54 protein-coding genes (2 of these 54 only partly in view) are annotated in these 55,611 nt (G+C 66.0%); 30 read left to right on the top strand and 24 right to left on the bottom strand.

Going from position 1 to position 55,611, the window contains the following annotated elements:
• Positions 1-437: the 3' portion of a thiamine phosphate synthase gene (locus ACO06P_RS09245; RefSeq protein WP_420349826.1), read on the top strand. 175 nt of this gene lie to the left of the window's left edge; only the last 437 of its 612 coding nucleotides appear in the window; its start codon lies off the left edge, out of view; its stop codon occupies positions 435-437.
• A gap of 3 nt (positions 438-440) precedes the next feature.
• A complete protein-coding gene (gene thiD, locus ACO06P_RS09240; RefSeq protein ID WP_420349825.1) occupies positions 441-1,196 on the top strand; it encodes a bifunctional hydroxymethylpyrimidine kinase/phosphomethylpyrimidine kinase in 756 nt (251 codons plus the stop codon).
• On the opposite strand, the gene ACO06P_RS09235 is transcribed toward thiD, so the two are convergent.
• Positions 1,193-2,185 carry a LysR family transcriptional regulator gene (locus tag ACO06P_RS09235; protein WP_420349824.1) on the bottom strand — a complete coding sequence of 331 codons (993 nt, stop codon included), beginning with the start codon at positions 2,183-2,185 and terminating at the stop codon, positions 1,193-1,195. The genes thiD and ACO06P_RS09235 overlap by 4 nt on opposite strands.
• A 159-nt stretch (positions 2,186-2,344) precedes the next feature.
• On the opposite strand from ACO06P_RS09235, the gene ACO06P_RS09230 reads away from it, so the two are divergent.
• From ACO06P_RS09230 to ACO06P_RS09220, 3 genes are all read left to right on the top strand, one after another.
• On the top strand, positions 2,345-3,541 hold the full coding sequence (locus tag ACO06P_RS09230) for a urate hydroxylase PuuD (protein ID WP_420349823.1): 1,197 nt from the start codon (positions 2,345-2,347) through the stop codon (positions 3,539-3,541).
• A 7-nt stretch (positions 3,542-3,548) separates the two neighbouring features.
• Positions 3,549-4,868 carry a guanine deaminase gene (guaD, locus tag ACO06P_RS09225; RefSeq protein WP_420349822.1) on the top strand — a complete coding sequence of 440 codons (1,320 nt, stop codon included), beginning with the start codon at positions 3,549-3,551 and terminating at the stop codon, positions 4,866-4,868.
• Between the two features lie 158 nt (positions 4,869-5,026).
• The gene (locus tag ACO06P_RS09220; protein WP_420349821.1) at positions 5,027-5,212 is read left to right on the top strand and encodes a hypothetical protein; all 186 of its coding nucleotides are present in this window, start codon (positions 5,027-5,029) and stop codon (positions 5,210-5,212) included.
• Positions 5,213-5,224: 12 nt separating this feature from the next.
• Here ACO06P_RS09220 and ACO06P_RS09215 read toward each other — a convergent pair whose 3' ends face one another.
• The gene (locus tag ACO06P_RS09215; protein WP_420349820.1) at positions 5,225-5,698 is read right to left on the bottom strand and encodes an Lrp/AsnC family transcriptional regulator; all 474 of its coding nucleotides are present in this window, start codon (positions 5,696-5,698) and stop codon (positions 5,225-5,227) included.
• A 137-nt stretch (positions 5,699-5,835) separates the two neighbouring features.
• On the opposite strand from ACO06P_RS09215, the gene ACO06P_RS09210 reads away from it, so the two are divergent.
• The 6 genes from ACO06P_RS09210 to ACO06P_RS09185 all read left to right on the top strand — a co-directional run bounded on the left by ACO06P_RS09210 (position 5,836) and on the right by ACO06P_RS09185 (position 13,105).
• Positions 5,836-7,296 carry a pyridoxal phosphate-dependent decarboxylase family protein gene (locus tag ACO06P_RS09210; RefSeq protein ID WP_420349819.1) on the top strand — a complete coding sequence of 487 codons (1,461 nt, stop codon included), beginning with the start codon at positions 5,836-5,838 and terminating at the stop codon, positions 7,294-7,296.
• Between the two features lie 83 nt (positions 7,297-7,379).
• Entirely contained in the window at positions 7,380-8,378 is a 999-nt protein-coding gene (gene dctP / locus ACO06P_RS09205; protein WP_420349818.1) for a TRAP transporter substrate-binding protein DctP, read from the top strand.
• A gap of 94 nt (positions 8,379-8,472) precedes the next feature.
• Positions 8,473-9,000: a TRAP transporter small permease gene (locus tag ACO06P_RS09200; RefSeq protein WP_420349817.1), complete on the top strand. Its 528-nt coding sequence runs from the start codon at positions 8,473-8,475 to the stop codon at positions 8,998-9,000.
• Positions 9,001-10,272 carry a TRAP transporter large permease gene (locus ACO06P_RS09195; protein WP_420349816.1) on the top strand — a complete coding sequence of 424 codons (1,272 nt, stop codon included), beginning with the start codon at positions 9,001-9,003 and terminating at the stop codon, positions 10,270-10,272.
• 130 nt (positions 10,273-10,402) lie between these two features.
• Entirely contained in the window at positions 10,403-12,079 is a 1,677-nt protein-coding gene (ettA, locus tag ACO06P_RS09190; RefSeq protein ID WP_420349815.1) for an energy-dependent translational throttle protein EttA, read from the top strand.
• Positions 12,080-12,082: 3 nt separating this feature from the next.
• Entirely contained in the window at positions 12,083-13,105 is a 1,023-nt protein-coding gene (locus tag ACO06P_RS09185; RefSeq protein WP_420349814.1) for a Gfo/Idh/MocA family protein, read from the top strand.
• Positions 13,106-13,114: 9 nt separating this feature from the next.
• Here ACO06P_RS09185 and ACO06P_RS09180 read toward each other — a convergent pair whose 3' ends face one another.
• The 3 genes from ACO06P_RS09180 to ACO06P_RS09170 form a co-directional block, all read right to left on the bottom strand.
• Positions 13,115-13,765, bottom strand: a complete 651-nt coding sequence (locus tag ACO06P_RS09180; RefSeq protein WP_420349813.1) for an MlaC/ttg2D family ABC transporter substrate-binding protein — start codon at positions 13,763-13,765, stop codon at positions 13,115-13,117.
• Between the two features lie 4 nt (positions 13,766-13,769).
• A complete protein-coding gene (locus tag ACO06P_RS09175) occupies positions 13,770-14,687 on the bottom strand; it encodes an MlaA family lipoprotein (RefSeq protein WP_421935175.1) in 918 nt (305 codons plus the stop codon).
• A gap of 432 nt (positions 14,688-15,119) precedes the next feature.
• On the bottom strand, positions 15,120-16,082 hold the full coding sequence (locus ACO06P_RS09170) for a hypothetical protein (protein WP_420349811.1): 963 nt from the start codon (positions 16,080-16,082) through the stop codon (positions 15,120-15,122).
• 305 nt (positions 16,083-16,387) lie between these two features.
• On the opposite strand from ACO06P_RS09170, the gene ACO06P_RS09165 reads away from it, so the two are divergent.
• Both ACO06P_RS09165 and ACO06P_RS09160 read left to right on the top strand, forming a co-directional pair.
• Positions 16,388-16,876, top strand: coding sequence for a thioesterase family protein (locus tag ACO06P_RS09165; protein WP_420349810.1), 489 nt, complete (start codon positions 16,388-16,390; stop codon positions 16,874-16,876).
• A gap of 58 nt (positions 16,877-16,934) precedes the next feature.
• A complete protein-coding gene (locus ACO06P_RS09160; protein WP_420349809.1) occupies positions 16,935-17,438 on the top strand; it encodes a pentapeptide repeat-containing protein in 504 nt (167 codons plus the stop codon).
• A 55-nt stretch (positions 17,439-17,493) separates the two neighbouring features.
• Here ACO06P_RS09160 and ACO06P_RS09155 read toward each other — a convergent pair whose 3' ends face one another.
• A complete protein-coding gene (locus ACO06P_RS09155; protein ID WP_420349808.1) occupies positions 17,494-18,150 on the bottom strand; it encodes a hypothetical protein in 657 nt (218 codons plus the stop codon).
• Positions 18,151-18,522: 372 nt separating this feature from the next.
• Here ACO06P_RS09155 and ACO06P_RS09150 point away from each other — a divergent pair, with 372 nt between their 5' ends.
• The gene (locus ACO06P_RS09150) at positions 18,523-20,331 is read left to right on the top strand and encodes a chloride channel protein (protein ID WP_420349807.1); all 1,809 of its coding nucleotides are present in this window, start codon (positions 18,523-18,525) and stop codon (positions 20,329-20,331) included.
• 170 nt (positions 20,332-20,501) lie between these two features.
• On the opposite strand, the gene ACO06P_RS09145 is transcribed toward ACO06P_RS09150, so the two are convergent.
• Complete coding sequence (locus ACO06P_RS09145) at positions 20,502-21,269, bottom strand: hypothetical protein (protein ID WP_420349806.1); 768 nt, start codon at positions 21,267-21,269, stop codon at positions 20,502-20,504.
• A gap of 120 nt (positions 21,270-21,389) precedes the next feature.
• On the bottom strand, positions 21,390-22,292 hold the full coding sequence (locus ACO06P_RS09140) for a LysR family transcriptional regulator (protein ID WP_420349805.1): 903 nt from the start codon (positions 22,290-22,292) through the stop codon (positions 21,390-21,392).
• 265 nt (positions 22,293-22,557) lie between these two features.
• On the opposite strand from ACO06P_RS09140, the gene ACO06P_RS09135 reads away from it, so the two are divergent.
• On the top strand, positions 22,558-22,746 hold the full coding sequence (locus ACO06P_RS09135) for a helix-turn-helix domain-containing protein (protein WP_420349804.1): 189 nt from the start codon (positions 22,558-22,560) through the stop codon (positions 22,744-22,746).
• An 87-nt stretch (positions 22,747-22,833) separates the two neighbouring features.
• Here the strand turns inward: ACO06P_RS09135 and ACO06P_RS09130 are convergent, their stop codons facing one another.
• Positions 22,834-23,532 carry a winged helix-turn-helix transcriptional regulator gene (locus ACO06P_RS09130; protein ID WP_420349803.1) on the bottom strand — a complete coding sequence of 233 codons (699 nt, stop codon included), beginning with the start codon at positions 23,530-23,532 and terminating at the stop codon, positions 22,834-22,836.
• 191 nt (positions 23,533-23,723) lie between these two features.
• Here ACO06P_RS09130 and ACO06P_RS09125 point away from each other — a divergent pair, with 191 nt between their 5' ends.
• Positions 23,724-24,554 carry a class I SAM-dependent methyltransferase gene (locus tag ACO06P_RS09125; protein WP_420349802.1) on the top strand — a complete coding sequence of 277 codons (831 nt, stop codon included), beginning with the start codon at positions 23,724-23,726 and terminating at the stop codon, positions 24,552-24,554.
• Between the two features lie 72 nt (positions 24,555-24,626).
• On the opposite strand, the gene ACO06P_RS09120 is transcribed toward ACO06P_RS09125, so the two are convergent.
• Positions 24,627-25,664, bottom strand: coding sequence for a S1C family serine protease (locus ACO06P_RS09120; protein ID WP_420349801.1), 1,038 nt, complete (start codon positions 25,662-25,664; stop codon positions 24,627-24,629).
• Between the two features lie 240 nt (positions 25,665-25,904).
• The gene (locus ACO06P_RS09115; RefSeq protein WP_420349800.1) at positions 25,905-27,044 is read right to left on the bottom strand and encodes a succinylglutamate desuccinylase/aspartoacylase family protein; all 1,140 of its coding nucleotides are present in this window, start codon (positions 27,042-27,044) and stop codon (positions 25,905-25,907) included.
• Positions 27,045-27,265: 221 nt separating this feature from the next.
• Here ACO06P_RS09115 and ACO06P_RS09110 point away from each other — a divergent pair, with 221 nt between their 5' ends.
• The gene (locus tag ACO06P_RS09110) at positions 27,266-29,581 is read left to right on the top strand and encodes an ATP-dependent helicase (RefSeq protein WP_420349799.1); all 2,316 of its coding nucleotides are present in this window, start codon (positions 27,266-27,268) and stop codon (positions 29,579-29,581) included.
• Here ACO06P_RS09110 and ACO06P_RS09105 read toward each other — a convergent pair.
• Positions 29,578-30,345: an SDR family NAD(P)-dependent oxidoreductase gene (locus ACO06P_RS09105; protein ID WP_420349798.1), complete on the bottom strand. Its 768-nt coding sequence runs from the start codon at positions 30,343-30,345 to the stop codon at positions 29,578-29,580. The genes ACO06P_RS09110 and ACO06P_RS09105 overlap by 4 nt on opposite strands.
• Positions 30,346-30,471: 126 nt before the next feature.
• On the opposite strand from ACO06P_RS09105, the gene ACO06P_RS09100 reads away from it, so the two are divergent.
• The 3 genes from ACO06P_RS09100 (at position 30,472) to ACO06P_RS09090 (ending at position 34,711) form a co-directional block, all read left to right on the top strand.
• Positions 30,472-31,440: a TAXI family TRAP transporter solute-binding subunit gene (locus ACO06P_RS09100; protein ID WP_420349797.1), complete on the top strand. Its 969-nt coding sequence runs from the start codon at positions 30,472-30,474 to the stop codon at positions 31,438-31,440.
• A gap of 93 nt (positions 31,441-31,533) precedes the next feature.
• Positions 31,534-33,531 carry a TRAP transporter permease gene (locus ACO06P_RS09095; RefSeq protein WP_420349796.1) on the top strand — a complete coding sequence of 666 codons (1,998 nt, stop codon included), beginning with the start codon at positions 31,534-31,536 and terminating at the stop codon, positions 33,529-33,531.
• Between the two features lie 166 nt (positions 33,532-33,697).
• Positions 33,698-34,711: a GntR family transcriptional regulator gene (locus ACO06P_RS09090; RefSeq protein WP_420349795.1), complete on the top strand. Its 1,014-nt coding sequence runs from the start codon at positions 33,698-33,700 to the stop codon at positions 34,709-34,711.
• A gap of 86 nt (positions 34,712-34,797) precedes the next feature.
• Here ACO06P_RS09090 and ACO06P_RS09085 read toward each other — a convergent pair whose 3' ends face one another.
• On the bottom strand, positions 34,798-35,883 hold the full coding sequence (locus ACO06P_RS09085; protein WP_420349794.1) for an Ldh family oxidoreductase: 1,086 nt from the start codon (positions 35,881-35,883) through the stop codon (positions 34,798-34,800).
• Positions 35,880-36,626 carry an SDR family oxidoreductase gene (locus ACO06P_RS09080; protein ID WP_420349793.1) on the bottom strand — a complete coding sequence of 249 codons (747 nt, stop codon included), beginning with the start codon at positions 36,624-36,626 and terminating at the stop codon, positions 35,880-35,882. The genes ACO06P_RS09085 and ACO06P_RS09080 overlap by 4 nt, the downstream gene beginning before the upstream one ends.
• 255 nt (positions 36,627-36,881) lie before the next feature.
• Here ACO06P_RS09080 and ACO06P_RS09075 point away from each other — a divergent pair, with 255 nt between their 5' ends.
• Positions 36,882-37,754: a 50S ribosomal protein L11 methyltransferase gene (locus tag ACO06P_RS09075; protein WP_420349792.1), complete on the top strand. Its 873-nt coding sequence runs from the start codon at positions 36,882-36,884 to the stop codon at positions 37,752-37,754.
• A 65-nt stretch (positions 37,755-37,819) separates the two neighbouring features.
• Here ACO06P_RS09075 and ACO06P_RS09070 read toward each other — a convergent pair whose 3' ends face one another.
• Together ACO06P_RS09070 and ACO06P_RS09065 are read right to left on the bottom strand one after the other, a co-directional pair.
• Complete coding sequence (locus ACO06P_RS09070) at positions 37,820-39,154, bottom strand: methyl-accepting chemotaxis protein (protein WP_420349791.1); 1,335 nt, start codon at positions 39,152-39,154, stop codon at positions 37,820-37,822.
• A gap of 351 nt (positions 39,155-39,505) precedes the next feature.
• A complete protein-coding gene (locus ACO06P_RS09065) occupies positions 39,506-40,066 on the bottom strand; it encodes a DUF1127 domain-containing protein (protein ID WP_421938197.1) in 561 nt (186 codons plus the stop codon).
• A gap of 261 nt (positions 40,067-40,327) precedes the next feature.
• On the opposite strand from ACO06P_RS09065, the gene ACO06P_RS09060 reads away from it, so the two are divergent.
• The gene (locus ACO06P_RS09060) at positions 40,328-42,187 is read left to right on the top strand and encodes an aminopeptidase P family protein (RefSeq protein WP_420349789.1); all 1,860 of its coding nucleotides are present in this window, start codon (positions 40,328-40,330) and stop codon (positions 42,185-42,187) included.
• Positions 42,188-42,199: 12 nt separating this feature from the next.
• Here ACO06P_RS09060 and ACO06P_RS09055 read toward each other — a convergent pair whose 3' ends face one another.
• Entirely contained in the window at positions 42,200-42,460 is a 261-nt protein-coding gene (locus tag ACO06P_RS09055; RefSeq protein ID WP_420349788.1) for a hypothetical protein, read from the bottom strand.
• Positions 42,461-42,982: 522 nt separating this feature from the next.
• On the opposite strand from ACO06P_RS09055, the gene ACO06P_RS09050 reads away from it, so the two are divergent.
• Complete coding sequence (locus ACO06P_RS09050) at positions 42,983-43,441, top strand: (2Fe-2S)-binding protein (protein ID WP_420349787.1); 459 nt, start codon at positions 42,983-42,985, stop codon at positions 43,439-43,441.
• A 4-nt stretch (positions 43,442-43,445) separates the two neighbouring features.
• Entirely contained in the window at positions 43,446-45,677 is a 2,232-nt protein-coding gene (locus ACO06P_RS09045) for a molybdopterin cofactor-binding domain-containing protein (RefSeq protein ID WP_420349786.1), read from the top strand.
• 81 nt (positions 45,678-45,758) lie between these two features.
• On the opposite strand, the gene ACO06P_RS09040 is transcribed toward ACO06P_RS09045, so the two are convergent.
• Both ACO06P_RS09040 and ACO06P_RS09035 read right to left on the bottom strand, forming a co-directional pair.
• Positions 45,759-46,610 (bottom strand): hypothetical protein, encoded by an 852-nt coding sequence (locus ACO06P_RS09040; RefSeq protein WP_420349785.1) that lies wholly within the window; start codon positions 46,608-46,610, stop codon positions 45,759-45,761.
• 53 nt (positions 46,611-46,663) lie between these two features.
• Positions 46,664-48,022: a hypothetical protein gene (locus ACO06P_RS09035; protein WP_420349784.1), complete on the bottom strand. Its 1,359-nt coding sequence runs from the start codon at positions 48,020-48,022 to the stop codon at positions 46,664-46,666.
• Positions 48,023-48,124: 102 nt separating this feature from the next.
• On the opposite strand from ACO06P_RS09035, the gene ACO06P_RS09030 reads away from it, so the two are divergent.
• The 3 genes from ACO06P_RS09030 (at position 48,125) to ACO06P_RS09020 (ending at position 50,342) form a co-directional block, all read left to right on the top strand.
• Positions 48,125-48,976 (top strand): LysR family transcriptional regulator, encoded by an 852-nt coding sequence (locus ACO06P_RS09030; protein WP_420349783.1) that lies wholly within the window; start codon positions 48,125-48,127, stop codon positions 48,974-48,976.
• A 155-nt stretch (positions 48,977-49,131) separates the two neighbouring features.
• Positions 49,132-49,737: a cytochrome P460 family protein gene (locus tag ACO06P_RS09025; RefSeq protein ID WP_420349782.1), complete on the top strand. Its 606-nt coding sequence runs from the start codon at positions 49,132-49,134 to the stop codon at positions 49,735-49,737.
• 38 nt (positions 49,738-49,775) lie between these two features.
• On the top strand, positions 49,776-50,342 hold the full coding sequence (locus ACO06P_RS09020; RefSeq protein ID WP_421938196.1) for a cytochrome b: 567 nt from the start codon (positions 49,776-49,778) through the stop codon (positions 50,340-50,342).
• On the opposite strand, the gene ACO06P_RS09015 is transcribed toward ACO06P_RS09020, so the two are convergent.
• Entirely contained in the window at positions 50,322-51,221 is a 900-nt protein-coding gene (locus tag ACO06P_RS09015) for a complex I NDUFA9 subunit family protein (protein ID WP_420349781.1), read from the bottom strand. The genes ACO06P_RS09020 and ACO06P_RS09015 overlap by 21 nt on opposite strands.
• Positions 51,222-51,393: 172 nt before the next feature.
• On the opposite strand from ACO06P_RS09015, the gene ACO06P_RS09010 reads away from it, so the two are divergent.
• Positions 51,394-52,152, top strand: a complete 759-nt coding sequence (locus ACO06P_RS09010) for an SDR family NAD(P)-dependent oxidoreductase (protein ID WP_420349780.1) — start codon at positions 51,394-51,396, stop codon at positions 52,150-52,152.
• Positions 52,153-52,214: 62 nt separating this feature from the next.
• On the opposite strand, the gene ACO06P_RS09005 is transcribed toward ACO06P_RS09010, so the two are convergent.
• The 4 genes from ACO06P_RS09005 to ACO06P_RS08990 form a co-directional block, all read right to left on the bottom strand.
• Entirely contained in the window at positions 52,215-52,355 is a 141-nt protein-coding gene (locus tag ACO06P_RS09005) for a hypothetical protein (protein WP_421938195.1), read from the bottom strand.
• The gene (locus tag ACO06P_RS09000) at positions 52,295-52,648 is read right to left on the bottom strand and encodes a hypothetical protein (RefSeq protein WP_421938194.1); all 354 of its coding nucleotides are present in this window, start codon (positions 52,646-52,648) and stop codon (positions 52,295-52,297) included. The genes ACO06P_RS09005 and ACO06P_RS09000 overlap by 61 nt, the downstream gene beginning before the upstream one ends.
• A 79-nt stretch (positions 52,649-52,727) precedes the next feature.
• A complete protein-coding gene (locus tag ACO06P_RS08995) occupies positions 52,728-53,387 on the bottom strand; it encodes a peroxiredoxin (protein ID WP_420349778.1) in 660 nt (219 codons plus the stop codon).
• Between the two features lie 176 nt (positions 53,388-53,563).
• Entirely contained in the window at positions 53,564-54,481 is a 918-nt protein-coding gene (locus ACO06P_RS08990; RefSeq protein WP_420349777.1) for a LysR family transcriptional regulator, read from the bottom strand.
• Between the two features lie 162 nt (positions 54,482-54,643).
• Between ACO06P_RS08990 and ACO06P_RS08985 the strand changes: the two genes are divergently transcribed.
• Both ACO06P_RS08985 and ACO06P_RS08980 read left to right on the top strand, forming a co-directional pair.
• The gene (locus tag ACO06P_RS08985) at positions 54,644-55,291 is read left to right on the top strand and encodes an NADPH-dependent F420 reductase (RefSeq protein WP_420349776.1); all 648 of its coding nucleotides are present in this window, start codon (positions 54,644-54,646) and stop codon (positions 55,289-55,291) included.
• A gap of 11 nt (positions 55,292-55,302) precedes the next feature.
• Positions 55,303-55,611: the start of an SDR family oxidoreductase gene (locus tag ACO06P_RS08980; RefSeq protein ID WP_420349775.1), read on the top strand. The gene runs 444 nt beyond the window's last position; 309 of the gene's 753 nt are visible here — the first part of the coding sequence; it begins with the start codon at positions 55,303-55,305; its stop codon lies beyond the right edge, outside the window.

The following is a 55,611-nucleotide window of genomic DNA, read 5'->3' as shown; positions in this document are numbered from 1 at the left end:
TCGTGGTCAACGATCACTGGCAGGTCGCCATCGATACCAGCTGCGACTTCGTTCACCTCGGCCAGGGTGACTTGGCGAATGCGGACGTGGCGGCGATCCGCAGGGCCGGTCTGCGCCTGGGTGTCTCCACCCACGATCACGCAGAGCTCTACCGCGCCTTGCTGCACGACCCGGACTACGTTGCGCTGGGCCCGATCTATCCGACCGTCCTGAAAAAGATGCCCTGGGCACCCCAGGGCCTGGAGCGGATCGGGGAGTGGAAGCAGATGATCGGCACGAGGCCGCTGGTCGCCATCGGCGGGCTGAACCCGGAGCGTCTGGCTGGGGTCTTCGACGCCGGCGCGGACTGCGCCGCGGTCGTCACCGACATCACCCTCAACCCTGATCCGGAAGCGCGCACCGCCGAATGGCTGGCGGCGACCCGCGTGCCCGCCTAGGCCATGACGCTGCCCGTTGTCGTCATTGCAGGCAGCGACTCCAGTGGCGGTGCCGGTCTTGCGCGCGACGTCGCAACCATCGCCGCGCTCGGCGGGTCGGTCCGTCCGGTGGTCACCGCCGTGACCGCGCAGACCGACGGCCGCGTGACGGCGGTCGAGCGGATGCCGGCGGCGTTGGTCGCGGCCCAGCTCGAGGCAGCGCTCGAGACGGGTTTGGTCGCGGGGCCGGCGGGCGCGGTCAAGATCGGCATGCTGGGGGCTGCGCAGACGGTGGAGGCTGTCGCCGCCGTGCTGTCCGCCTGGCGCCGGTTGCCCGTGGTGCTGGACCCGGTGCTGGCGTCGTCCTCGGGCGTGGAACTGTTGGACGAGGAGGGCCGCGAAGTGATGAAACGGGAGCTGTTTCCGCTCGCCGGAATCCTCACCCCCAACCTGCCGGAGGCGGCGCTGCTCACGGGCCTTCCGCCCGCCTCGACGGCGGCGGAGATCGCGGCCCAGGCCCGGGCGCTCCTGGCCTGCGGTCCGCGCGCGGTGCTGATGAAGGGCGGCCACGCCGAGGGGGAGGAGGCGGTGGACCGGTTGTTTGATGCCGACGGCGGCCTCCGCTGTTTCGTCGCTCCGCGTGCGCGGACGAACCTGCGCGGCACCGGCTGCACGCTGGCCAGCGCCCTGGCCGCGGGCCTGGCCGCCGGGCAGACGGTGGCGGCGGCCTGCGAAGCCGCGAAAGCCTTCATCCAGCAGCGCCTCGCCCCGGTACGTTAGGCGCGGCGCCGGCTCCTCTTTTTCCCCGGCCCTTTTTTGACGGGCTTTGCCGCCTGCTGGACCAGCGCCTTCAGGTTCAGGCCGTCGAGCTGCGCCTTGATGGCGGCGGTGAAACGCGGCACGGCGAAATCGGCGAAGGCCTTCACCCGTGCGGGCAGCAGCCGGCGGTGAGGATAAAGAATGCTGAGGGCCACCGGGTCCGGCGGATGGTCGAGCAGCACCGGCATCAGCCGTCCGCGGCGCAGATGCCCGGCCACCTCCCAGAGCGGCTTCATCACGATACCCCTTCCCTCCAAGGCCCAGTCGGTGAGGACATCGCCGTCGTCGGCATCGAAGCGGCCCTGGACCGAGAGCGTGCGCGGGCCGCCGTCCGACTGCAGGGTCCAGCGGTATTGCTGGGACCCGGCGAAACGCAGCAGCAGACAGTTGTGACCCAGGAGATCCTCCGGCGTCGCCGGTGTGCCGGCTTCGGAGAGGTAGGCCGCCGCGGCGCAGAGCAGGCGCTCGCAGTCCACCACCTTGCGGGCGATCAGCGAGGAGTCGGAGAGGATCGCCATGCGCACGGCGACATCCACCGATTCCGTCAGCAGATCGATGATGTGTTCCGAGAGCCGCAGTTGCAGGGTCACCTGCGGGTGGGCGGCCTGGAACTCCGGCACCAGGGGCGCGAGGACGCGGCGGGCAAAGCCGAGCGGCGCGGTGACCCTAAGCGTTCCCTGCGGCGCACCGCCGGCGCCGGCGGCGACGTTCTCCGCCCGCTCCACCGCCGCCATCACGTCCTGGCAGGCCTGGTAGAAGGCAAGGCCCTGTTCGGTGGGCTGTACCCGCCGTGTCGTGCGGTTCAGCAGGCGCACCCCGAGGTGGGCCTCAAGGGACTGGATGCGATGGCTGACGACGGCCGGGGAAAGGCGCAGCTGCCGACCGGCCGCCGACATGGAGTCCTGCTCCACCACGCTCACGAAGACCCGGATATTCTCCAGCAGGGACATGGCCGCCTCATACTTATGCGGCTATTTTATTCGGGATTTTTTGAAAGTGATAGGGCAAGCCTTTCAATTCCTTGAAGGCCACGGCTTCGCTAGCATGGGCCGGTGGAATCGGGCGGCTGAGATCGCCGGGCGGTAACGGGACCTTTGGGGGCAAATGGAATGGTGACGGTGGCCTGGGAATGGCTGGATCTGGCGGTGCGCTGGCTGCACGTCATCGCCGGCATCGCCTGGATCGGCAGCTCGTTCTACTTCATCGCCCTCGACCTCAGCCTGAAGAAGCGCGAGGGCCTGCCCGAGGGCGCCGGCGGCGAGGCCTGGCAGGTCCACGGCGGCGGCTTCTACAACATGGTGAAGTACATGGTGGCGCCGGCGCGCATGCCGGACCAGCTCACCTGGTTCAAGTGGGAGGCCTATACCACTTGGCTTTCCGGCTTCGCCCTCCTGATCCTCGTCTATTACCTGCAGGCCGAGCTCTACATGATCGACCGCTCGGTGCTGGATCTCACGCCCTGGATGGCGGTGGCTGTCTCCGTCGTCGGCCTGGCGCTGGGCTGGGTGGTCTACGATCTGCTCTGCCGCTCGCCCCTGGGGCGCGACGACAACCGCCTCGCCCTGGTCGGCTTCGTCTTTCTGGTGGCGCTCAGTTATCTCTTCACGCTGGTCTTCAGCGGGCGCGGCGTCTACATGCAGATGGGCGCCCTGATCGGCACCATGATGGTGGCCAACGTCTTCCTGGTGATCATCCCCAACCAGCGCAAGGTCGTCGCCGACCTGATCGCCGGGAAAGAACCGGATCCGAAGCTTGGCCAGCAGGCCAAGCAGCGCTCACTGCACAACAATTACCTCACCCTGCCGGTCATCTTCGTGATGATCTCCAATCACTATCCTCTGACCTTCGCCAGCCGCTGGAACTGGGTGATCCTTGCCATCGTGCTGGTGATGGGGGCGGTGATCCGTCATTTCTTCAACACCAAGCACAAGGGCGGGAAGGAACCCTGGTGGACCTGGGGTGTCGCCGCCCTGGGGCTGGTCGCCATCGTCTGGCTGAGCGCCCAGCCGGCCACGCCGGTGGAGGAGGCTTCCGTGCCGCAAGGCTATGAGCTGGCGGACGTCGAGAACGTCGTGCTCGCGCGCTGTTCGATGTGCCATGCCGCCGAGCCCCTTTGGGAGGGGATTGCCGTGGCGCCCAAGGGTGTTCTGCTGGAAACCCCGGAACAGATCCGCCGGCATGCGCGGGCGATCGAGACCCAGGTGCTGCTGAGCAGCGCCATGCCGCCGGGCAACATCACCGAGATCGAGGCGGAGGAACGCCGGCTGCTCGCCGCCTGGATCGCTGCCGGCGCCCCGACCTGGTAGAGCACGCGTGACCGGGTCTTCGACACGCGCCCTCCGGGGCCGCCTGCTCAGCTTCCGCGACGACCCCGCGGTGGTCGGGGCCGAAAGCTACGACTTCATAGAGGATGGCCTGGTGCTCATGGTCGAGGGCCGGATTGCCGAGGTCGGCGCGGCGGAGGAGGTGATGCCGCGCCTCGATGCGGCCACGCCCATCGACCACTATCCCGATGCGCTGATCCTGCCGGGCTTCATCGATACCCACATCCACTATCCCCAGACCCAGGTCATCGCCTCTTACGGCGCGCAGTTGCTGGACTGGCTGGAGCGCTACGCCCTGGTGGAGGAGCAGCGTTTCGCGGAGCCGGAGCACTGCGCGCAGGTCGCCGCCTTCTTTCTCGACGAACTGGCGCGCAACGGCACGACGACGGCCATGGTCTACTGCACCGTGCATCCGCAGTCGGTGGAGGCCTTCTTTACAGAGGCCCATCGCCGCAACGCGCGCATGCTGGCGGGCAAGGTGCTGATGGACCGCAACGCGCCGCCCGGCCTCAGCGACACGGCGGAACAGGGCTACGCGGACTCGAAAGCCCTGATCGAGCGCTGGCACGGACAGGGCCGCCAGCTCTATGCCGTCACCCCGCGCTTCGCCGTCACCTCGACGGAGGCGCAGCTCGAAGCCGCCGGCACGCTGCTGAAGGAGTTCCCGGACTGCTACCTGCAGACCCATCTGAGCGAAAACCACCGCGAGATCGAGACGGTTCGCGCGCTGTTTACCTGGGCGGAGAGCTACACCGGTGTTTACGAGCGCTTCGGCCTGCTGGGGCCGCGCTCGGTCTTCGGCCACTGTATCCACCTGGGCGAAAGCGAGCGGCGGCTGCTCAGCGACAGCCGCTCGGTGGCCGCGTTCTGTCCGACCTCCAACCTCTTCATCGGCTCCGGCCTCTTCGATCTGGCGCGGGCAAAGGACCCTGCCGCGCCGTTGCGGGTCGGCCTGGCCACCGACGTCGGCGGCGGCACCAGCTATTCCATGCTGTCCACCCTGGCGGAGGCCTACAAGGTGCTGCAGCTGCAGCACCAGAACCTGCCGGCGCTTCAAGGCTTCTACAGGATCACCCTGGGCAACGCCCGCGCCCTGGGACTGGAGGACAAGATCGGGCGTCTGGCCAAGGGCGGCGAAGCCGACATCGTGGTGCTGGATGCAAAGGCGACCCCGGCCATGGCGCACCGCCACGCGCGGGTCGAGACCTTGGAAGAGGAACTCTTCCTGCTCATGACCCTCGGCGACGACCGCGCCGTGCGGGCCACCTACATCGCCGGCGATCCGGCCCACAGCCGCGCCGCCGGCTGATCTGCTTCCCGTCTGTCCGCAGACCCGGGGATATCACAACCTTTTGTAGATATTAGTCTTTTCTGCGTCTTGATTGGCGATGTCACCGTTCCCACGTCCCCCTGACACCAATGCACCGCCGGGTCGGGGCGGGCTGACGATCAGACAGGATGGACGACATGGAACGCAGCCGTACTCCAGTTCTCGAACAGCCCAGCGACCGTCGCGCCTTCGGGCGGCTCATGGCCGGCATGGGCATTGGGTTGATGACCCTGGGCCTTGCCGCCTGTTCCGGCGTGCAGAGCCAGCCGCGCGACCCCAATCGCAAGCCCTTCTGGCAGCGCAACGAGCAACGCGACGACTGATCCGCCGAAGCGCTATGGCCTGCTGACCGGCAGGGCGGTGGTCGCCTTGACGGTCTTCAGCGGAATCTCCGTGACCACGTTGCGCACACCGGGCAGCGGCGTCAGGTGCTGCATCTGAAAGCGCTGATAGTCTTCCAGATCCTCGGCGGCAACCTTCAGCAGGTAGTCGTAGGTGCCGGCCATGAGGTAGCACTCCAGCACTTCAGGCACCCTGGCGATGGCGTCGGCGAAGGCCTCGACGCCCGCCTTGTCCTGCCTTTCCAGCGTGACGCGCACGAAGATGATCAGCGGCAGACCGACCGTGGTCCCGTCCAGCAGGGCGGCGTAGCCGGCGATCGCGCCGCCGGCCTCCAGGTTTTTGACGCGCCGCAGGCAGGGCGATGGCGAAAGCCCGACGTGTTCGGCGAGTTCGACGTTCTGGAGGCGCCCCCTGCGCTGGAGCGCCGAGAGGATCTTGCGGTCGATCCGGTCCAGTTCTATTGGCATCTGATGCTCTGACTCTTCGGTTTTTCCTAGATCGATGCCAATACATCGCCGACTCTGCGTTAAGAACGCAAGAGAAAGCGCCTCATTTTGACATAGGCTGCCTTCCGTTTCCGATTGCGAAGACGTGAGGACGCCCCGTGACCGATCTGCAGTTCTGCCCCGAGGAGATGGCGCGCGCGGCCGCGCTGACACAACGTTTCATGGTCGACTACCACGACGGGCTCGCTCAGCGCCCGGTTTACCCGCGGGTCGACCGCGATGCGCTGGCAAGGCTCATGGCGGCCCCCCTTCCGGAGGAGGGCTGCCGTCTGGAGGACCTTTTCGAGGAACTGGATGCCGTCATCCTGCCCAACGCCACTCATACCGCGCACCCCCGGTTCCTGCCTTATGTTCAGCCCTCGCCCAATGCCGTCTCGCCCTTTGCCGAGGCGGTCGCAGCGACCCTGAATCAGAACTGCAACCTCTGGACCCTCTCGCCGGCGGCCAACGCGGTGGAGCAGACGGTCATCCGCTGGTTTGCCGACCTTTTCGGCCTCGGCGAGACCGCCGGCGGGCTTATCGCCAGTGGCGGATCGATGGCGAACCTGATCGCCCTGACGGCGGCCCGCGACCGCCATCTGGGGGCGGCTGCCCGCGGTGCGGGACTCCAGGGCCGGTCCGCGCCTCTGGTGCTCTATACCTCGGATCAGACGCACAGCAGCATCGACAAGGCGGTTTCCATCCTGGGCCTGGGCGTCGATCATCTCCGGCGCATTCCCGCAGACGACGCGTTTCGCCTTCGCCCCGACCTCCTGCAGGACGCCGTCGAACGGGACCGCGCCCGGGGACTGGAGCCATTCTGCGTCGTTGCCAACGCGGGGACGGTGATGACCGGCGCGATCGATCCCCTGGCAGCGCTTGCCGGCATCTGCCGCGCGCAGGGTCTGTGGCTCCATGTCGACGGCGCCTACGGCGCGCTGACGGCGCTCAGTCCGCGGCATCGCCAGGCTCTGGCCGGCATCGAACTCGCGGACTCCCACTCGCTGGACCCGCACAAGTTCCTCTTCACCTCCTTCGAGGCCGGCTGCGTTCTGGTGCGCGATGCTGCCGCCCTGCGCCACGCCTTCAGTTCCACGCCGAGTTATCTGGCGCTGGAGGAGGACGCGGATTTCGTCGACTTCGCCAACTACGGCCCGCAACTGTCGCGCGGCTTCAAGGCGCTGAAGGTCTGGTGGTCGCTGCGGCGCTTCGGGTCCAAGGCCTTCGCTGGCGTGATCGAGCGCATGATGGAGCTGGCGCGGCAGATGGGCGTGCAGGCCGAGCAGTCGGAAGACTTCGAGCTTCTGGCCCCGGTGACCCTGAACTGCGTCTGCTTTCGCCTTGTCGCCCTGGACGACCGCGGCAACGAAGCGGTGCTGCGGCGCCTTGTGGAAAGCGGCAAGGCCTTTTTGGGGCCGGCGCGGATCGGTGATCGCTTCGGCCTGCGCGCCTGCTTCATGAATCTGCGCACTACGCCGGACGACGTCGCGGCGATCATGGCGGAGATCGCCCGGCTTGGCCGGAACGTATCGGGCCGCGCGGAGCAGGGGCAATCCTGGCATAGCACCGCTGGACATTGATCGCCGATCAGGGAAAAATCCCCAACTCGAAAAGACACGACAGGCGCCGGCGCCGAAAGCCGGTGCGCGAACGGGAGGACACTATGGAGACCTTGGGGAAGAAGACCGCTCTCTTGGGGGCGGCGGCCGTGGCCGCCTTTCTGACGGCAGGGGGCGCGGCCCAGGCCGATACCGCCATCCGTGTAACGCTGCAGCTGCCGGAAACCCACCCTCTGGGTGTGAACCTGAACGCCTGGAAAGGCTGCGTGGAGGCGCAGACCGAGGAACTGGACATCCAGATCTTCCCCTCGGCCCAGCTCTACAAGGACAACCAGGTACCGGAGGCTGTCGGCTCCGGCGCCGTCGAAATGGGCACCGCCTCGCTCACCCGCTTCGCCGGTTCCGTGCCCGCGGTCGACGCGGTCTATGTGCCCTTCCTGCTGGATACGCCTGAAAAGGTGGCGAAGTTCACCGCCCCCGGCTCGCCGGCGCGGGCGGCCATCGACCAGGCGGTGCTGGAGGAGACCGGCGCGCGCATCCTCTGGTGGCAGGCCTTCGGGCGGACCATCTATCTCTCCAAGGACCCGATCCGCGTGCCCGACGACATCAAGGGCAAGAAGGTGCGCACCTTCGGCAAGCTTCTGGGCTGGACGGCCGAAGCCCTGGGGGCCGCGCCGACCCTGATGTCCGGCTCCAAGCAGTTCCTGGCCTATCAGCAGGGCGCGGTCGATGCCGGCATCACCGGCCTCACCGGCGCCAAGTCGCGCAAGCTCTACGAGGTCATGGACTACATGACCTTGACCTACGATTCCGACATCGAGTTCGTTGCGGTGATGAACGACGAGGTCTATCAGGGCCTCTCCGACGCCAACCGCAGGATCGTCGATGACTGCGGCGCGAAGGTGGAGCAGGAACTGCGCGACAGCGTCTTCGAGATCGAAGCGGAGGCTTTGGCCTATCTGCGCGACAAGATCACCATCATCGAACTGAGCGACGAAGAGCGCGAACAGTGGCGCCAGGCCACGGCCTCGGTCGTCGACCGCTTCGTCAGCGAAGGCGGCCCGACGGCGGCCAAGGTGGTGGAAGAGGCCCAGAAGTTCTGATCGGGACCCCGGGGCCGGGGGGCTGCGCTGGCATGGCGCGCCCCCGGCTGCGAAGTTTCCGCGTTCTTGACGACGTCATGCTGGGCCGCGCGCCGTGATCAAGCTGATCGACACCATTTCCGAGCTTGCGGGCAAGCTGGCGGCCTGGATGTTCTTCGCCATCGGCCTCTTCGTCACCTTCGAAGTGGTGATGCGCTACGTCTTCACCCTGCCGACCATCTGGGTCGACGAGGTCTCGCGCATCTTTCAGATCTGGGCGACCTTCCTGGCGGCTGCTTTCGTGCTGAAGCACCGTGACATGATCCTCATCGAGGTCGCCTTCAAGGACCCGACGACCGTCGCGCGCAAGGTGGTGGAGACCTTCGGCCTGCTGGCGATCCTGCTGTTTTGCGGCGTCGCCTGCTGGTACGGCTTCGAGCTCTGGCTGAAGGCCGCGCGCGCCGGCCACACCACCGACACCTTTCTGGCGACGCCGAAGTGGATCACCCACGGCTCCATCTGGGTCGGGCTCGGCCTGCTGTTCATTCAAGGTCTCGTCGAGATCCTGCGCGTATGGACGGTCGGCATACCGCCGCGCGCCGGGCACGGCGCGGCGGACGACCAGCCGGGGGGCATGCACTAGGTGGAAGCTTTCCTCATCCTGCTGGCGCTGGTCGTGCTGCTGGTGCTGCGCGTTCCGGTGGCCTTTGCCGTCGGCAGCCTGGGCATCGTGCTGCTCTACCTGAAGGGGCTGCCGATGATCGGTGTGCCCCAGCGGCTCTACGGCACCATGGACAGCTTCGAACTGCTGGCCGTGCCGCTGTTCCTCCTGATGTCCAACGTGCTGCTGCGCGGCGGCGTGGGGAAGGACCTCTTTGCCGCCGTGCAGTCCTGGGTCGGCCACTGGCCCGGTGGCCTGGGCGCTGCGACGGTGATCTCCTGCGCTCTGTTCTCGGCAATCTCCGGGTCTTCGGTGGCCACCGCGGCCACCATCGGTACGGTGGCGATCCCGGAGATGACCAAGCGCGGCTACGACCGGCCCTTCGTGCTCGGCATGCTGGCGGCAGGCGGCACGCTGGGAATCCTCATTCCGCCGTCCATTCCCCTGATCATCTACGGCGTGATCACCGAGCAGTCGATTCCGACCCTTTTCCTGGCCGGCGTCGGGCCGGGGCTCTTCCTCGCCGGGATCTTCCTCGTCTACGGCGTGCTCTACGCCAAGCTTGGCGGCGGCTATACGCCGCTGGCAAAGGCGGGCTGGGCGGAGCGCCGCGCCGCCAGCCTGCTGGCCCTGCCCACGGTGCTTCTCGCCGTCGTCATCATCGGCTCCATCTACGCCGGAATCGCCACCCCGTCGGAAAGCGCCGGGGTCGGCTTCGTGCTGGCGCTTCTCATCACCTTTGCGATGCGCCGCATGACCTGGGAAAAGCTGCGCGAGGCGACCTACAGCGCCATGCGCACCACGGTGATGATCTTCCTGATCATCGCCGGGGCCAAGGTCTTCTCCTACGCCATCACGCTCTACCTAATCCCGCAGACCATCAGCCAGGTGCTGACCAGCACCTTCGCCGACGCCGGATTTTTCATGCTCGCCGTGGGCGGGGTGCTGCTGCTCATCGGCTTCTTCCTGGAAGCGCTCTCGATGCTGCTGATCATGGTCCCGGTGCTCTTCCCTTCGCTGGAAGCCATGGGCATCAGCCCGATCTGGTTCGGCATCTTCTTCGTCGTCCTCATCGAAACCGCGTTGATCACGCCGCCCGTCGGCCTCAACCTCTTCGTCATTCAGGCGGTCGGCCGCGCGCGGATCGAGGAAGTGGTGAAGGGCGCCTGGCCCTTTGCCGTGATGATGCTCTGCACCGCGGTGCTGCTGTGGTTCTGGCAGGATCTGGCGCTGTTCCTCCCGTTCTGGTTCTAGCCCCGCCCGGACGCCGCCCCGCTGTCATCGACGGCGGATTGCACGCTGCGGCCCGATGGGCTAAAACCCGCGCCCGGACTGCGTTTCGCCGCGTCCTCCCATGCATCAGCCTTTCAGCGCCGGAGTATCCATGGCCTCCTATCAGTACGTCTATCAGATGGACGGCGTGTCCAAGACCTATCCTGGCGGCAAGCAGGTCCTGAAGGACATCCGCCTGTTCTTTCTGCCCGGCGCCAAGATCGGCGTCCTCGGCCTGAACGGGGCGGGCAAGTCGACCCTGATGAAGGTCATGGCCGGGATCGATACGGAGATCAACGGCGAGGCCCGCGCCGCCGACGGCATCAAGGTCGGTTACCTGCCGCAGGAACCGCAGCTCGATCCGGACAAGGACGTGGCCGGCAATGTCTTCGAGGGCGTGGCCGAGACCAAGGCGCTGCTGGACCGCTTCGAGGAGGTCAGCAACGCCTTTGCCGAGGCCGATCCCGACGAGATGGACAAGCTGATCACCGAGCAGGCGGAGCTGCAGGAAAAGATCGACGCCGCCGATGCCTGGGACCTCGATCGCAAGGTCGACATCGCCATGGATGCCCTGCGCTGCCCGCCGGGGGAATCCGACGTGACCAAACTGTCCGGCGGCGAGCGCCGCCGCGTGGCGCTCTGCCAGCTCCTTCTGAAAAAGCCGGATATGCTGCTGCTGGACGAGCCGACCAACCACCTGGACGCGGAGTCCGTGGGCTGGCTGGAGCGCTTTCTGGAAGAGTATCCAGGCACCGTGGTGGCCGTCACCCACGACCGCTACTTCCTGGACAACGTCGCCGGCTGGATTCTGGAATTGGACCGCGGCCGCGGACTGCCCTTCGAGGGCAACTACACCTCCTGGCTGGAGCAGAAGGAAAAGCGGCTGGCCCAGGAGGAGAAGACCGAGTCCGGGCGGCAAAGGGTGCTGAAACAGGAACTGGAGTGGATCCGCCAGAGCCCGCGCGCGCGCCAGGCCAAGTCCAAGGCCCGCGTGCAGGCCTATGAGACGCTTTTGGCGGACGCCGCCGACAAGGCGCCGGAGCCCGGGCGCATCACCGTGCCGGCGGGCCCGCGCCTGGGCGATCTGGTGATCGAGGCCGAACACATCTCCAAGGCCTTCGGCGACAAGCTGCTGATCGACGATCTCAGCTTCAAGATTCCGGCCGGCGCCATCGTCGGCATCATCGGGCCCAACGGCGCCGGCAAGACCACCCTGTTCCGCATGATCACCGGCCAGGAGCAGCCGGACAGCGGCAGCCTGAAGGTGGGCGAGACCGTGAAGCTTGGCTACGTCGACCAGAGCCGCGACTCCCTGGCCGGCGAGAAGACGGTCTGGGAGGAAATCTCCGACGGGTTGGACGTGATCCAGCTCGGCAAGCACGAGACCCAGTCGCGCGCCTATGTCGGCGCCTTCAACTTCAAGGGCAGCGACCAGCAGAAAAAGGTCGGCCAGCTTTCCGGCGGCGAGCGCAACCGGGTCCATCTGGCCAAGATGCTGCGGGAAGCGGCGAACGTCCTGCTGCTGGACGAACCGACCAACGATCTGGACGTCGACACGCTGCGCTCCCTGGAAGAGGCCATCGTCGAGTTTGCCGGCTGCGTGCTGGTGACCTCGCACGACCGCTGGTTCCTGGACCGCATCGCCACCCACATCCTGGCGTTCGAGGGGGATAGCCAGGTGGTCTGGTTCGAGGGCAACTACCAGGACTACGAGGCGGACCGCCACCGCCGCCTGGGGGCCGCCGCTGACCAGCCGCACCGGATCAAGTACAAGCCGCTCAGCCGCTGACGGATGACCGACGGCCTCGGCATCGCTTTGGCCGGCGCCGGGCTTATGGGCCGGCGTCATGCGGCGGCGATCGCGGCCGTGCCCGAGGCGCGGCTGGTCGCCGTGGTCGATCCCGACACGGCGGCGCAAGGCTTTGCCGGCGAATGCGGTGTGCCCTGGTACCCGGACCTCGCCGGGCTCTTCGACAGCGGCAAGCCCGACGGCGTCATCCTTGCCACCCCCAATCAGCTCCACGAAGCCCAGGGCCTGGACTGTGTCGCCGCCGGCCTGCCGATGCTCATTGAAAAGCCGATCTCCACTACGGCCTCTGCCGCGCAGAGATTGGTGGAGGCGGCGGAGGCCGCCGGCGTCGCCATCCTGGTCGGGCATCACCGGCGCCACAACCCGCTGATCCGCAAGGCCAAGGCGCTCATCGACGAGGGCGCCATCGGACGCATCGTTGCCATCCACGGCATGTGCTGGCTCTACAAGCCGGACGACTACTTCGATGCCGCCTGGCGCCGGAAAGCCGGGGCCGGCCCGGTCTTCATCAACCTGATCCACGACATCGACCTGCTGCGCCATCTCTGCGGCGAGATCGTGTCGGTCCTGGCGCGGGACTCCCAGGCCGTCCGGGGCAACGAGGTGGAAGATACGGCGGCCGTTCTGCTGACCTTCGAGAACGGCGCGCTGGGCACGGTTGTGGTTTCCGACACCATCGTCGGGCCCTGGAGCTGGGAGATGACCGCCAAGGAGAACCCTGTCTACCCGCAGACCGACGAGGCCTGCTATCTCATCGGCGGCACCCATGGTTCATTGGCGTTGCCCAATCTGCGGCTCTGGCGGCAGGGGGACGCGCGCGGCTGGTGGCAGCCGATATCCGGAACGCCTGTCGATGTTCCGGCGGCCGACCCGCTGGTCGAGCAGATGCGGCATTTCTGCCGCGTCATTCAGGGGGCTGAGGAGCCGCTGGTTTCGGGACGCGAGGCCGCGCGCAGCCTCGCCGTCATCGAGGCGATAAAGACCGCGACGGCGCGGTCGGGCTGAGCGGTTCAGCTACTGTTGCTGGGGGGCGAAGGCGGCGCCGGAGACCTTCTCGCGCAACGCCGCGGTCAGGGCACTCAACTTGCCGCCGTTGCGCTTGATCACCGTGCCGTACTCGGAGCGCAGGGTCTGCGCCATGCTGACCCCCTCGGCGCGGATGTCGAGGATCTTGTACTGGCCTTCTTTTTCGCGGATGCGCCAGCTGACCTTGTAGGGCTCGCCGTCGGCGCGCGGGATCTGGGAATTCACGAAGGCCATGTCGTTGCGGTCCCGGATCGGCGTAACGGTGCCGATCTCGAAGCGCCGGTCGCTGTTCTCCGTCAGCAGCGGCAGGAAGCGCTGGACGATGACATCCTCGAAAACCGCAAGGAACGCGTCCCGGTCCTCATCCGAGGCGCCGCGCCAGTAGCGGCCGAGGACGAAGCGGCCGATGGCCGGGACATCGAAACTCTGGTTGAAGAGCGTGCGGAAGCGCTCTTCCTTTTCGTTGTTGCTGATCGAAGCGTCGCTCAGCTCCGCGACCGCGCGCTCCTGCAGGCTGCCCAGGAAGTCTGTCGCCTGCTGGTTGTTGAAGGCGGCCGCAGGCGCTGCCGTCAGGGTGAAGATCACCACGACGAGCGCTGCCAGCGGCGTCACCAGAGGTGTGAGGGTCCGGATCGACATGGTTTCAGTCTACCACCGCGCTGCTCTGGTCGGTACCGGAGGAAACCCCCTCCTCGGGCAGTTCCGAAAACTCCGGCGCGTCGGCAGGCGGTGCGCCGTTGTTGATCTCGCTTTCCCGGTTCTGCCGATAGAGCGAGCGAATGCGTGCATAGAAGTCGAGCGAGTCGCGCTTCAGCTCGTCCAGTTCGTCGATGGTGCGCGACCGCAGGTCGACGCCGGTGGTCACGGCGCGGGCCACGCCGACGCCTTCGGGCGCGATATAGGTCAGCGGATCGATCAGCGTGTCGACGACGAGCCCGCCGGCGTCGCGCACGGAAGAGGGGCCGAGGATCGGCAGCACCAGATAGAAGCCCTCGCCGGCGCCATAGGTGCCCAGCGTCTGGCCGAAGTCCTCGCTGTGATAGGGGTAGCCGGAGTCGGCGGCGATATCGAAAAGCCCCAGCAGCCCGAGGGTCGAGTTGATGAAGAAGCGGGCGGCCGTGGTTTCGGCCCTTTCCAGATCGCCCTGCAGCAGATCGTTGGCCAGGATCACGGGGCTGCGCAGGTTGCGCAGGAAGTTGCGCACCGAATTGCGCACGCCGCTGGGAACGATGAAGCGATAGGTCACGGCGACCGGGCGGATTACCGCGAAATCCAGCGCTTCGTTGAAAGCGAAGAACATGCGGTTGGGAATCTCGAGGGGATCATTGTCGTCCGGCTCGGGGCCGAAATCGTCGGCATCGCTCTGCGCCCAGTCGTCGGATGCCGCCTGGGCGACCTGCTCGGGGATCGCGCGCCCGCCGGTTGCTTCGCCCTCGACCTGCCGATTGGCGACTTCGGTGGCGGCAGCGGGCCCGCCGGCGCCGGTTGCTGCGGGCCCGGGCGCGGTGGCGCAGGCTCCCAGAGCGACGGTTAAAACGAAACAGGCGAGAAGAGAACGCAAAGCTTGCGGAACCGAAGAGATCACCATACCCCCGAAAACAAACCCAAAAATCTGGCTTTCAGCCGCCCGAGGCCTCTGCCCGGTCAAACATGAGTTCGCTCGGCAATGCACCGATGCAAACGCTCCATGATGCCAGTCCAACGCAGAGCCCGAACCCTCAGGACACCGAACCCTATCGGTCGAAGAATCCGTTGAACGTGACAAATGTCAGTTAACGAACCCTTAGGAAACTGCCGCTTTGCCCAGTTAACGGGACAGGCCAAACCAACGATTTCCCGTATCATAGAGCGCCGGGAAAGACTAGGGGTTACACCTTCAACACTGTCGTCGCTTTGCATCACTGTTGCAGAAATGCCGCAACCATCGCCTGCACGGTCGGAGCAGCCGAAACCCGGCATTCCGCTGCGGTTTTCGCGATCCCGCGACGGGATGCTAGCCGGTCTTGACCGAGCTGCTCTTGGGGCCTTCCGGCGGACCCAGGACCCGTCGGTAAAGGGGCGCCAGCAAGGCCGGCAACATGTACATCGGCAACTGCGCGACAGCGAAGTAGAGGACGATGCCGAAGTCGGTTCCCGGCGGGAAGGCGGCGAGCAGCAGGCCCATGTTGCAATTGCCGGAGACCAGCCCCACCGTCAGCGCCGCGCGGCGGCCCAGCCAACAGAAAGCGAGTGTGCCGAGCAGTTGCAAGGCAGGGTTGGCGATGAAGGCGGCCAGGAGCCAAAGGCCGACGGTTGCCGGATCCCGCAGCAGCGTCTCGGTCACGCCGTCCATGATGGCCACGGCGAAGACCAGCATCACGACCACGACCAGCCCGTCGATGTGGCCCGCGATCCGGGTCAGACGCTCGCCGCCCAGGATGCGGCGGATGGCAAAGGCGGCCAGGAAAGAGCCGGCGATGATCGCCGAGAGACGCAGCATGAAGTCGACGACGCCGATATCGAGAGTCAGGCCCAGAAGCGCCAGGGCCAGCGGAGGAACCGTCAGCGGCGTGAGGAGGGTGGCGGTCAGTCCGACGACCACGGCCAGCGCCCCATCCAGCCCGAGCATCAGCGCAATCGGCGCCGCGCTGAGGATCGGCGGCGCGGCCGCCATGAGGACCAGCGCCATGAACAGGCTCGACGGCAGCGGCGACAGCGCCAGAAGCGCCGTCATCAACAACGGGCAGCCCAGCAACAGCCAGGCCGTCACCAGGCCCGTTACCCAGGGGCGGCGGGCATGCATCATCATGACCTGCCAGTCCACCCGCACCAGCGTCGCGGTCAACAGAACGGCCACGGCCGGCGCCAGCAGCGGACGGGCAAGCTCGGCCAGGCCCGGCAGGGCCAGCCCGAGAAAGACGCCCAGGAACAGCACCCAGGTGGCGTGGCCGCCGAGAAACGCCAGGACTCTGCTCATTCGTTCTCTTGCACGCCCATGTTCTGCCCGGCCATCCTTCGCCCAGACCGGGCCCGCTGCGTGACGGCGCCCCCTGTCCCGGGCACGAGGGCTGGAACGCTAACGGCTTTGAGGCGCCGGGCCAATGATCTATGTTCTGGCGCGCTGTCACGCGTAACCGGCGATTGCCGGCCGATCCCCATCCGTGGTCGGCCCCCATCTCCGGTCGATCCCGATGACGACAACGGTCGGGGCGCGCGCCGGGCCTTCGGCTGCGACAGGATGTCCCATGGCGGGCGGCCAGATGATCGAGGAGAAGCGGGGGAATGATCGAGTCACCCTTCGACCGCTATCGCGGCGAGGTCCTTCCGGAATGGATCGATTACAACGGACATATGAACGTTGCCTACTATCTTCTGGCCTTTGACCACGCGACCGATGCGTTTCTCGACTATCTCGGGCTTGACGCCGCCCACCGCGAGGCCTGCGGCGGCTCCACGTTTGCCGCCGACATCCGACTGACTTACCAGCGAGAGGTGGCCGAGGGCGACGGTCTGCGGATCACCAGCCAACTCCTGGGCTTCGACGACAAACGCCTCCGCTTCTTCAACAGAATGTATCACGCGGAAGAGGGGTTTCTGGCTGCGACCATGGAAAGCCTGAGCCTTTATGTCGATCTCAATCACCGGCGGGTGGCGCTGATGCCGGAAGGCGTCCGCGGGCGCCTGGCCAGCGTTCTGGCGGCCCACCAGGCACTCCCCCTGCCGGCGGAGGCGGGGCGGCTGATCGAGAAGCCGGCCCTCCCGGCTCTGTGATCGGCTTCGGAAAATTTTCCGTTGCCCTTTCGCCTCCGCGATGGTGAAGCTTACGCCCATGATTTCTGTCCGCGCTCTTTTCCTGACCCTGGCCTTCTTTTTCCTGGGGCCTGTATCCGAAGCGATAGCAGCCTGCACCGACCCCCCGGGGCCGGAGGTGAATTGGCGCCGCTGCGTCTTTGATCGCTTGCCGCTCAATGCCGTGGACCTGACCGCGGCGGAACTGCGCGATGCCAGCTTTTTCCGCGCAGATCTGAGCGCCACGGTGCTCGACAACGTCAGCGCGTTTCGCGCCAAGTTCGTCAATGCGACCCTGAGCGAAGCCAGCTTCGTGGAGGCCAACCTGCAGGAAGCCGACCTCACCAAGGCGGACCTTAGCGATGCGAACCTGACCGCCGCCGATCTCCGGCGGGCGCGGCTGTTCCGGGCCAACCTGCGGGGGGCCGACCTGACCGACGCCAGGCTGGAAGGCGCCGATCTGGCGCAGGCCGATCTGAGCGGCGTCACCTGGACGGATGGAGAAAGGGTCTGCGCGGAGGGCTCGATCGGCCGCTGCAACTGAGCGTGCCGGCGAGTGCGCCGCTGGGTGGACCCGTGGGTCTGCAGGGCCTCCGCCGCTACTGCGTCTGCAGGCTACGCCCCAACACCAGATCGAAGCGGCCGCGTGGTGGCCCGCCCTCCGGCCCTTCTTCGAAGGCGACGGTCACGCTGGCCCGCGCAGCCGGGTCGCGGATGGCGTTGTAGAGGAAGTCGCGGGCGTTCAGCGGCTCGCCGGCCAGGTACATCTGGGTTGTCAGGCGCTCGACCCCCGGCCCGGAAACGGCGAAGTGGATGTGCGGCGTGCGCCCCGGATAGGCGACGGGCTGGATGGTGGTGAAGCGGTAGAGCCCTTCGGCGCCCAGGGTCACGCGTCCGAAACCCTGAAAGTTCGGGTCGGCGCGGCCGCCGCGGTCGCGCGGGTGGTGGTAGAAACCGAAAGCGTCACACTGCCAGATTTCCACCCGGCCGCCGGCCAGGGGGCGCCCGGCTTCGTCGCTCACCCGCCCGACGACCTCGACCACCGTTCCCGCGGCGCGGGCGCTGCGGCCCTCTACCCGGGTGAGGTCGAAATCGGAGTCGGCGGGCAGGCGTGGAGGATAAAACGGGCCGGCACTCTGCTGTGGGGTCAGGACCGTGGCCGCAGCGGTGAGCCTTTTGGAGCCGGCGAAGCCAAGCCCTGCACCCAGGGCGACGCCCAGCGCGCGCCTTCGGGACAGGCTCGTCAGCTTGTTCATTGTGCTCCTCCTCGAGATTCGGACATCTGAATGCCGGAGCCGGCGCAGCTTTCCAGCTTTTCTTATGTGGGTTTCAGCGCGGGCGGAGGAAAGCCCGGCGGCGTCCGCTGTCCGGGCCTGGTGGTCACGTCTTTGCGAGACGCCGGGTTGCGAGACGCCGGGGCATGGCCGTGGGTAATTGCCGAAGGTTAACGACATGGTCCGGCTTTGCCGACTATAGTTCCACGGTCGGCGGGTGCGCGCTGACGGATTTCCCGGGCGAAGCGTACTGTGGGACAGACATGAGGGCAGGACAGAGATGACGGCGCCCTGCCTGCCTGGCAGCGGCAAGGACGGCGCCTGCAGACCGCGGCGCGGCAGGCGTTGTGCGCCATGAGGCCGTCGCGCGTCCTCCGCAAGCGTGTCGTCATCCCCCTGCGCCGCTTCGGCCGCAACGACCAGGTCGTTCTGTCGGTGCTTGCCGTGGTGATCGGGGCCGCCGCCGGCGGGGCGGCGATTGCGTTTCGGGATGCGATCGGCGGCATCCAGTGGCTGGTCTACGGCTTCAGCAGCGAGGCGGTGGCCACGGAAATCGGAAAGCTGCCGTGGTGGCAGGTTCTCGTGGTTCCCACCCTGGGCGGTCTCGCCGTCGGCCTTTTCATCCGCTACACGCTGCCGGATGGCAGGCCTCAAGGGGTGCCTCACGTGATCGAGGCCTCGGCGCTGCTGGACGGGCGGATGTCGCTGACCACCGGAATCCGCGCCGCCATCGCCAGCGCCGCCTCCATCGGTGTCGGGGCATCGGTCGGCCGCGAAGGCCCGGTGGTGCACCTCGGCGCTTCCCTTGGGTCATGGCTGGCCAAGCGTCTGCATCTCGGCCGGGTGCTGGCCCGCACCCTGCTCGGCTGCGGCGTTGCCGCCGGGGTCGCGGCCTCGTTCAACGCGCCCATCGCCGGCGCCTTCTTCGCCCTGGAGGTGGTGGTCGGCCACTATGCCCTGTCGGCCTTTGCGCCCATCGTCATCGCCTCGGTCACCGGGACTCTGATCAGCCGCGCTCACTACGGCGACTTTCCGGCCTTTATCCTGCCGGAAAACTGGCTGATCGTGTCGTTCTGGGAGTTTCCGGCCTTCGCCCTGCTGGGCCTCGTCTCTGCCGCCGCGGCGATCATTTTCATGCGCTCGATCATGTTCACCGAGGATGTGGTCGCCAAGCTGCCGATTCCCAGTTGGTCGGCCCCCGCCTTCGGCGGCCTGCTGCTGGGCGCGATCGCGCTGGCGTTTCCCCAGGTGGTGGGCGTCGGCTACGAAGCGACGGATGCGGCCCTTTCGGATCTCTATCCTCTGTGGCTGCTCTTCGCCCTGATCGTCGCCAAGACGGCGGCCACCGCGATCTGCCTGGGCAGCGGCTTCGCCGGTGGCGTCTTTTCGCCCTCGCTCTTCATCGGCGCCATGGTCGGCGGTGCCTTCGGCGTCATCGCCACCCAGGCTTTCCCCGATCTGTCGTCCGGGCACGGCGCCTACACCATGATCGGCATGGGGGCGGTCACCGGCGCCGTGCTCGGTGCGCCGATCTCGACCATTCTGATGATCTTCGAACTGACCAACGACTACGAACTGACGATAGCCGTGATGCTGGCGACGGTCATCGCCTCCGTCGTGACGCAGCAGGTGCATGGGCGCTCATTCTTTGTCTGGCAGCTCGAGCGGCGCGGCGTTTCCGTGCGTGGCGGACATCAGACCGGGCTGATGCGCCGCATCAAGATCTCTTCGGTCATGGACAACCGCTTCTCCTCCGTCGGTCTCGACACGCCGATCGCCGAGGTGCGTCTGAAGCTGCAGTCCGCCCCCTGGGGCGAGCTCTTCGTCATCGGCGCGGAGGAGAAGCTCTGCGGCGTGATCACCTATGCCGATCTGCACGAAGCCGCCTTCGACACCAGCCACGATTCAGAGCTGACCGCAGCCGACGTCGCCCGTGCGGTGCCGGCGGTGCTGCAGATCGGCGATCATTTGGAGGCCGCTGTGAAGGTCTACAACCTTACCGGTGAGCCTCATGTGCCCGTGGTCGCCGACAAGCAGTCCATGCTCATGCGCGGCCTGGCACATGAGCACGAGGTGATGCTGGCCTATCAGCGGGCCCTGGACACGGCGCGCGCCGAAGAGCGGGGGGAGGCTACCTCCAGCCGGCGCCGCTACAAGGCCTGACCGCACCCGCGGTCCCACCGGTCCCCAGCGCCGATCCCTGGCGCCGGCGCACCGGCGGCCCAAGCTCCGGCCCTGTCACCGGTCCTGTAAACGGCCCTGTCACCGGCCCTGTCACCGGCCCTGTCACCGGCCCTGTGACTGGCCTGCCTCCGATTGCCTGTGCCTGCCGGTCATGCCGCCACGGCGACCCGCTCGGCGAAGACCTGCCGCTTCTTGCTCTTGCGGTCGAGCTTTTCGTAGAGCCCGAGCGGCGAGAAGCGCATGACGTGCTGAAGGTCCTCGCGGCTCATCCAGACAAGCCATTCCTCGAAAGCCTCCTCGCCATCCTGGGGATGCCAGATGATCCCACCGGGGGCGAGATGCATATAGCCCTCGCGCGCGGCCAGACCCTTGCAGGCCGCCAGGGGAGGGACGAGGCCAAAAATGTAGTCCGGCGACCATTCGAGCAGCGCCAGGGCGAGGGCGAGACGCGGCAGCACGGCCGTCATCCCGCCGCCGCGCAGCCCGTTGTTGCCGCCCTTCAGCCAGAGTTCGCCGTGATAGCAGACGCTGCCGGTGATGAATTGAGAGGCCGGAGCCGCGCCGAAGCTGGACCGGTCCGCATCGACCGCCACCCCCGGCGGCACATAGGCGAAGCGGCGTTGGTGCAGATGTTCTTCCAGACTGCAGCCGGTCAGATCGTTGAGCCGCATGGCCTGGGTGTGGACGATGTCGCCCTTGCCGTTGGAGCCCTTGATCCAAAAGGCATTTCTGGGCCCCAGGTCGGAAATCGCGGGATCGAAGATCGGCGATAGCGGAGGCCGGTCGCTCTGCTGCTGTCGCAGATCGCGGAATTCATCGAAATCCGAGCTGATTTCGATCTCGATGGCGTTGCGCGCGGCGATTTCGGTGATCGCGCTGACGAACTGGATTTCGGAAAACAGACGATCTGCGGGCATACTGAGGCTCCTTTGCCTTCGCTTGGGTACGAAGACAGAGGTTAGCGGTATTTATGCCCGTTGGGTTAGAAGCTAGGTGAAGATTGCACTCTGGGCCTGTGGCGCCTGGGTGAGAGCCTACTAAATCTCGTACTCCATTAGGAGGTCCTCATCCATTTCCGGCAGTTCCTCCAGGTTGAGGTCGGAAATCGAGATGGTGTTCGTGCGCGCCACGAAAAGCGTCAGCGCAGGCTCGCCGTCGGGAAAGACGCAGCCCAGGAGAAGACGCTGGAAACGGACCGGAATTGCGGGCCCGTTGCGGGTGCGCGGGATCTTGCCGCAGATGTGGTCCAAGCGAGCGCTGCCATCCTCGAAGACCTTCGGGTAGGCCTGCGACATGAAGCTGTCGAAGTCTGTGCCCGCCGGATCTTCCTGGGAGAACCGGCCGATCGCGCTCTTGGCCCACTCCCAGCCAAGCCAGGTGGCATAAGAGGATTTCTCGCCGATCTCCACGCAGAGCCAGGCATCTTCCCGGCGGCGATAGACGAGGCGGTAAGGCTTCATCTCCGTCATCGCCGGGTGCTCGAGCTGCAGTTCCGCCCGCGACCAGGCCTCGAAGCCGCGCCGCAGCATCGGCGGCCCATCGTGCCAGATGCGGCTCAGGTGGTGCTGCTGGGCGTGAAAAGAATAGCCGCTTGCATCCCGGTAGTTGACCCGATCCAGTGAACTCAGGCCGCGCGTGCGAACGCTCCGGTTCGACAGCCAGCTTTCGGCCATGGCCAGGATATGCTCGGCTTCCCGGCGGTGCTGTTCCCCCGCTTCGGTCAGGAAGTAGCGCCTGTTGCGCAACTCCAGCAGTTTGATCCCCTTCATGTCTTCCAGGCTGCGGATGTGCCGGCGCACCGTCTGGCGGGTAACGCCAAGGATCTCGACCGTCTCCGAAAGATTCAGAGTACGCGCCAGGGTGGTAAAGGACCGGAGGATGTCGAACAGCGTCGAAGGCTGACGGCCGTCGGCATCGGGGGGACTGGTGGGATGATTCAAAACGCCGCTGGACCCTCGAACATCGCGGAACGTCGCATAAATCGGGGCCGCAGCATCGCGCGCGCGCCGAAAAGTTTGGGAACATTATTGTTCCAGTCAGTATCACGAATCAACGGAACATGCAAAGAGCTACGCTGTGTCGGGTGAGTTTATGGAGAATTGATTCATCTTTTAGTTTTATCAAACTGGTGTCCGCGGTCCGTTGCCCCGATGGGATAGAGGGCGAGATGTGGGAGCTTGGCCGGTGACTCCGAAAGACTGTCGATTGGGAAAGCTGATTTGCCTGGCGCGCGAGGAGCGCAATCTCAGCCGGGACGAGTTGGGCGCAATGCTCGGCATCAGCCCTGAGCAGGTCAAACGGTTCGAGGAAGACCGCGACCGCATGCCCCCGGGGCTGCTCTACCGCCTCTCGGAACTGTTGGAGCTTCCGGTGACCGCGTTTTTCCGCGACTAATCCAACTCCGCAGCCGGCCCAGGGCAACGAACGGACGTCTCGCTTCAGGCGCTCGCGTTCTGCGGGGGGTGGCGGCCTTCTGAAGGGTCACGCCACCTGTTTGGGGACCGAAGCGAGCTGATTGAGGCCGAGCCAGTTCAGCATGTTTTTCTGCAGCGCCTTGTCTCCGGTCAGCACGATGCGATCGTCCTTGATCGCTTTGGCCAGGGTTTCCAGGCCCATCCAGACCGCCGTCATGGTGCGCAGGTCGGCTTGGACGAAGAGGTCGACGTCGAATCCCGGTTCGACCATACAGAGGTCCACCCCCTCCTTGGGGTCGACCACGAGCCACCAGTTCCGCTCCGTCGGGCGGCGCTCCGGGTAGATGAACTGGATCACAGAGCGCTGGCGCGGCAGTTCGGGAACACGAATGTTCCGGCGCATGTCCCACATCAGAAGGCCGGCATCCAGCTTCTCCAACTGGGGCTGGGTCTCGGTCCAGCGCTGTCCCCAGATCCCCATGGCGTCGACGATCGGGCCCAGTTCCTTGCCGGAGGGGGTCAGGTGGTACTCCATCACGCCGGGCTCCCCCGGGACGGGCACTTTCTTCACAATGCCGTTATCTTCCAGTTCCTTCAGGCGCTTTGACAGCAGCGCCGGCGACATCCGCGGCATGCCGCGGCGCAGTTCGTTGAAGCGTGTCGTGCCGGCCACCAGTTCGCGCACCAGGACCATGGTCCAGCGCGTGCAAAGGATTTCCGCAGCCATGGAGACCGGACAGAACTGTTGGTAGCTGCCGCTGGTCATCGGATTTCCCCCGTTCCGCTTTCTGTTTTGCCCCGATCCTAGCCCAGTCCCGAGTTCAGAATCTATATCGGGTCGATTCAGTTTCTGAACTGGCGCGGCAGGGGCGGCCTGTGACATCTCCCCCGGCGCCGCTTATGCGCGCCCCCGGGGCCCTGCCCCGTCATCGGGCGCATCTTTAAGGAACTGACACCATGACTGTTGCCCTGCAACAAACCCAACCCGCCACCGGACTGGACGCGGTAAAGGCCAAGCAGCAGGCCGCCTGGGCCTCCGGCGACTACGCCATCATCGGCACGACCCTTCAGATCGTCGGCGAGCAGCTTTGCGAGACTGCCGATCTGCGCCCCGGCGCCAAAGTTCTGGATGTGGCCGCCGGTAACGGCAATGCCACTCTGGCCGCGGCCCGGCGTTTCTGCCAGGTCACCGCGACCGACTATGTCGAGACGCTGCTCGACAAAGCCAGGGCCCGCGCGGCGGCGGAGCGCCTGGAAGTGGCCTTCGAGATTGCGGATGCCGAAGCCCTGCCGTATCCCGACGCCAGCTTCGATGCGGTGCTCTCGACCTACGGCGTCATGTTTACGCCGGATCAGGCCAAGGCCGCGGCGGAGTTGGCCCGGGTCTGCCGCTCCGGCGGGGTCATCGCGCTGGCCAACTGGACGCCGGAGGGCTTCATCGGCCAGGTCTTCAAGACCCTCGGCAAACACCTGCCGCCGCCTGAGGGGGTGCAGTCGCCCGCGCGCTGGGGCACGGAGCAGGCCCTGCGCGAACTCTTCGGCGAAGCTGCGGCCTCAATCGACCTGACGCCGCGTCAGTTCACCTTCCGTTATCTTTCCGTTGATCACTTCATTGATGTCTTTCGCCGCTACTACGGCCCTATTCATAAGGCCTATCTCGCGCTCGGCGAGGCCAGCGACGCCCTCGATGCCGATCTGCGCGCCCTGCTGACGCGCTTCAACACCGCGAGCGACGGGACGCTGGTGCTGCCGTCGGACTACGTCGAGGTGGTGATCCGCAAAGCCTGATCCCCGCCAGGTTCGCCCAAGCGAAAGGGACCCGCTTCGCGCGGGTCCCTTTTGCCGTGGAACGGCGGTCGCCTAATAGGTCGGGTTCAGCTTCAGATAGTCGTAGCGGTCGCCGGACTTCACGGAGACTTCGCGAAACCCGTTATCGCCCTTCAGGATGGTGAGCGGCACATCGATCCCGGCGCTGCCCAGGGACCAGACCTTGCGGTAGAAGTCGGCCAGGGTGCTGACCGGCTCGCCCTGCACGGCGACGATGATGTCGTTCTGTGTGATGCCCGCCGAGGCGGCGGGGCCGCCGGGGGAGACCCGGTTGATGAAGACCTTGCCGCGGACCTCCTCGGTGAAGAGGCCGAGCCAGGGTTTCGCCGGCCCGCCGGCGCGGCCCTGGCGCATCAGATCGTCCATGATCGGCTCCAGCAGGGAGATCGGCACGAACATGTTGCCGGGGAACTGTCCGCCTTCGGTCAGGGCATCGCCGACGATCAGCGAGCCGATGCCCAGGAGGCGCCCGTCGGAGCCGATGAGCGCCGCGCCGCCGAAGCTGCGGTAGGGCGGGGCGGTGAAGATGGCGCTGTCCAGCAGGTATTCCCAGTAGCCTGCGAACTCACGCCGGGAAACCACCATGGCCGGGCTCGGTCCGTCCGGGCCGGCGACCAGCACCTGGGTCTGCGCGGGCAGATCGTCGGAATCGCCCAGTTCGATGGGCGCGACGTTCAGGGGGGTTGCCGGGCGCAGCAGGCCGAAGCCCGTGTCATAGTCGTAGGCAACGATTTCGGCCGGGATGGTCACGCCGTCCTGCAATTCGACTTCCGCCTGGACGGCCTCCAGAATCAGATAGCCGATCGTCAGCACCAGACCGCTGTCGCTGATGACGACACCGCCGCCTTCGCGTTCGGTGCCCAGCGTCCCGGCGGTGCGGGCATCGGGCGGAACCTCTGCGCGCACCGTGACGACGGCACGCAGGGGATTGGACTGCGCTTTGGCCGTCTGGCCGGCCAGCGTCGCCACAGTCAGCGTCACGACAACGGCGATCGCCAGCAAAGCAGCCGGGCTGCGGGAAATCACACAGAGGGGGCGTGCCCAGACCGGGCGCGTCACTTCAGTCCACATGCCGCTCTCCTTTGGCTGCGGCGTTTCCCCCTGCGTTTGTTTAACCATAGCACGAGATCGCGGCGCGTGTGGCGGTATTGTTGCCTATTGTCAGTGGTCAAACGGGTTCTGGAGGCCTCGCCACTGCGTACCCCTGTTTACCGACCGGAGGAACGTCCCGATACGTCTTCTTCTTAAGACTGTATCTGTGCCGCCGGGCCTCGGGTCCTCTGCCGGTGCTTCCGGCAAGACCGGCTGCCGTCAATCCTCCAAAAGGTAGTCGCCCTGCCGGTGCGGCAGCGCATCCTCTCCAACCACTTTCGCAATGGGCATGCCCGGGCGCGCATAGCGCTGGGTGCGGCGCGACAGCACGAGGCCCGAAGCGCGGGTGGTGACGGGCAGGCGGGCATGCTCCGGCACCGCGGTCGGATCGACGATCCAGGCGATCACGTCCCCTGCTTCCACCTCGTCGCCCAACTGCACGGTGTAGGCCAGCACGCCGGTCGCCGGTGCGCGCACCGAATCCGTCGCATCCAGGCGTGTGGCCTGGCAGAGCAGGGTCGGCGGCGGCGGCGGGTCGCCGGCAACGACGCCGAAGCGCTGCAGGCTGTGAAACAGCGCCTGGGCGTCGCGGGCGGCGGTGGCGTCGTCCACGTCGGCGAAGCCGCGCAGTTCCACCGTCGCCGCGAGGCAGGCGGCGGGAATGGGGTGCTGGGGATAGCGCTCGGCCAGCCGCGTCCAGGGCGTGGAGAAGGTCTCGTCAAAGGAATTGCCGCCGGAGTCTTCCGCCAGGAGTATGGCGCGGCACCCCAGATCGGCGGCAAAGTCCGCCGCCTGCGGCCAGTGCGCCGGAATGAGGAAGAGGTGCATCAGCGCCTCGTCGTCGCAATGCAGATCCCAGACCAGATCGGCATCCACCGCCAGAGAGGCCAGCGTCAGCCGCAGCGACTCCAGCTCGCTGCCGGGCCTTTGGGCCTCCAGATGCGCGCGCTGGGCTTCGCGGATCGCCTCCACGTTGGCTGCCTCGTCGCTGCCCAGCTTCTCCGCCAGGCCGTCGACGATGGGGGAGTAGAGGTCCGGCCAGTTGCGGTTGAAGTTGCCGCCGCCGCCGGCCTCGTAGCGCCCGAGGTGGATGCCGTTGGCGAACTGGGCGAGGCCGATGGGATTGGCGTAGGGCACCAGGACGATCTCGCCGCGGATCTCGCCGCGCGCCTCTGCCGCGGCGAGCAGGCCATAGAGATGGTGCTGGACCAGCAGGCCGGGGGTCTCGTCGGCGTGCAGGGAGGCCTGCAGGTAGGCCTTGGGCCGGGCGCCTGACTGACCGAAACGATGAACCGTAAGAACCCGGCTGGTGCCGGGGCTTACCGCGAGCAGGGGGATGGTTTCGGTCCTTGGGGGCATGGCAGGGGTCCTGTTGTGGAAGGCGACTTGTGGAAGGCGACCGCGGCATGAAAGGGGCAGCGCTGCCCCCGGTCAAGGCCGGGCCTTGCCGGGTCCTTACCGGGGCCTTGCCGGGTCCTTGCCGGGTCCTGGCCGGGTCGGCTGGCAGGGATGCGTCAGTTGCCCCTCCAGGGGGCCTTTCCGCGCGTGAGCATCCGCTTGGCATGCGCTATAAAGGGGTCATGTCAGATCCCCAAGTCTCAAGCCCCGGGGCGGCCACGACTGCGCTCCGGCCCTATCCCTATCTCGACGCCCTGAACGAGGGCCAGCGCGCCGCGGTGGAGGCCCTGGATGGCCCGGTCCTGGTGCTGGCCGGCGCCGGCACCGGCAAGACCCGCGTGCTGACCACCCGTCTGGCGCATCTGCTGATGACCGGGCGCGCCCGTTCGCCGGGGGAGATCCTGGCGGTCACCTTCACCAACAAGGCGGCGCGGGAGATGAAGGACCGGGTCGCCGCTCTGCTGGAACGGCCCTCGGTGGAGGGCTGGTGGCTCGGCACCTTCCACGCCATGGCCGTGCGCATCCTCAGGCGCAATCCGGAGGCCGTGGGCCTGCGCAGCAACTTCACCATCCTCGACACCGACGACCAGATCCGCCTGGTGAAGCAGATCCTGCAGGCCGAATCGGTCGACGAAAAAAAGTGGCCGGCCCGCGCCCTGCTGTCGATCTTCGAGCGCTGGAAGGACCGCGGTCTGACGCCGGAGAAGGTCTCGGCCGGGGAGGCCGGCGATTTCGCCCGCGGCCGTGCGGTGGAGCTCTACGCCGCCTATCAGGAGCGCCTGCGGACCCTGAACGCCTGCGACTTCGGCGACCTGCTGCTGCACAACCTGACGCTCTTTCAGAACGAGCCGGAAGTGCTGGCCGACTATCACCGGCGCTTCCGCTACATCCTGGTGGACGAATACCAGGACACCAACGTGGCGCAGTATCTCTGGCTGCGCCTGCTCGCCCAGGGTCACAAGAACATCTGCTGCGTCGGCGACGACGACCAGTCGATCTATGGCTGGCGCGGCGCCGAGGTCGGCAACATCCTGCGTTTCGAGGAAGACTTTCCCGGCGCCAAGGTGGTCCGGCTGGAGCGCAACTACCGCTCCACCGGGCGCATCCTGGCCGCCGCTTCCGGCCTGATCGCCCACAACGAGGGGCGCCTGGGCAAGACCCTCTGGACCGAGGGCGATGAGGGCGACCTCATACGCCTGCGCGGCCTCTGGGACGGCGAAGCCGAGGCCCGCTTCGTCGGCGAGGAGATCGAGGCCATGCAGGCCCGGGACAAGGCCCTGGACCTGAAGGAGATCGCCATCCTGGTGCGCACCGGCGCCCAGACCCGGGAGTTCGAGGAGCGCTTCATCACCCTCGGCCTGCCCTACCGCGTGGTCGGCGGCCCGCGGTTTTACGAACGCATGGAGATCCGCGACGCGCTGGCCTACCTGCGTGTCATCCAGTCGTTCGACGACGATCTCGCCTTCGAGCGCATCATGAACAAGCCCAAGCGCGGCCTGGGCAACGCCACCCTGCAGCTGCTCTATCAGACCGCGCGGGCCGGCAACGTGCCGCTTACCCTGGCGGTGCGCCGCCTGCTGGACACCGACGAACTGCGCCCCGCGGCCCGCCGCGCGCTGGGCACCCTGATGGCCGACTTCGACCGCTGGCGGGAGATGGCGGAGACGACGCCCCACCCCGAACTGGCGGAGATGGTGCTGGAGGAATCCGGCTACACCGAGATGTGGATGAACGACAAGTCCCTGGAGGCGCCGGGCCGGCTGGAGAACCTGAAGGAACTGGTCAACGCCATGGGCGAGTTCGAGACCCTGGCCGGCTTTCTGGAGCATGTCTCCCTGGTGATGGAGGCGATTTCCCAGGAGGGCCAGGACGTCATCACCATCATGACCCTGCACGCGGCCAAGGGCCTGGAGTTCGACACCGTTTTCCTGCCCGGCTGGGAGGAGGGGCTGTTTCCCAACCAGCGCGCCCTCGATGAAACCGGGCGGCGCGGACTGGAAGAGGAGCGCCGCCTGGCCTACGTCGGCCTGACGCGCGCGCGCAAGCGGGTGATCATCTCCTTTGCCGCCAACCGGCGCATGCACGGCTCCTGGGCGGCGGCGATTCCCTCGCGCTTTGTCGACGAACTGCCGGGCGAGCATGTCGCCCAGGAAAGCGACCAGGGCATTTACGGCGCCGCCAGTTCCGCCTTCGGCGGTATGGGCGGCGGCATGGGAGAAGGCATGGGCGCCTGGCGCGAGGCGCGGGTGAGCCCGGGGCTCAGCCGGGCGCGGGCGCGCCAGGGCCAGGAGAGTGCCCCCTTCATCGACGTGACGCCGACGCGGATCGAGACCATCGGCAGCGGCGCCTTCCAGCGCGGCGACCGGGTGTTCCACCAGAAGTTCGGCTACGGCTCCATCGCCTCGGTGGAGGGCGAGCGCCTCAACATCCGTTTCGACAAGGCCGGCGACAAGAAGGTCATCGCCAGCTTCGTCGTGCCCGCCGACCAGGCCGGCTAGATCCCGCTGGCGAGATAACCGCCATCGACCACGAGGTCAGCGCCGGTTACATAGCTGGACGCATCTGAAGCCAGGAAAACAGCGGCGCCGACCAACTCCGACGTTTCGCCAAATCGACCGAGCGGCGTGTGGTCACGCAGCCTTGCCGCGCGCTCCGATGACATCCGCTTGCGGTTGAGTTCAGTGAGAAACACACCAGGTGAAATTGAGTTGATGCGAACCCCGCGCGGTGCCCATTCTACTGCCAGTGTACGGGTTAAGCCCAGAACGCCGTGCTTTGTCATGGCATAGACCGCCGCATTGGGCCAACCGCGGTGCGCCGCCAGAGAGGCGATCGTAATGACAGTGCCGCGACCGCGCTCCAGCATCGGTGCGGCGAGATGGGTGCAGGCGAAGAACACGCTTTTGAGGTTGGTGTCCATAAGGTGGTCATAGTCGCCTTCGCTGAATTCACCGGCAGGTTGAAGCATGGTCGTACCCTGGCAGGTGACCAAGCTGTCGAGAGGCCCTAGGCGTTCCGCAAACGACCGGCCGAGGCGCTTGATCGCCTCAAGATCGGTCACATCGGCGGTAAAACCGCTGGCCGGGGGGGCATCGACGCCAGTCGCGGCATTGAGCTGCTGCACCGCCGCTTCAACCTTATTTTGGCGCCGCCCGGCTATGGCGACCCGCGCACCGGCTTGGCGAAAACCGGCGGCAATGGCCAAGCCGATCCCGCTCGACCCCCCGATGATCAACGCGTTCGACTCGTTCAAGGCGGTCATGAGGTGGTCTCCCCTTTGATGTTTCCGCGTCGCGGCTGCTTCTCGATTCGACTATTGCGTTCCCGTTCGTTACGTGTATGCATGTAACAATACAAGGGTCAAGTGACTGCAAACGGGAGGATAACAATGTTGCGCACAACATTTGCCGCAGGGCTCGTGGGGTTCACAGCGCTCGCTTTTGCCGTCAGCGCGCCGCAACCGGCCGCTGCCGACACCGACTTCATTCGCATCGCGACCGCAGGTTCCGGCGGTAACTACTATCGTCTTGGGGGTGGCTTGGCGGCGATCTACAACGACGTGCTCGACGGGTCTCAGGCCTCGATTCAGGCGACCGGCGGTTCGGTCGAGAACCTGGATCTGCTCGCCGACCAGGAGGTCGAGGTGGCCTATTTGACCGGCAGCGTCGGGCAGCAGGCCTTTACCAATACCGGGCGCTTCCAAGACCGGCCGCAGGGCCGCTATGACGGTTTGCGCGCCATCGCCACGGTCTATCCGAATCCGCAGTGGTTCATCGCCATCGACGATGACATCACCTCACTCCGCGACCTGGAGGGCAAACGTGTGTCGGTGGGGACCCAGGGCGGTGCCGGGGAAAACTGGTGGCGCTCCATCATGGATCACCTTGGCTGGACCTATGCCGATATCAAGCCGGAGTTCACGGTGCACCAGGCCGCCATCGACCAGGTCCGGAACCGGCAGATCGATGCGATCATCTGGCCTGACGCGCCGGGCTCGGCCAGCATCCAGCAGGTCGCAGACACAGGTTTTGGACGCGTCCTCGATCTGGATGCCGACGTGATCGAGAAGATGACGACGGACAGTCTGGACTATGCCTATACGGTCCCGGCCTCGGCGAACCCCTTTGGCGAGACGCCCATCCAGACCTTTGCCTCGCCCATCACCTTCGCCACCCATTCCGGGATGTCGGACGATATGGTTTATGCCCTCGTCAAAGCGATGTTCGAGAACAAGGAACGCCTGATCGGTGTTCACCCGCTTGCCGAGTACATGACGCTGGAGAACGCGACGAGCGGGCTACCTTTCCCGCTGCATCCCGGGGCGGAGCGGTTCTACCGCGAAATGGGCGTGCTATAGCAGGCTTGTGGTCCGGCAACCCCCCGGAAATCCCGCTGGAGGGCGGCCTGCTGCGGCCGCCCTTCTTTTCTCCCGTCATGCAGCGAGGGAATCATGACCGAGCGAGATCAAAGGCCATCGCCACAGAAAACGGAATGGACGCGGCCCGATCTCGAAGGCGAAGGCGTCATTGACCTCGACGCCTTGCAAGGCAATGCCGAGGCGCAGTCGACCACGCGCCACCTGACCGGCGTTTGGGCAAAGATTTTCGCCGGCGTTGCGATTGTCTCTTCGCTCTTCCACTTCTACACCGCCGGCTATCAGCCGATGGCCGCGATGGAACAGCGGCCGATTCACCTCGCTTTCATGCTGTTTCTCGGATTTCTCATTTATCCCGCCGGCAAGGCGCCGCGGCGCGGCAGCCCGCCGGTTTGGGACGTGGCTCTGGCTGTCATCGGCGCGGTGACGGCCTATTACCTCGCCCACAACTATCTGGATATCGTCATGCGGGGTGGCTTCCCCACCCAGACCGATATCGTGATGGGCACTGTGTTTTGCCTGGTGATTGTAGAGGCTGCGCGGCGCACCATCGGCATGTTCCTGGTCGTGCTGTCGCTCGTCTTCCTCGGCTACCTGGCTTTCGGGCCCTACCTGCCCGGTGTTCTGGCGCACGGTGGTTTCAGCTACGAGCGCATCATTCGCCAGATGTACATGTCGACCGAGGGCGTGTTCGGTGTCGCGGTGGGGGTTTCGGCCACTTATGTCTATCTGTTCATTCTCTTCGGCGCGTTTCTGCAGAAATCGGGAACGACGACCTTCTTTACCAACTTAGCCTTTGCCGCCGCCGGCCACACGCCTGGTGGCCCGGCCAAGGTCGGGATTCTGGCCAGCGGCATGATGGGCATGATCCAGGGCTCGTCGGCCGCCAACGTCGCCTCGACGGGGGTGTTCACGATTCCCTTGATGAAGCGGCTCGGCTTTAAGGGATACTTCGCCGCCGCCGTCGAAGCGGTCGCCTCTTGCGGCGGGCAGTTCCTGCCCCCGGTCATGGGCGCTTCGGCCTTCATCATGGCCGAATACCTGCAAATGCCTTACGCCGTTATCGCACTCGGAGCGATCCTGCCGGCGGTTCTCTATTACGCGGCGGTCTATCTGCAAGTACATCTGCGGGCGAAGAAGCTGGCCATGGAGGGCTTGCCCCGCGACCGCCTGCCGAAGGTCAAGGCCGTCATTCGGTCCCGCGGGCACCTCGTGCTGCCGATCTTCGTCTTAATCGGGATGCTGCTGTTCGGCTTCACGCCACTCTTTGCCGCGTTCTTCTCAATCTTGTCGGTCGTCGTTATCAGTGCAACGCACCGAGAAACGCGAATGAGTTTTGCCGATATCATCGATGCGCTTGTGCTCGGTGCACGCAATACAATTTCCACAGCGATCGCCTGCGCGTCCGTGGGCTTCATCGTCGGCGCGGTGGCGTTGTCGGGGATTGGCCTGCTGCTCACCCAGTCGATTATCGGCTTTGCCGGCGACAACCTGCTGCTGGCGCTGTTGTTGGCGGCTGCCGCGTCGTTGTTCTTAAGCTTCGGGTTACCAACCACGTCAGTCTACATCATCACCGCGACGCTGGTTGCGCCCAGCCTGGTCCAGATGGGTGTGCCGCCGCTTGTGGCGCATCTGTTCTGCTACTACTGGGGCGGTGTGTCGTCGATCACCCCACCTGTTGCTCTTGCCGCCTATGTGGGCGCCGGGATTGCCAATGCGTCGGTGATGAAGTCCGGGTTCACCGCCATGCGGCTCGGCATGGCAGCTTATATCGTGCCCTTCGTGTTCGTTTACTGGCCGTCGCTGGTGTTGTGGCAGAATGCCGACCCGCTGCGGCTGATGGCTGCGATCGCATGCGGCGCCGTGACGGTGGTGTGCATGGCCGGCGTGGGCGAGCGCTATTTGTTCCGAAGGCTCGGTGTTGTGCAGCTGGCGCTTCTCTCAAGCTGCGTCATCCTGGTATTGCTTCCCTTCGCCGGGGCCAATGTCGCGGCGATTGCCATCGTCGCCGCCATCGTCGCCTTTGAGTTTCGCGCGAGCCGGCGCAGCGCAGTCGGCGCGGCAGCGCGCTGAGCGCCATGGCGCCGGCCAGTAGAAAACGCTTTGCCCCGTGGAAAACGTTTTGCCCAGTGGAAAACGCTTTGCAATGAGCGCCGAACTGCGTCTATGTGCAGCCCGAAACAAAGGCTATGATCAATGACACTTAAGAGAAGGTATAGCCTCGCAGCTATGAGTGCCTATGGTCACGATACCCCAACGGGAAGCTGAGCCGCCTGGACGGACGCGGCATCTGCACGAGCAGATCCAGGCCGCGCTGACCCAGGAAATCGAAAACGGCGCCTTCGAAAAGGGTGAGCACCTGACCGAAGAGATGATCGCCGAGCGATTCGGCGTCAGTCGCGGCCCGGTTCGCAAGGCCTTTCAGAAGCTTGAGGATGCAGGGTTCCTGACGCGCTCGGGTTCGCGCGGAATGGTTGTCGCGGAGGATCGCAAGCCCGGGAAGGCCATGCAGGCGCCGGTGGCGTCTCTGGCCCAACCGCTCGACAACAGCGCCAGTTGGGAGGCGATCTATGCCGACGTCGCCGGGGCGGCATCGGTTCACGCGGTCTACGGTCATTGGCGTGTCGTCGAGACAGAGCTTGCCAATCATTACGATGTCGGGCGGACCGTGGCGCGTGAGGTTCTGGCCCGCCTTGAACACCGCGGCATTCTTCGAAAGAGCCCACGATATCGCTGGTATCTGCCGAAGATGACGTTCGAGCGCACGAAAAACCTTTACGAGATGCGTGCGCTGCTCGAACCCGTTGCACTGCGCAATGCTGCTCAGGCGGTGCCGCGCCACGTTCTCGTCGACATGGAAGCGGAGCTCTCGGCGGCGCTTGGCAGTGCGCATCAGCTGACGTCCGCCGACTACGACCGTCTCGAGCGGCGTTTGCATGTCGAACTGCTGGCTTATGGCCGCAATGACCTGTTGTATGAGACTCTGGCGCATTTCCATGCGCTGATGGTCACGAATGTCAGTCTTTACCGGGCGACGCACAGCCAGTTCGGTGAAGAGCCCTTTCCCCACGAGCACCATGCTATCATTCGAGCGCTGCTCGATGATGATCACAGCGGTGCGGCACGGCTGATGGAAGCCCACATGGACGCGTCGTTGAGCCGGATCACGGAGCGACTGACCTACATGGCCGACAAGATTGAACTGGCTCCGCTGAGTTTTTTTCATCCTGTTGATGATCCCGCGAACAGCTGACGGAGTTCGCGTCTGATAAAGCCGGCGTCAGATCGGATCGACCTGCATCTGTACCAGCCCAGAGTGATTGTACTGGCCCAGAGTGATCACGGCTCGAAGGGCATCGCGACACCCAGTTGCTTCGCCAGCGCCTCGAACGCGGCGACAGTCGCCGGGTCGAGCGGCACACCGGTTCGGGACCGTTCGGCGGCGACTGTCCATTCGCGGTCACCAGGCGCCAGGACGCGGCCACCGGGTTTCGCCGGACTGTTGCGCAGCAGAGACAGGTAATGCTGCATGCCCGCGTGCAGTACGGCAGCGCCGGCAAAGCCATCTGGGTCTATGGCCAGGACGAAAGCGCCCATTTCGCGCGGCGTTTTGATATCCGCTCCGCCCATCGGCAGAATATCCGGGCTGAACCGCATACCGGTCAGCGCCGCCGAAAGGATCTCGGCTATTCCAGCAAGGCCGGCTCCCTTGAAGCCAAACGCGCCGCCAAGCGGTGCAAGCATCGCGGCTTCACCAGGTTTCGCTGTGTCTTCTCCCAAGGCGTTCGAAGCCGCCGCAGCCGGCAGGTTTTGACCCAAGCTTTCAAACAGTCCGATCCGGTTGTAGGGGATCGCGCTTGTCGCCATATCGATCAGCCAGGGGTCCTGGGCGCCGGTTGGTACGGCGAGTGCTATGGGGTTGGTACCGTGAAACCTGGACGCGCCGTCGTGCAGCCGAACGAAGCTGTCGGAGTTTGCCGCCACAAGGCAAAGCATGCCCTCATTTGCGCCAGCCAGCGCATAGGCGCCGGCGGGCCCGAAGTGGGAGGAGTTGCGAATGCCAACGGCTGCGATCCCTGATTCGCGTGCCATCGCACAGGCCCGTTCGACGGCCGTATAGGTCGCCAAAGCGCCCTGTGCATGGTCGGCGTCGAGCAAGCCGGACGCAGGGCGGATTTGCGTGAACCGCATATTGGGTTGGGGATTGAGGCGCCCGCCGCGCAGCACCTTCGCGTAATGCGGCAGCAGCCGCACGCCGTGGCTGTCTATCCCGTGCAGCGTGCCGTGGAGCAGTGATCGGGAGGTCGCATCTGCCGTGGCGCAGTCGGCTCCCACAGCACGCAGCACCTCGATACAAAAGCCGGACAGTCGCGACAAATCCGTAAGGATCGGCTGTGGCGGCTCTGTCTGCCCGGTGGTGGTCACAGCGTCTGACCGCCGTCGATGATAACAACTTGGCCGGTCATGAAAGCGGCTTGGTCGCTGGCCATCCAAACCGCAGCGGCGGCCATTTCGTCCGGACTGCCGAGTCGGCCCATTGGCTGGCGGGCGATGAAGGCACGGCGCGTCGCATCAGGGTCTACAGTCGCCTCAATGCGCGCTTCCAGCGAAGGTGACGCGGTCGTGCCTGGGCACAGAGCGTTACACCGGACCCCATCGCCTATGTGATCGCGTGCGATTGCCTTGGTGAGGCCAATAAGGGCCGCCTTGGTGGTTCCATAGGCGGCGCGGCGGCTGACGCCGGTCACGCTTGAAGCAACCGAGGCCACATTGACAATCGACCCGCAGCGCCGTTCCAACATGCCCGGCAGGATCGCCTGCACCAGCCAGACGCAACTCATCACGTTTTGTTGCCAGCTGCGGCTCCAGTCGGCAGCATCGCTTTCCAGAACGGTGCCGTCCGCAACCCAGCCTGCGCAGTTGATCAGGACATCTATGGCGTCCGCCTGCTTAACGGCCGCCGCTATGCCATCGACGTCTGTCACATCCAGTTCGATGGGCCGGATCGCCGGCGCCTGATTCGGCAGGTCATCCATTTTCGATAGCGTTCGGCTCGCCGCGGTGACCGACGCGCCGGCCTCGGCACAGGCTAGGGCGATGGCACGACCGATCCCCTGGCCGGCGCCCGCCACAAACACATGCTTTCCCTTGAGTTCGTCAGTCATCATCCGCGATCTCCTCGTCAACGCGCATTGTCACATGCATGCATTAGACAAAACCAGTGCTTCGCGCAAATGGTTCGTGATTGTTTCGAGCGCCCGCTGATACGGGCCGGCGCGAAGGGGATGGCGAAAAAGAGGCTCAGAGGAAGGTGATCCGGGACTTCCCGTCGACGATCAACGCCTGTACAAGCGTGCTAAAATCCGACGCTTTCCAGCGCACTCAGGATCTTGATCGGGGTGAGCCTCTCTGGAGAAACAGCTTTGACGGCAACCTATTGCCTGAGCCTGGCGCTGCCCGAGCCTGCCCTGGCCGCCTTCGAAGCGGTCTTCGAGCCGCTCGGCGGCGCCGTGGTGAGCGGCGGGCGGGACGGGCAGGGGCTGGTGCCCTGGCAGGTCTATCTTGCGGAACCGCCCGAGGCCGGTGAACTCCATCGCCTGCTGGCCCTCGCCGCCGAGGTCGCGGGGATCGAAACGCCGGATCACAGCCTGGAGACCGTGCCGGACGTGGACTGGGTGGCGGAGACCCAGAAAGCCCTGCCGGAGGTGACGGCCGGGCGCATCCGCATCCGCGGCTCCCACATCACGACGCCTGCGCCGCCGGGCGCCATCGACCTGCTGATCGACGCCAATGCGGCCTTCGGCACCGGCCGCCACGAGACGACGCGCGGCTGCCTGCTGGCGCTGCAGGACCTTGCCAGGCGTGGCGCCCCGCAGCGGGTGCTGGACATGGGCTGCGGATCGGGGGTGCTGGCGATGGCCGCGGCCAGGCTCTGGCCCTGTTTCGTCCTGGGGGTGGACAACGACGCGCCCTCTCTGGCCGTCGCGCGGGAGAACCTGCGCGCCAACGGCGTGGCTGACGGCGTCCGCCTGCTGCAAAGCGACGGGTTCCGCAGCGCCGCGGTGGCGGCCCAGGGCCCCTATGATCTGATCCTGGCAAACATCCTCGCCGAGCCGCTCTGCCGCATGGCGCAGGACCTGAAACGCCATCTGGCGCCCGGCGGCAGCGCCGTCCTGTCCGGCTTGCTGACCACGCAGGAGCGCCAGGTGATCGCCCGTTACCGCGCCGCGGGGCTGCGGCTCAGGCGGCGTTATCGCCTGGCCGAGTGGTCGACCCTGGTTTTGGAAGGACGCTGACGTCGTGGAGCGGACCCAGGGGTTGTCGGACCGCCTCGGGCGATTCCCTCAACCCTGCGTCCTGGCTAGGAAATTCGGCGGATACAGTCCTCGAGGCCCGCAAAGGTGTCGGTGATGCTCTTCATGTTGTGAGAGATGTCGTTGGTGACCGCCGTCTGTTCCTCCAGGGCCGAGACGATGACTGTCACATACTCTCCAACCTCGTTCGTTGAGGAAGAGATCACCTTTCCGCTGTTCGCCACCAAGTCGGCGATGCTCTGAATGTTGTCAATTTCCTGCGAGATCCGGTCGGTCGCCTGGGCCGTCTCGTTGGCCAGCGCCTTCACCTCGCCGGCGACGACCGCAAAGCCCCGCCCGGCATCGCCGGCTCTCGCGGCTTCGATCGTCGCGTTCAAGGCCAGGAGATTGACCTGCTCGGAAATCTTTCGAATGAGAGCGACGATTTCCTCCATTGCGCCGGTTTTTTCCTGCAGCTTTTCCGTCAGCTCGGAAGCGGCTTCATTCTTTTGAATGATGTCGCTTACCGACTTTTGCGAGTCCGCCATGTTTTTGCTGATTTCCTTGACGGACGACAGCATCTGTTCGGTCGCGTCTGAAACGGTCTGGATGCTCGATGCCGCCGTGGTGCTTCTTTCGCCTGCCTCAAGGCGTGCCTTCATCTGGCCCGATATGTCCGTCGCGAACTTGACGACCCTGAAAGGGTCACCGTTCATGTCGAGGATGGGATTGTAGCTGGCCTGGATCCAGACCTCCTGGCCCCCTTTTCCGATGCGTTGATACTCTGCCGAAAAGTACTCGCCCGCCCGCAGCTTCGCCCAGAAATCCTCGTACTCCTTCGACTGCGCGTAGTCCGCTGTGACGAACATGCTGTGATGCTTGCCGACGATCTCTTCCAGCCTGTACCCCATGGTGGCGAGAAAGTTCTCGTTTGCGGAGACGATGGTGCCGTCCATGTCGAATTCGATAACGGCATGCGACTTTCCGATCGCCTTTACCTGCCCGTCGAAATAGGCGTGACGGCGTTTCTGCTCGGTCACATCGGTGGCGACCTTGATCACCTTGAGGACCTGGCCATTCTCGTCGAGGACGGGGTTGTAGCTGGCCTGGATCCAGACCTCCTTGCCGCCCTTTCCAAAACGCCGATACTCCGCCGAGGAAAACTCGCCCCGCCGCAGACGGGCCCAGAAGTCTTCGTACTCGCTGCTCCGCGCATAGTGCGGCTCGGCAAACATGCTGTGATGTTTGCCGACGATTTCATCCAGTGCGTACCCCATGACGTCGAGAAAGTTCCGGTTCGCATGGATGATCGTACCATCGGGCTCAAACTCGATGATGGCGTGGGAACGGCCCAGTGCCTGGAGCTCCGGGTGATTCTGGTTCGTTTTGACAAGCGCGTTCATAGTCTCCACTCAGACCGATTGCGTGACTTCGACCCAAAGATGCCGCCTCCGCCTTCGTTCCGTTAAGGCACTTTTGAGCCCGGTCAACTCGAGGCATTGGTTTGTCGCGTGGTACTATTTAATCGTTAAGGAGAGTCTAATGTGATGCGGGCCTGTGCACCGCCGTCCGGCAAACCGGCGGCGGCGAGCGACGCCGGATGAAACGTGAAACCGGCCTGTCCCGTGTTCGAACGAGAAACGGCGGCGCCCCCCGAACTCCCGGTCCGGAGAAGCGCCGCCGTTCCTCGCCGTCCTGGCGACAATGCCTCCTGGCGGTAAGACTGTTGAGGCCCCTTCGCAGGGCCCCGCGGCTCAGGCGGCCGTCGAGCGGCCGAGATTGGCGTTCGCGGGCACCAGCAGATCCGGCAGGGTGCCGGTCACGTTGGCCGGGGTCACGCTGTCCGGAACCTCCGGCCGGGCTGCCAGGGCCGAAGCGTGAGACGCGCTGGCCGCGGCAGCCTTCTTGCCGTCGACCAGGGCCGCGGCAACCTCATGCAGGTTGGCCCGCTCGAGGCCGATATCGTCCAGCATCTTGTCCGACAGGGCCGAGAGTTCGCGCAGGGTACGGCGCAGCCGGTAGCTGCGCTGTACCCGCTGGGCCAGCACATGCCAGACGGAGCGGTGGTTGCTCCGCGGCTCCGTCGCGGCGGTCGCGGCGGCGGCGATGTCGGCGCGCTCGATGCCGATGTCGGTCAACATGGCATCGCTGAGCCCGTGCAGTTCGGCGATGGTGCGCCGGCGCTGCTGGGCGCGGCTCAGGGCAGAGACCAGGGCGGTCAACCCGGACCAGCGCGCAAAGGCGGCGGCGCCCCGGGTCAGTGTTTCGGCGACGAAGCGGGCCCTCATCTGGCGGGCGGTTTGAATGGCATCCAAAACGTCTACGGATCGAGGTGCCCACCGAACGTCGGCCCCCTTTGCGGCGGCTTCTTGCAGGTCGTACAGGCGGGTCATTGATTTTACTCCAGAATTCGAACGGGGCATCACAGGTCTTGCCAAGCGACCCGTGAGCCATGACTTTTCACTTGAGAGATACGCGCAAACGGCCGAATTCGAAGCCGGGATTTTTGCACTGCAGCATTGCGCTATCCGCATGGAACAGAATGCAAAACCGGATAGATGTAGGAAAAATTACCCATGACCCCATCGGAACCTGCAGCGCTTGCCGAAAAAGACGCAAAGCGGTCCGGCCAGACCGGTGACATACCGTCGGCCGAGAAACTTGCGGCCTTGCGGGCTGAACTGGCCCGCCGCGGCGTGGAGGGCTTTCTCGTGCCTCGTGCCGACGAGCATCAGGGCGAGTACGTTCCAGCCTCCGCCCTGCGCCTCGCCTGGCTGACCGGCTTCAACGGCTCCGCCGGCATGGCCGCCGTCCTGCCGGAGGAGGCGGCGATCTTCATCGATGGGCGTTACACCCTGCAGGTTCATAACGAGGTGGACACCGGCCTCTTTACGGCCCGGCACGTGATAGAGGAGCCGCTGTCGGCCTGGCTGGCCGAAACCCTGAAGCCGGGACAGCGTCTGGGCTTCGATCCCTGGCTGCACACCGAAGACCAGATCCGCCGCTTGGAGAAGACGGTCGCCGATCTGGGCGCGGAGCTGGTGGCTCTCGCGGGCAATCCGCTGGACGCTGTCTGGCACGACCAGCCGGCGCCGCCGCAGGCGGCTATTCTGCCCCACGACCTGCGCTATGCCGGGGTGGAGAGCGCCGAGAAGCGCGAGAGCCTGGGCAACGGCCTGACCGACAAGGGCGTGGCGGCGGCCGTCATCACCCTGCCGGATTCCATCGCCTGGCTGCTGAACGTGCGTGGCGGCGACGTCGAGCACTCGCCGCTGCCGCTGTCGTTCGCCCTGCTGCATGCCGACGGCGGGGTGGAGTGGTTCGTCGATGGCGCGAAGGTGGGCGACGCCCTGGTGCGCCATCTCGGCAACGCGGTCTCCATCGAGGCGCCGGAGCGCCTGGCCGAGGCGCTGGACCGTCTCGGCACCCAGGGGGCGAAGGTCCTGGCCGATCCCGCCACCGCGGCGCGCTGGGTCTTCGAGCGCCTGCGCGCGGCGGGCGCGGAGGTGGTCGCCGGGGCCGACCCCTGCCTGCTGCCGAAGGCGTGCAAGAACGACACCGAACTGGCCGGCACCCGCGCCGCCCACCGCCGTGATGGCCTGGCCCTGGCCCGTTTCCTCCATTGGCTCGAGGCCGAGGCCGAGGCCGGCCGTCCCCTGACCGAGATGGCCGTGGCGGGGCGTCTCGCCGCCTTGCGGGGCGAGAACGGCGAGCTGCGCGACCTGTCGTTCGATACCATCGCCGGGTCGGGGCCCAACGGGGCCATCGTCCACTACCGGGTGAGCGAGGAGAGCGACCGCGCGCTGCAGGCGGGCGAACTCTTCCTCTGCGATTCCGGCGCCCAGTATCCGGACGGCACCACCGATGTCACCCGCACGGTTGCCATCGGCACGCCGAGCGCGGAGATGTGCGAGCGTTTCACCCTGGTGCTGAAGGGGCACATCGCCCTGGCCATGGCGCGCTTTCCAAAGGGCACCTCCGGCAGCCAACTCGACAGCCTGGCGCGCTATGCGCTCTGGCAGCACGGTCTCGACTACGACCACGGCACCGGGCACGGCGTTGGCAGCTACCTGAATGTCCACGAAGGCCCGCAGCGGATTTCCAAGGTGCCGAACTCGGTGGCGCTGGAGCCGGGGATGATCGTTTCCAACGAACCGGGCTACTACAAGACCGATGCCTACGGGATCAGAATCGAGAACCTCGTGGCCGTGGTGGAAAGCCCGCGTGGGCCGGGAGAGGAACGCGACATGCTGGCCTTCGAGACCCTGACCCTGGCGCCCATCGACCGCCGTCTCATCCGGCCCGAGCTGCTGACCGCAGGCGAGGTTGCCTGGGTCGACGCCTATCACCAGAGGGTGCGGGAGACGGTTGCGCCCCAACTTGAAGGGGCGGCGCGGGACTGGCTTGAAGCGGCGACCGCGCCGCTGGGAGCCTAGGAAGGGTCCCGCCTACTCGTCGTGCGTCTCGAAGAGCGCCTTCATGTAGGTGTGTTGGATATCCTGGATGTGACGGGCGATATCCGCCAGATCCTGGCCGATCCGCTCGGCCATCTGCAGGTCTTCGCTGATGTAGAGGTCGGTGGGCTCGGCCCAGCGCTGGGTCATATGAATCAGGGCTCTGTAGGCGGCCTTTTCATGCGCCTTTTCCCCGCGCCCCAGTTCCTGAACGCGATCGAGGATGAACTCCAGACTGTCGTCGGCCGTCAGCATGTTCCCACCTGCCTGCTAGGTTGACGGCGAAAACCTACAGATTTCGGGTAAAGAGACTGTTTAGATTGCTGAAAAAAGGGCGATTTCCTTGGGATTTCCCATTTCTGCGCAGGCGGCGGAGAAAAAAGTTCGCGGGAAGTGATCCAGGCGGGTTCTCCCTGCGTAAAGGCGGATACACCCATTTGATTGCTGTAACTCACGCCCCGCCTTCTGGCGGGGTTTTCTTTTTCCGAATCGCTTCGACCGTCGCTGGAAATCCAGAAGACCGGCTCCTGCCAGCGCATAGGTTGACCATTGGGATCAGCCCTGTGCCGGCAAATATGTTTCGGCGGGTTTCGTAGCCAGTGCCGGGAATCTTTCGCGCCCGTCACCCTTGCCGCGCAGGCAATCCCCCTTATTTAGTAAACCGTTAAGTCTACCGATCCCCGGTTTTCTCTCGCGCCGGCAGAACACCGAAACAGGCACCGGCACGTCAGGCGCTTTGGGCGGCGCCGACCCATCTTCAAGATCTGGAGTGCAGGAATGGTGAGACTGCTGATCAATGGCGAGGAGCGTCAGCTTGATGTCGCTCCCGAAACCCCCTTGCTTTGGGTAATCCGTGACGAGTTGGGCCTGACCGGCACGAAGTTCGGCTGCGGCATTGCGATGTGCGGTGCCTGCACGGTGCACATGGACGGCTTTCCGATCCGCTCGTGCTCGACCGCCGTGGCCGATGCCGAAGGCAGCGAGATCACGACAATCGAAGCGGTCGCCGGCAAGGCGGCGCAAGCCGTGCAGGCGGCATGGGAGAAGCTCGACGTCGTGCAGTGCGGTTACTGCCAGTCCGGCCAGGTGATGTCGGCCATCGCGCTGTTGAGCGAAAACCAGAAGCCGACCGACGAGGACATCGACGCGGCGATGAGCGGCAATGTCTGCCGCTGCGCCACCTATGTCCGGATCCGCGCCGCCATCCACGAGGCGGCTGAGATGATGGAGGCCTGATGCCATGCTCGCAGGATTGAAAGACAGCACCGTCAGTCTGGCCGCCGACGCAGCCGCGAAGGCGGCGCCCAGTCGCCGCCAGTTCCTCAAGGCCAGTGCCGCTGCGGGGGCCGGTCTCGTCATCGGCGTCACCCTGCTGCCCGGCGGCGGCAAGATCGCCCGCGCCGCGGCGCCGGCGGCTTCCGCTCCGGTGGACCCCAATGCCTTCGTGCGTATCGCGCCGGACAACACCGTCACGGTGGCGATCAAGCACATCGAGTTCGGCCAGGGCACCTACACCGGCCTCTCGACGCTGGTTGCCGAGGAATTGGATGCCGACTGGTCGCAGATGCGGGCCGAACACGCCCCCGCCGACGCAACGCTCTACAACAATCTTCACTGGGGTCCGGTGCAGGGCACCGGCGGCAGCTCCAGTATCGCCAATTCCTTCATGCAGATGCGCCAGGCCGGCGCCGGTGCGCGCGCCATGCTGGTGATGGCCGCTGCCGGGGCCTGGGGCGTGTCGCCTGAGGAGATCACGGTGGCCAAGGGCGTGGTGTCGCATGCCGGCTCGGGCCAGAGCGCAAGCTTCGGCGAGCTGGCCGAGCGGGCGGCGACGATGGAACCGCCCGCCGAGGTGACGCTGAAGGACCCGGCGGATTTCACGCTGATCGGCAAGCACGCACCGCGCCTGGATACCCGTGCCAAGTCGCGCGGCGAGGCGATCTACACCATGGACAAGACCCTGCCGGGCATGTTGACCGCGGTGATCGCCCGCCCGCCGGTTTTCGGTGCGACCCTGAAGTCCTTCGACGACACCGCGGCGCGTGCCGTGCCGGGCGTCACCGACGTGGTCGCCGTACCGCGGGGTGTCGCCGTGGTCGGACAGGGCTTCTGGGCGGCCTCGCAGGGCCGCGACGCCCTCACCATCGAGTGGGACGAGAGTACCGGGGAGACCCGGGGGTCTGCCGAGATCATGGCCGGGTACCGGCAGCTTGCCGATCAGCCGGGCGCGACGGTGCGCAATGACGGTGCGGTGGACGACGCGCTGGCTTCGGCGGCCCAGGTCCTGGAAGCGGACTTCGAGTTTCCCTTCCTTGCCCATGCGCCGATGGAGCCGCTCGACTGCCTTGTCGACCTCAAGCCTGAGTCCTGCGACGTCTGGACAGGATCGCAGCTTCCGACCATCGACCACGGGGCGGCGGCGGCCGTGGCCGGATTGCAGCCGGAACAGGTGCGCCTTCACACCCTGCTGGCCGGTGGCAGCTTCGGACGCCGCGCGACGGGCCATGCCGACATGGTCTCCGAAGCGGTGAGTGTCGCCAAGGCCATCGACGGGCGCGCGCCGGTCAAGGTCATCTGGACCCGCGAAGACGATATCCAGGGCGGCAGCTATCGGCCCATGTACTTCCACCGGTTGCGCGCCGGTCTGGATGAGAACGGCAAAATCGTTGCATGGCATCACCGCATCATCGGGCAGTCAATCCTGCGCAACACGCCCTTTGCCGAAGGTTTTATCCAGAACGGCATCGACAGGAGTTCGGTCGAGGGGGCGGACAACCTGCCCTATGCCGTCTCCAACCTGGCCGTCGACCTGCACACCACCGACGTGAACGTTCCGGTGCTCTGGTGGCGGGCCGTCGGCAGCACTCACACCGCCTATTCGACCGAGGCCTTTATCGACGAACTGGCCGAAGCCGCCGGACGCGATCCGGTCGAGTACCGCATGGAGATGCTGGCCGATCACCCGCGCCATATGGGGGTGCTGAAGCTGGCGGCCGAGAAGGCCGGCTGGGGCGGTCCGCTTCCGGCCGGGCGTGCGCGCGGCGTCGCAGTGCACGAATCCTTCAACTCCTACGTCGCGGAGGTCGCCGAGGTCTCGGTGCGTGATGACGGCCAGATCAAGGTCGAAAAGGTTGTCTGCGCGGTCGATTGCGGCGTGGCGGTCAACCCGGACCAGGTCAAGGCGCAGATGGAGGGCGGCATCGGCTACGGCCTGAGCGCGATCCTCCACGAGACCGTGACCCTGGACGGCGGCCGGGTGGAGCAGTCGAACTTCCACGACTACCTGCCGCTGCGCATCGACGAGATGCCGGAGGTCGAGGTGCACATCGTACCTTCGGCGGAGGCGCCCACCGGTGTGGGCGAGCCGGGCACGCCGCCGATCGGCCCGGCGGTCGCCAACGCGGTCTATGCGGCGACCGGACAGCGCATCCGTCAGCTGCCGATGTCCCTGCACGGCCTCTCCGGCGCCTGACGGAAAGGCCTGGAAGGTGCTCGAGCCCTCCCCGGCGCGCTGCCGGGGAGGGCTCAAGTTTTTGTAGAGAGGGCTGCCGCTTCAGTCTGACAACAGGTCTGCCCGGCGTTCCGCGATGACATCCAGAAAGGCGGGGGCGTCGATATTGGCGATTGGCAGGCGGCCCGTTGCCGGGCGGCGCAGCGTGAAGCTGTCAACGTAAGCGATCAAGTCGGCGTTCTGCGTGGGCGCGCCCTGGGTGTTGTAGAGCTGGTAGTTGGGATAGGTGGGGGCGACGGAGTCGTAGTCGGCGTAGGCGGTCAGGCCGACGTTCAGCACCTGCGGCAGATCCGGGCGGATCATCTGGTCGATCACGCGCCAGTCGGTGCCGCTTTCGCGAACCAGAAGCGTGAAGAGTTCCCCGTGACGGGCGATGCGCAGGTCCACCGGCCCGGTCCCTGAGGGCAGGATCTTCAGGGTCGAGAGGGAGTTGGTGGTGGACTTGATCTCGTAATGCGGCTCGCCCGCCGGGGCAGCGGTCCCGACGGAGAAGAACAACCAGTTCTCCTGGCCGGGCACCCAGCCGGCGGCGCTGACCGCCCGCGGCGCGCGGATGAAGAGGCCGGCGAGGGAGAACGACGTCTGCGGCAGGTCCGCCTCGGTGCCGCGTACCTCGATGCGTGTGGTGGCAATGAAGTCGCCGCTGACCGGCTTGTAGAGATGGCCGGCCTGGTTGTCCTCGAACCAGCCGGAAGACTTCGGGCGCAGCACCAGCCTTCCCTCCTCGATGCGCGGGTCCTCCCATTTCGGGGAGAAACCCTCCGGCTCGTGTTCAGACCAGCCGGCGAGCTCCGCCGGCGAGTCGAAGCTGTTGGAGAGCGGCTTCAGATCGTCGGCCAGGGCCGACTGCGCGATGGTCAGGAGCGCGGCTGCGCAGCCGAGGGTTCTCAGCATGGTGATGTCCTTTGGAGAAACAAGGGGAGAGTAGGTTCGAAGACGGATGCGTGTCAGTTCACGACGATCAGCGAATGCGCGCCCGGTCCGGTTTCGACGGCAAAGCCGGTGTCCTGTAGTTGCGGAAGCGCCGCCGAGCGGTCGACGCGCCAGAACTCCAGCGCACTGCGCCGTGGCTCCGGGCCCTCGTACTCGAAGATGCCGGCAACGACGTAGCTGTCGGAGGCATCGAAGGCGATTCCCTCGGGCAGGATTCCGTCGAACTCCCAGGTGCCCGTATGGCCGACCAGCCCGTTGGCCGCATCGAAGCTGACCAGGGAAAGGGACGAGCGGCTGTAGCGGGGATCGCTGTCCTCCAGCCAGGTCTGCCCGATGTTCAGCGTCGCGATCATCGTTCCATCGTTGGAGAAGGCGAAGCTCTCCGCATGGCGCGGCAGGCTGACGCCGCCGACAATGAAGTGCCGGGGCGCTTCCGCATCCAGGGGCGCCAGTTCGGTCACCGTCAGGCGGGACGGCGGCGCGTTCAGATAAATGCCACGCACGTCCGCGCCCCAATGCAGATCGTTGGTCACGAAGTACCGTCCGTCCCGGGAGAACTTGCCGGACATCGGCCATTTCGAGGTCATCACGCGGTTGCCCCAGGGCTCGATGCCGGCGACCGAACCATCATCGCGCCGTTCGACCCGATAGAACTGAAGCTGCGAGCGAAAGGCCAACATCACGGCGACGATGTCTTCGGTGGGGTGCCACTCGGCATGATGAGGCAGCATGCCCTGGTCCGGCAGTTCCGGCATGGCGGTGAAGCCCTTCAGGGTGGATGCCGTTACTCTTCCGAAGCCGCCTTCGCCATAGCTCACGAACACCAAGGGCGCCTCCGGCGCCTTGGTGGCGAGGACCAGCGTGCTGCCGTCCGGGCTGACCGAAACGCCCTGTGGGCGGATGCCGACCTCGATGGAATCGGTTATCCGGGGCTGTGCCGGGTTGCTGACGTCGATGGCCCGCAGCGTCGTGCCGGACTCGAGATCCTGGATCGTGCGATCGCCCTCAGCCCTCGGCTTGCGGGTTTCCGCGACGAAGACGGTATTGCCGTCCGGAGAGGCGGCGATGCTGAACACCGGGTTGATGACCGAGTTGGAGACCTCGGCGACCCCGGTCGGGGTTGTGCCGGTCAGGGGCAGGGAGACGATCGCAAGCTGATCGTTACCGCGCGGGGTGCCGAGTTCTCCATCGATGTAGGCATAGGCGCGCATGTCGGCATCGGAGATGGCGGCAATGTAGCGACCCTGGAAGTCGGGGGGCGCCTCGGCAAAGGCGGGCTGTGCAAGAAGTGCCGAGATGGCCATGAACAGGGGCGCCTTGGCCAGGGGCGCCTTGGCCAGGGGGGCTTTGGGCAGGGAGGTTTTGAAAGGCATGGTGGTCCCCTCGTTGGGTTGAGACCCTCGCCAATCTGGTTTGCCTTTTGCGATCTTGAAGGCTAAGAAACGATAGTTTTGATAAGCATGAGTTATCGAAAAATGGCCGCCCTTCAGGACTACCGCTGTGTGATTGCGCTGTTGGACGCCCGTCACTTCGGCCGCGCTGCCGAGCGCCTGGGCGTGACGCAGCCGGCCCTCACCGCACGCTTGCGCCGGCTGGAGGCGGAGCTTCAGGTGCGTCTCTTCGAACGCGGGCGCGCCGGTGTCGAACCGACGGCAGCCGGTCTGGTCTTCGCGGAGGGGGCGCAGCGGGTTCTCGATGCCGCCGAGGAGGCGGCGGAGGCAGCCCTGGGCGTCCAGCAGGGCTATGGCCAGACCCTGCGCATCGGCATGACCCAGATCGCCGCCTACCAGGTGGTGCCGCAATGCCTGAGTGCTTTTCGCAGGGAGAATCCCATGGCGCGGATCAGGCTTGTGGAGGGAACGACCGCATCCCTGGAAGCGATGCTGGAACAGCGGCGGATCGATGCGGCGTTCCTGCATCCTCCCCTGCATGCCGCCGATCTCTCCGAGAAGATGCTGACGACGGTTGCGCTCGCACGCTTCAATGCCGGCGATGACAGCGTCGGCGATGCGCTCATCCGCTACCCTCGCTCCGAAGCGCCGGTGCTGATGGCGGCCTTGGGGCGTCAACAGGCGGTTGACGACGGACACGGCCATGGCCCCGCCGAAGCGGATACGATGCTCGGTGCTGCCGTCCTGTCTCAAGCCGGCTATGGTGCCTTCGTAGCACCGGTCGACTTCCCCCATGCGTCCTCGGTCGGCGTCAATCCGGCGCGCGGGAAAGCGAGGCAGGGGGATTTGGAAACCAGCCTGGCCTGGCGGTCTCTGGATCGGCGCCCGGTCATCCGGTCGCTCATCAACGCCGTCGGCCTGGTTGAGGCCGACTGAGCGTTCGGGCCGCCGCGTTTTCGATAAGCGCAGGTTATCAAAGTTATCGAATCCGAAATTGGACCGGCGGCGGGCCGAACCGATATCAGGTCCAGCGGCCGGCCAGCGCGGCGCGGTGCTGCACAGGCTTTTCACCTCGCCCAGGAATCCGTGCCATGACCCAACGCCTCGCTTTGACCGCAGCGGTCCCGGCGGCACTGTTTGCGTTGGCCTGGCTGATCCCGCTTCCGGGGCTCGGTGATTCGGAGGGGCTGGGTGATTCAGTGGGGTTGGGCAACCCAGCGGCCCTAATCAACTCGGTGGATCTGGGGCCCGACCGCGATATCGTCGACCGCTACGGCCTGGACCTCATTGCCTATGCGACGGTCCGGCGCAGCGACGGCAGCTACCGCCGCATGCTGACGCAACCCGAGACTCTGGCGGCTGTGGCGGCGGAGGGCGTACCGCCGGAGGGCGCGCGCATTCTGATGGAAACACACTATCGCCCCGGCCGGGTCTCGACGGTTTTCCATATGGAGAAGGTTGCGGGGCGCTGGGCCTATGGCTCGTTTTCGGCTTCGACGTCGGATCCGAACCTGGCAACCCGGGCGCAGGCGTCCTGCCTCTCCTGTCACGCCGGTGCGGCGGCGACGGACCTGGTCTACACGCTGCCGAGCCTCAGAGCTTTTGCCGCGGGTGGAGCCGCCTCCGACTTTGCCTGCGACCGCGGCGGGCGCAGCCCCTGCGACACCGGAGTCTATGAAAAGGGAGCAGAGCCCTGAAGTCTGCGGCAGACCGCTACCCCCGCGTCCTGCGGGCGGTGCATCTGGCAACGGCGCTGCTTGTCCTGGCGCAGGTCGCGCTGGCGGGGGTCAACGCCCTGGTCTACGAAGGCAATCCCGTGCTCGCCGAAGCGGCGGTGCAGGCGCATCTTTCCCTCGGCGCAGTGGTCCTTGCACTCACGGTCCTGCGGCTCTTCTGTCGCCTGTCCCTGGATGTTCCCGCGCTGCCGGATGACATGCAGACCGGGGCTCGCCGCGCTGCACAGGTTGTGCATGCGGCTCTCTACCTGCTGCTGCTGGCGCTGCCGCTGAGCGGCTACGTGAAGCTGGCTGCGCTGGGCTATGAGATCGTGCTCTTCGGCCTATTTGCGCTTCCGCCGCTGCCCTTCGATCCGGTTCTGGCCACGGCGGCGCGCGATCTGCACGCGGCAGCCGCCGTGATCCTCGGCGTTCTGCTGACCGGGCACATCGCCGCCGCGCTGCTGCACAGGCGGCTGTTCGGCCAAGCGGTGCTCCGGCGCATGTTTCCGCCCATGTTTCTAATGCGACGAAACCGCAGCCTGGATGATCCCGGCCTTACGACTTCAGATCGTATAGGAGGGTAACACCGCTTCGAGCGCCGTTGCTTCAACGCCCAGGTCGCCGAGGGTCAGTGCATCGTTCGCAACCACGTTGTCCTGCTGCATCAGAGTGACCTGCGCTGTCGTAATCGGCGGATGCGGAAGGATCGCTGCCAGCGTCGCGAGGCGCTGCCAGACGGCAAAGGGCAGGGGCAGCAGACGGGGCTTGCGGTCGATCCGCGCGGCCACCAGTTCGAGGAGCGCGCGGTAGCTGTAGGTTCGCGGCCCGCCCAGTTCGTAGAGGGCGCCGGGCGCCGCCGGATGCTGCAAGGCGGCGCCAACCGCTGCTGCGACGTCGCCGACGAAGACCGGCTGCAGCCGGGTCGCGCCGCTTCCGAAAAGCGGGATCACCGGACTGCGCCTGATAATCCCTGCCAGCGCAGTGACGAAGCCGTCGCCGGGACCGAACAGCGCAGAGGGACGCAGGATCGTCGCCTGGGGAAAGATGTCGCGGACCAGGAGTTCGCCCTTGCCGCGCGATCGAACGTAGGCTGATTGGGAGTGCAGATCGGCGCCGATACCGGAGATGTGCACCAGGCGGGTGATTCCCTGCGCGGCGCACTGATGGGCCAGGTTCAGGGCGCCCAGTTCATGCACCGCTTCGAAGGTCTCCGCACCCTTTTCCACATAGAGGCCGACGGCATTGACCGCCGCATCGGTGCCCTTCAGCGCAGCGGCGACCGAGGTCTCGTCCCGCAGGTCCGCATAAACGCCCTGTGACCCCTCAATTGCGACGCGGTCGGGGCGACGGGCCGCAGCGCGTACGGAAAAGGACTCTGCGACCAGGTGACGAACGATCTCGCGGCCGAGAAAGCCCGTCCCGCCGAAGACCGTGACCTGCTTGGGGCGCGGTTGCGATGTCATGGCGTTTCAGCCTCCGGGACCGAGTGTAGGGACCACGGTCGCCGGCGCAAAGCGCTCGCTGCTGCGCGTCATGGCTGGTTGCTTGCGCCCAGCGCTGGGCGTTGTATCGTCTGGTCCTTCCCAGTGCCGCGCTTCCTTACTCTTCCGCCTCCAGGACCGACAGGAGAAAACCATGCCCGCCCTCTTTGCGACCTACCCCAGCCTTGCCGGCAAAACCGTTTTTGTTACCGGCGGCGCATCAGGGATCGGCGCCGAAATCGTGACCGCCTTCGCCGCTCAGGGATCGAAGGTCGGTTTCGTCGATCTGGATGAGGCGGCGAGTGCGGCCTTGGCCGACAAGCTCGGCGGTGCGGTCGCCTTCGAAATCTGTGACCTGCGCGATATCGACGCGCTGCGTGCCGCCTTTGCCGGACTGCGCGAGACGTTGGGCCCGGCCGAAGTGCTGGTGAACAACGCCGCGCGCGACGACCGCCACGACTGGCGCGAGACGACGGCGGACTACTTCGACGACCGCATCGCCACCAACCTGCGCCACATGTTCTTCGCCATCCAGGCGGCGGCCCCGGACATGATCGAGGCCGGCGGTGGCGCCATCATCAACATGGGTTCCAATTCCTGGTGGGAGGCGGGGGGCGGCTTCCCCGCCTATGCCACCGCGAAAGCCGCCGTGCACGGCCTGACCCGCACCATGGCCCGCGATCTGGGCGACCACCGGATCCGGGTGAACACCGTGGTGCCCGGCTGGATCATGACCGAACGCCAGAAGGAACTCTGGGTGACGCCGGAGGCCATCGAGAAGCACCTGCAGCGTCAATGCCTGCCCGACCTGATCGAGCCGGTCTACGTCGCGCGCATGGTGGTTTTCCTCGCCTCCGACGACGCCGCAATGTGTTCCGCCAACAACTACATGGTCGAAGCCGGTTCGATCTAGGCGGGCCCAGCCAGCCGGGCCTAGCCAACCGGGCCTAGCCAGCCGGGCCTAGCCAGCCGGGCCTAGAAGGTGAACAGCCGCGTATCGTCCTTCAGCAGGCCTGCGGCGATGGCCGGCGGCTTGGCGACGCCGACACCGGCGATCAGGTCGGCGGCGGTCTTGCCGCTGTTGGGCAGGTAGAGCGCGCAGACCTGGGGCTGCACCCCATCTCGATCAGCTGCATCAGCATGCCCTGCGGTGTCGCGCCGCGCGGCTTCAGAACCGTCTGCGGCGCGTCCTTCACGGCCAGGTCGCCGCCGGGGCCGCAGAGCAGCATCTCCACCGCAGCCCCCTGACGGACCGCCTGGGTCGACAGCACCATGGCCATGCCCTGGGTCTGGGGTTCCGGGGAGGTGACGACGACGAAGAGGGTTTCCTTGTCGTCACTAGCCAAAGCCGGGCCGAGGCCCAGCGCGTTCGCAAGTATCATGACAACCGCAACAGCGATCAGTCGCATGAGGTTTTCTCCTTGTTGATCGTGAAAAGCGGACTGGTGTTCGCCCAGGCTCCGGGCTCCGGGCTCCGGGCTCCGGGCCTTAGGCCGCGATTTCCTTTTTGCAGAAGTACCAGTCGGTGTACTCGTAGCCGTCTTGCCGGCGTGCCTCAGCCTCTTCGGCGGTTTGCGGCGGCGGAACGATCACCTTGTCACCGGGCTGCCAGCCTTCCGGGGTGGCGACGCCGTGGACATCGCTGGTCTGCATCGCTTCGAGCAACCGCAGGAGTTCCGGCACCGAACGGCCATTGCTCATAGGGTAGTAGACCATGGCGCGCAGCATGCCTTCGGGGTCGATGAGAAAGGTCGCGCGCACGGCCGAGGTATCGCTGGCGCCCGGCTGGATCATGCCGTAGGCCTGCGCCACCGTCATCGAGAGGTCTTCGATGATGGGGAAGGGGATCTCGACGCCGAAGTTCTCCTTGATGCTTCGCAGCCAGGCAAGATGCGCGAACCTGCTGTCAATCGAGAGCCCCAGCAGATCGCAGTTCAGGGCCTGAAACTCGTCATATGCCCTGGCAAAGGCGATGAACTCGGTCGTGCAGACCGGGGTGAAGTCTGCCGGGTGCGAGAACAGCACCAGCCAGCGTCCGCGGTAATCTGAGAGTGATCGGCGGCCGGCCGTGGTCCTGACCTCGAAGGCCGGCGCCGGCGCATTGAGTTGCGGCATCGCGGGTTGCGGTTGTGAGTCGTCCTTGGACACTTCGGAATGCTCCTTCGTCAGTGATTGATGCTGCGCAGAGTGTTTCCGCGCCGCAGGACGGGCGGCCTCTGACGCTCTCGCGTCTGTCTAGAGCGCCGCCGGCGGGCGGTCGGTGACAAAGTCACCGGAACGCCCTGCGACATTGCGCCTCACAGCGGCGCGAGGGACGTTTGAGGTCAGCCGGCGAGACCCGGCGTCTGGCGCACGTAGTCCACGACGACGGTCCTGAACCACACCTGGGCCGGGTCGTTGTGGGAGCGCGGATGCCAGACCATCTGCAGGCCGAAGCCGTCCACCTCGAACGGCAGGGGAAAGATGTCGAGGTTGGCGCCGCAGGTCATGGCGAGCCGCTCCGGGAACACGCAGACAAGATCGGAGGTCTCGATCACGGGTGCGGCCAGCAGGAAGCTGGGCAGGGACACCTGGACCCGGCGGGCCCGTCCGAGTCTTTCCAGCGCCTGATCGACGGCGCCGACGAAGCCACCGCCCTCCGGCGAAATGAGCAGGTGGTCCAGCGCGCAGAAGGCGTCCAGGTTCGGCGGGGTCGCGCCGCGCGGATGGCCCTTGCGTTGCGCGAAGACAAAGCGCTCCTGCAGCAGCGGGCGCGCCTTGGCGTCGTTGAGGGTGACGAAGCTGGTGACGATGCTTGCATCCAGGCGGCCGGACTCCAGGTCCTGCCAGGCCCGGTCGCTGTGAAAGGGCATCATCGCCAGACGGATTCCGGGCGCCAGGCGGCGCAGGTGGCTGACCAGTCCGCCCGACAGCATGGCGTGCACATGATCGGTGCCGCCGAGCCGGAAGGTATTGTCCGCCGCCGCCGGCGCGAAGACCGCCTGGGCGCGGACCAGCCCCGCGAGGTCCTGCAGAAGCCGACGCAGCGGATCGCGGAGCGCCTCGGCGCGCAGGCTCGGCACCATCCTGCGGCCCGAGGCGACCAGCAGCGGATCGCCGAACAGCGCCCGCAGGCGCGCGAGCTGGGCAGACATCGCCGGCTGACTGACCCCGACGCGCCGCGCCGCGGCGGTCACGCTCCGTTCGTCGAGCAGCGCATCGAGGGATCGCAGCAGGTTGAGATCGAGCGTTTTTAAATCCATTGAAATGATAGCTCAGATCATTTGCATCGATTTGAATTATGGAGTTGGGGTGGCCAGATGGCAATTCCTGAGACGCAGAATGATCCCCTGGCACCGCATTTCCGCAGTGATTGACCGCTGATCCGCAGCGGCCAGGGGGCAGATACGAAGAGGACCGTGATTATGAAGATCGGATTCATCGGCAGCGGCAGCATGGCCCGCGCCCTGGCCGGCAAGTGGCAGGGCAAGCACGACCTGCTGTTCAGCGCCAGGGACCTGGGGAAGGCGGCGCTGGTCGCCGCCGACTACGGTGCCCAGGCGGGCAACGCGCGCCAGGCGGCCGAGTTCGGCGACGTGGTGGTGCTGGCCACCCGCTGGGACGATGCGCTGGATGCCGTGGCGCAGGCCGGCGGCGATGCGGTCTTCGCCGGCAAGGTGGTGATCGACATCAACAACCCGGTCAGCACCGAGACCTTTGTGACCACGCGCGAGGACGGACGCTCGCTGACCCAGGCGCTGGAAGCGGTTCTGCCTAGCGCCGAAATCGGCAAGGCCTTCAACATGGCCCAGGCCGCCGTCTGGGCGAACCCTGACATGACCTACGACGGGCGGCGCATGGTGACTTTCTTCACCGCCGAGACTGAACGGGCGACAGAGGCCATCGCGGAACTGATCCGCGATGTCGGCGCCGAGCCCCTGAAGCTCGGCGGCAACGCCCACGCCTACCAATTGGAAGCCGCAGCGGCCATCGTCATCAAGTTTCTCCTTGCCGGCCGCGACCCGCAGACGATCTTCAACTTCATCCAGCCGGAAGTGAAGCCGGTGCGCTAGGGGGGAGGGAGATGACGGCTCTGGGCGTGATGGACCTGTCCGGGAAGCACGTGGTGGTGGTCGGCGGGGGCAGCGGCATCGGCCGCGCCACGGCGCAGGCCGCCGCGGCGCAGGGCGCACGGGTGACCCTGTCGAGCCGCAATCGCGACAGGCTGGCGGAGGTCGCGCAGGCTATCGGCGGCGGGACCGCCGCCGTGCCGCTCGACATGACCGATGCGCAGGGCGTTGCCGCCTGGGCCGGCGCCGTGGGGGCTCTCGACCACCTGGTGATCTCCGCCTCCAGTGCCGCCCACGGCCCCTTTGCCGAGATGGAGATGGCG

The organism is Pelagibius sp. (assembly GCF_965227505.1).
GTDB lineage: Bacteria > Pseudomonadota > Alphaproteobacteria > Kiloniellales > Kiloniellaceae > Pelagibius.
The sequence above is the reverse complement of the archived record's forward strand: the minus strand, read 5'-3'. Positions and strand labels throughout refer to the sequence as shown.

What these genes read in the sequence shown, in the direction of transcription:
- thiD (WP_420349825.1), top strand. Translation starts at nt 441, where the DNA reads ATGACGCTGCCCGTTGTCGTCATTGCAGGCAGCGACTCCAGTGGCGGT.
- ACO06P_RS09235 (WP_420349824.1), bottom strand. Translation starts at nt 2,185, where the DNA reads ATGTCCCTGCTGGAGAATATCCGGGTCTTCGTGAGCGTGGTGGAGCAG.
- ACO06P_RS09230 (WP_420349823.1), top strand. Translation starts at nt 2,345, where the DNA reads ATGGTGACGGTGGCCTGGGAATGGCTGGATCTGGCGGTGCGCTGGCTG.
- ACO06P_RS09220 (WP_420349821.1), top strand. Translation starts at nt 5,027, where the DNA reads ATGGAACGCAGCCGTACTCCAGTTCTCGAACAGCCCAGCGACCGTCGC.
- ACO06P_RS09215 (WP_420349820.1), bottom strand. Translation starts at nt 5,698, where the DNA reads ATGCCAATAGAACTGGACCGGATCGACCGCAAGATCCTCTCGGCGCTC.
- dctP (WP_420349818.1), top strand. Translation starts at nt 7,380, where the DNA reads ATGGAGACCTTGGGGAAGAAGACCGCTCTCTTGGGGGCGGCGGCCGTG.
- ettA (WP_420349815.1), top strand. Translation starts at nt 10,403, where the DNA reads ATGGCCTCCTATCAGTACGTCTATCAGATGGACGGCGTGTCCAAGACC.
- ACO06P_RS09185 (WP_420349814.1), top strand. Translation starts at nt 12,083, where the DNA reads ATGACCGACGGCCTCGGCATCGCTTTGGCCGGCGCCGGGCTTATGGGC.
- ACO06P_RS09180 (WP_420349813.1), bottom strand. Translation starts at nt 13,765, where the DNA reads ATGTCGATCCGGACCCTCACACCTCTGGTGACGCCGCTGGCAGCGCTC.
- ACO06P_RS09170 (WP_420349811.1), bottom strand. Translation starts at nt 16,082, where the DNA reads ATGAGCAGAGTCCTGGCGTTTCTCGGCGGCCACGCCACCTGGGTGCTG.
- ACO06P_RS09165 (WP_420349810.1), top strand. Translation starts at nt 16,388, where the DNA reads ATGATCGAGTCACCCTTCGACCGCTATCGCGGCGAGGTCCTTCCGGAA.
- ACO06P_RS09160 (WP_420349809.1), top strand. Translation starts at nt 16,935, where the DNA reads ATGATTTCTGTCCGCGCTCTTTTCCTGACCCTGGCCTTCTTTTTCCTG.
- ACO06P_RS09155 (WP_420349808.1), bottom strand. Translation starts at nt 18,150, where the DNA reads ATGAACAAGCTGACGAGCCTGTCCCGAAGGCGCGCGCTGGGCGTCGCC.
- ACO06P_RS09150 (WP_420349807.1), top strand. Translation starts at nt 18,523, where the DNA reads ATGAGGCCGTCGCGCGTCCTCCGCAAGCGTGTCGTCATCCCCCTGCGC.
- ACO06P_RS09145 (WP_420349806.1), bottom strand. Translation starts at nt 21,269, where the DNA reads ATGCCCGCAGATCGTCTGTTTTCCGAAATCCAGTTCGTCAGCGCGATC.
- ACO06P_RS09130 (WP_420349803.1), bottom strand. Translation starts at nt 23,532, where the DNA reads ATGACCAGCGGCAGCTACCAACAGTTCTGTCCGGTCTCCATGGCTGCG.
- ACO06P_RS09125 (WP_420349802.1), top strand. Translation starts at nt 23,724, where the DNA reads ATGACTGTTGCCCTGCAACAAACCCAACCCGCCACCGGACTGGACGCG.
- ACO06P_RS09120 (WP_420349801.1), bottom strand. Translation starts at nt 25,664, where the DNA reads ATGTGGACTGAAGTGACGCGCCCGGTCTGGGCACGCCCCCTCTGTGTG.
- ACO06P_RS09115 (WP_420349800.1), bottom strand. Translation starts at nt 27,044, where the DNA reads ATGCCCCCAAGGACCGAAACCATCCCCCTGCTCGCGGTAAGCCCCGGC.
- ACO06P_RS09110 (WP_420349799.1), top strand. Translation starts at nt 27,266, where the DNA reads ATGTCAGATCCCCAAGTCTCAAGCCCCGGGGCGGCCACGACTGCGCTC.
- ACO06P_RS09105 (WP_420349798.1), bottom strand. Translation starts at nt 30,345, where the DNA reads ATGACCGCCTTGAACGAGTCGAACGCGTTGATCATCGGGGGGTCGAGC.
- ACO06P_RS09100 (WP_420349797.1), top strand. Translation starts at nt 30,472, where the DNA reads ATGTTGCGCACAACATTTGCCGCAGGGCTCGTGGGGTTCACAGCGCTC.
- ACO06P_RS09095 (WP_420349796.1), top strand. Translation starts at nt 31,534, where the DNA reads ATGACCGAGCGAGATCAAAGGCCATCGCCACAGAAAACGGAATGGACG.
- ACO06P_RS09090 (WP_420349795.1), top strand. Translation starts at nt 33,698, where the DNA reads ATGGTCACGATACCCCAACGGGAAGCTGAGCCGCCTGGACGGACGCGG.
- ACO06P_RS09080 (WP_420349793.1), bottom strand. Translation starts at nt 36,626, where the DNA reads ATGATGACTGACGAACTCAAGGGAAAGCATGTGTTTGTGGCGGGCGCC.
- ACO06P_RS09070 (WP_420349791.1), bottom strand. Translation starts at nt 39,154, where the DNA reads ATGAACGCGCTTGTCAAAACGAACCAGAATCACCCGGAGCTCCAGGCA.
- ACO06P_RS09060 (WP_420349789.1), top strand. Translation starts at nt 40,328, where the DNA reads ATGACCCCATCGGAACCTGCAGCGCTTGCCGAAAAAGACGCAAAGCGG.
- ACO06P_RS09055 (WP_420349788.1), bottom strand. Translation starts at nt 42,460, where the DNA reads ATGCTGACGGCCGACGACAGTCTGGAGTTCATCCTCGATCGCGTTCAG.
- ACO06P_RS09050 (WP_420349787.1), top strand. Translation starts at nt 42,983, where the DNA reads ATGGTGAGACTGCTGATCAATGGCGAGGAGCGTCAGCTTGATGTCGCT.
- ACO06P_RS09045 (WP_420349786.1), top strand. Translation starts at nt 43,446, where the DNA reads ATGCTCGCAGGATTGAAAGACAGCACCGTCAGTCTGGCCGCCGACGCA.
- ACO06P_RS09040 (WP_420349785.1), bottom strand. Translation starts at nt 46,610, where the DNA reads ATGCTGAGAACCCTCGGCTGCGCAGCCGCGCTCCTGACCATCGCGCAG.
- ACO06P_RS09035 (WP_420349784.1), bottom strand. Translation starts at nt 48,022, where the DNA reads ATGCCTTTCAAAACCTCCCTGCCCAAAGCCCCCCTGGCCAAGGCGCCC.
- ACO06P_RS09030 (WP_420349783.1), top strand. Translation starts at nt 48,125, where the DNA reads ATGGCCGCCCTTCAGGACTACCGCTGTGTGATTGCGCTGTTGGACGCC.
- ACO06P_RS09025 (WP_420349782.1), top strand. Translation starts at nt 49,132, where the DNA reads ATGACCCAACGCCTCGCTTTGACCGCAGCGGTCCCGGCGGCACTGTTT.
- ACO06P_RS09015 (WP_420349781.1), bottom strand. Translation starts at nt 51,221, where the DNA reads ATGACATCGCAACCGCGCCCCAAGCAGGTCACGGTCTTCGGCGGGACG.
- ACO06P_RS09010 (WP_420349780.1), top strand. Translation starts at nt 51,394, where the DNA reads ATGCCCGCCCTCTTTGCGACCTACCCCAGCCTTGCCGGCAAAACCGTT.
- ACO06P_RS09000 (WP_421938194.1), bottom strand. Translation starts at nt 52,648, where the DNA reads ATGCGACTGATCGCTGTTGCGGTTGTCATGATACTTGCGAACGCGCTG.
- ACO06P_RS08990 (WP_420349777.1), bottom strand. Translation starts at nt 54,481, where the DNA reads ATGGATTTAAAAACGCTCGATCTCAACCTGCTGCGATCCCTCGATGCG.
- ACO06P_RS08985 (WP_420349776.1), top strand. Translation starts at nt 54,644, where the DNA reads ATGAAGATCGGATTCATCGGCAGCGGCAGCATGGCCCGCGCCCTGGCC.